Raw genomic sequence first — 57,671 nt, forward strand, 5'->3', positions numbered from 1 at the left:
TAATCATAAAAATATTGATGCAGAACGTACTGAAAAGCTATTGTTCTTCATCCGAAAAACAATTACATATCTTTTAAATAAACGTGTTGAAAAAGAAAACAATCTCGTGGATGCTATTAATTGGAATGAAGATATGCTAGTGAAACTAAACGGTAGCATGAATAACCTTACTGCATTTGAGAGGGAAAAAATTCATTTCATTACACAGTCATATCGTACAATGAAAATGGAAATTACGAACGAACTTACTGAAAATATACCGAAGATATTACAGAGTTGTTCTGATTTAATGAGTGAGGACAGTGATTTCGGTCACATGGATACAGAACTAAATAAAGCAATGAACGAAAGAGTGCATAAATATTTAGAACAAACGGTATTACCTCATCTTGCTCTTTCTATGCAAAATTGGATTGCCACTTCTCATAATGAGCTCCTTCAAAGTCAATCGTACTTAGAAGAACTTAGTGAAGGACTTAATTCTTTATTTGGAGAAAATCGAATACAGTTAGAATGTGACTTTAAAGTGCTTGATGACTGGCGCAGAGATACTGACAGAATGACGAATAGCATACAAATGGATGAAGTAAATATTTTACGTCGATTTACGCCAGCACAATTTTTATTGAAAAGTGCCGGTAAATTATTTGGAGTTCTTCCGAAAAACAAAACTATGTTATATAACAAATACAAACAGTATGTAGAAAATGAAGATTATACCGAGGTAACGGATTCTATTATGAAGAAATTTTTCTTGCAATTTGAGCTATTCGAAAACACACAAGAGCGAGATATTCATATATTCTTTAGGAATCCATTTAACTCCTTGAAACAAGCTGTAGAAAATATGCAATTCGAAATACAAGAAAAACAAGAGATGTTACATAAAATGAAATCAAACCCTGAAGTTTATCATGATTCTATCATGCTCTTTGAATTGAGATTACGTCAATGTGAAGTAATTTTACATAGGGGTGATGATCATACTTATACAGATGTAAGTTTAGAGACAAGCGTAGAATAAGAGTGAAATATATGAAACTGCATCATGTATTAGAAGAGAATAAAAGGGAGCAACTGTAATGAGTTGCTCCCTTTTCATATTAAGATTATTTTTCAGTCTCTTTAATTTTAGTTTGTACTTCACCAGTTTTAATTTTATTACTTTCTGAGAAACGTAATAAATCGCCTTCAATAATTTTGTCAGACATTCGTAATTCATTTTGTGCACGGTTAATGAGTGCTTGAGCTTCTTTTTTTGGTAAATCTACAATTTCACCTGTTATGCGGTCATAGAAAGTGTTGTTTTTGTATGCGTATTTGTCTGTAATGAAGCTACCATCACGTAAAACGACAAAACCGGTATATTCATCTGAAAACATATCATGACCAAAACGAATATAGTTCGTAGTATCAATCCCTAATAAATTGAGAATAGTAGGTTTCATATCGATTTGTCCCGTAGGCTTTGAAATCGTTTCACCTTCTGTTTGTCCAGGAACATGAATATATAAAGGTGTACGTTGTAAATTTAAAGTATCAAATTCTGTTATTTGATCTTTTTCTAAAAACTGTGCCATTGCACGATTATGTTTTTCAGAAATGCCATAATGATCACCGTATAATACAATAATAGAATCATCATACATTCCCTCGGCTTTTAAACGCTCAATAAATTTTTTAATTGATTCGTCTAAGTAACGTGCTGTTACGATATAACGATCAAATACGCCATTACCAGAGTTATATGGTTCAATGAATTTTGTATCTTCATCATACGTAAATGGATAATGGTTCGTTAAAGTAAGGAAACGAGCATAAAATGGTTGATCAACAGTTTTTAATATATCTACTGATTGATCAAAGTATTCGATATCTTTTAATCCCCAATTTAAATTTGTTTCGGGCGTAATTTTGTAATCAAGTTCATTATAGTAACGGTCATAACCGAGAGCAGAGTACATGATATTACGATTCCAAAATGTTGCGTTATTCGCATGGAATACTGAAGTGAAATAACCTTGCTGACGTAAAATTTCTGGAGTCGCAGTATAATCATTGTTACCGTGTGTGAAGAATACAGCTCCTCGATTTAATGGATATAACGACGTATCAATTAGAAATTCAGAATCGGATGTTTTTCCTTGCCCAGTTTGGTGGAAAAAGTTATCAAAGTAATAGCTTTCATTTATGAATTCATTCAAAAATGGTGTAACTTCTTGTCCGTTAACTGTTGCGCCTATTAAAAAGGTTTGTAAGGATTCAAGAGTAACAACAATTACGTTTTTTCCTTTCGTTACACCAAACATGTTAGGATTCGGCTCACTTTCGTTTGCCTTCACGTAGTTTTCTGTTTCTTGTAATTTACTACTATCAGCAAGTGCCTTTTGTGATCCTGCTTTTACTTGTAGTGTTAAATCATATACTTGATGCGTGTATAGTCCTAAATTTTTAACAAGCATGACTCGGTCGAAAGATCTCGTTAGTAATTCAGGTCGCTCTTTTTCTGCAAGATGTAGATTTGCAAAAAATACACCAATCGTTAAGAGAAAATATAACAAGCGTGCCGAATGAGTTATGCGCCCCGTTTGGAAGACTAGTGCTTTCTTCTTTAATAAAATAAAGAAAAAAATAATGTCTGCGAATGCGAGTATAATTTTGTAGTTCAATATTTCTATAATACTACCGCCTAATTGGCCAAAGTTTGATGTTTGTCCAAGTACTGGTAACGTAATGAAATCACTATAAAAATCATAGAACATTACATTCCCAACAAGTACAATTGTTAATAAGAAATTAATACATAGCGCGATATAATTTCGCTTTTCACCGGTTGCAAATAATGCGAATCCGACAAAAGCTAATGAAGCAGCGAGAGGGCTAATAAACAAAATAAGCTCTTGTGTAGAAGATTCAATTTTTAAATCAAAACTGAATCTTGTAATAAGATATGTTTTTAACCATACTGCTAAAGCAATTATTAAAACAAAGCTTATATTTTGCATTTGTAAATTGATTTTATTTTTCATTTTTACTCCTTCTTTTTGTAATTTATTTAACTTTTGTTATATATTATGTTTTTATAACTATTATAGTATGCTGAACCATTTAGCTAATGGTTTCTAAAGGTAATAATATAAAGTATTCACATACGTACAATGAGGAAATTTAAAGCGTAAATCTATTTTTTAGAACAGAGCAGACAAAGTCATAATTGTAGTAAAAAATACTTATAGACATCCTAACATATTAAACACTATGATGATGTTACAAAATATCGAACAAATAAAATGAGAAATGAATAGAGGCTTGTAAAACGATTGACATTCAATTCTAATAAATTGAATGTCAATCGTTTTACATACATAGTTATATTACATATGTATCTCGTAAAATCCCGATTTTTTACGGGGGAGTCGTTAGCGGGGGAAGGATAAGGTACATAAATAAAGCGTTGTGAAATTTAAAATATTTAATTGGTGTCTTAATGAAAGAATTTAAACCATAGATAAATATTTTCCAACATACAATCCACTTGCAGCAGCTTGAGATAATGAATGAGTGACGCCTGAACAATCCCCAACTAAAAATAGTCCATGTATACTTGTTTCAAAATGATTATTGAGTTTTATTGTAGGAGCATAAAACTTTCCGTCAATTCCATATAATAAAGTATCTTTATCGATCGGTTCTTGGATAAATTGTTCTAAGCGTAATAAAAATTCTTTAAGTCCTTCAATATATAATGGAGGAATTTCTGTATGCAAATCTCCATAATCTCCTTGTAGTGTAGGTTGTATACGGTTATGTTTCATAGCGTTCGCTATTGTAGGTTCTTTTTTTAATAAGTCCTCTAAGCGCTGTATAACAATCCGATCTTGTCCTTGGTTAATGCCTTTAATAATTGAGCTTGCATACAGATTTGCTTCTTTGAGAGTTGGAAAATAAAGCGGGATAAATAAAGTGAAGTTTAAGTTAGGTGTACCAGTTCCTTTCTCCCGAAAATTTTGACCGTCAGGCATAACTAAACCTTCTTCGTACTTTCTAATGATGCGTCCTTTTGGATTCATACAGTACGTAGTTGCTGTGAAACCTTTATGCTCATACGAAAGTTTTGTCTCAAATGTATCTTTTAATATAGAACGTAATTGGTGTTCTTTCATCTCTACCCTGATACCTAAATCTACACGAGTTTGTTCCTGAAAAATATGTAGAGAAGTGCACATCTCCTTTAACCAATCCGCTCCGGAACGCCCAGTTGCAAATACTAGTTGCCTAGATTGAAATGTTCCTTCATTTGTATCTATAGTAAAATGATCTTTCTGTTTCATAATATGTTGTACATCTATATGAAATTGTATATTTATTTTCGCAAGTAAAAATTCATAGAGTTGCTGAAAAATATCACTTGAAAGGGTAGTACCAAGATGCCGTACTTCTGTTGTTAGCATTTGCAAACCACAAGCTTCAGCTTTCTTATTGAGATTTGGATTTTCTGTAGAATATTTTGAAACTGAATTTCCTCCGAACTGACATAGAATTTCATCTACTTCAGCCATAAGTTGTATAAAACCCTCTTTTCCAACTTTTTACTCAAGTTCTCCGCCGAATCCATTTGTATAATTAAATTTCCCTTCAGATTTTCCTAAACCAGCAAATCCGAAATATTTATCACATGTAGTACAATTACACGCTTTTCCTTCGTCTAAAGGACAATGGCGATTTTCTAGCGCTTTACCTTTATCAAGAATTAAAACCTTTTTGTTACTTTTAGCTAGTGAATAAGCCATAAAAATGCTACTTACTCCAGCGCCGATAATTGTAACATCATACATATTTTTTCACCTGCTAACGAATAGTTTGTTTTTTATTTTTCTAGTGTATAACAATTTTATGAAGTTAAGAAATAGCTTTTCTTAATAAAGAGGGAGTTTTTGAACTTGATGCTTTTTCATTTCTTCGACTGGTGGAGTAAATACAAATGTTTGCATTTGAAAGAAGAGATAGTTTTAAAAGATTACTATGTCATATGATTAATAAAATCTTACATATAAAAAACAGACCTTTTAAGTGAATAGGTCTGTTTTTTTATATGTTATTTAGCGAAGACGTGGTTACCAATTACTGCCACTGTTTGACGTGTCGTAATCCATTTGTCTGTTGATGTTTTTGGATTGTAGAAATAAAGCCAATCAGAATGTATTCCATTTGTGGAGATAGCCTCATCTACTGCCATTTTTGCTTCTGGGCTTGCAGGATGATTAATTCTTCCATCTGTAACAGGAGTAAATGCATATCCGTATGTAATAGGTTCATAAATAACGCCTGTTATTGTATTTGGAAAACCTTTTGCGTTTACACGGTTTAGTATAACTTTCGCTACTGCTACTTTTCCTTTATACGATTCGCCACCTGATTCAGCGGTAACTAAGCGTGCCATTAAGTCTTTTTCTTTTTCTGAAATGCTTGAGTTGATTTTCAAATGTTGCCCTGCATAGAGCTTGTTTCCCACTGTATTGTTAATTTGTTTTATAGATTGAACGGTAATATTGTAACGCTTTGCTATCGTTTCCAATGAATCTCCCGGTTGTACTTGATAAATAATTTGCTCAGAAATGTTCGCAGGTTTGGCGTTTTGGTGAACAGTGATTTCATTTGAGTTGACGGAACCTGGAATATGTAACTGTTCGCCAATGAAAGTTTGATCGTTTCCTTTATGGTTAGCCTGTTTAATGGATTGTATTGAAACGTCGTATTGTTTACTAATGCCCCAAAGTGTATCATTCTTTTTTACTGTATGAATGGTAGAAGCCTCAGCTGTACTTTGACTACATACGAATGTAATTGCAGCCGCAGATAAAGGGATTATATGTTTTATTTTTAATAATTTCATTGTAAATCCTCCTAAGAAAAAATTAATGTGAAGCTGTTCAGTAATCTAGTTTTGGATATTTATATACTTAATATATTAATGTAAGTATATTAGCACATATAAAATAAATAATCATTATAAGTTTTTTATTCATGTATTGTAGAGTTCTAATATGAAATATTGCATATGAAAATACATTGAAGTTCATATTGCTGATTACTATAATCTATTTAGTAGAAAGGGAATATGTTATATAAATAAAATCACTATAAATTAATATAATGATTAATTGTTGTTAATAGGAGGATTGAAGTAATGAAAATATTTCAAAAAATGTGTGCGTCAACTGTAATCATTACAACACTTTTAGGAACAGGAGGCACTATCAATAGTGTACATGCTGATTCTATAGAGCAGCAGAGTAAATTAGGAATAGATCAAGAAACAGATAAGCAAATCATTGTAAAATTTAAAGCGGATTTGAAATTTCCATATGAAGATGGTATTGAAAAACAAATACAATCTCAAACGAACGACAAAGTGCTAGAAGATCTTTTGGTAGAATATCCAGATGTAACATTCACGCGTTTATTCACATCTGTAAGTCCAGAGGAAATAGAAGACCTTGAAGTGAAAGCACCCAATAATGTATCTACAAATTTATTAAACTACTATATTTTTCAAACTCAAAATGGTGAGCAGAAAGAAGAACTAGTAGATAGGTTAAAGAAATCTTCTTTAATAGAAGATGTGTATATGAAGAAACAAGAAAAAATAACGCCACCAGAAGTGCGACCATCAAGTGTATCTCTTAGTCCTAATAACAATCCTAGATTTAAACAACAAGGTTATTTAGAAGCAGCACCATACGGTATTAATGCGCCCTTCGCCTGGGAAGTTCAAGGCGGTAAAGGAAATGGTATAACTTTTGTTGATATGGAATATGGATGGTTATTAAATCATGAGGATCTAGTACATCAAAATATTGAATTAATGTCTGGAATAAATATAGATCAACATGTCGGTCATGGGACGTCTGTACTAGGAATTGTATCCTCTGAGGACAATGAAGTTGGGAATATTGGGATTGCGCCAAAAGCGAAAGCAAAGGTGATCTCTCAAATAAGAGATAACGGACAGTATAATACAGCTGATGCAATATTAAGTGCTGTGAATCAGTTAGAAGCTGGGGATGTTTTATTATTAGAGGCACAAGCTTCCTTTGATGGATATGGTGATAAATATTTACCTGTTGAGGTACAACCAGATATCTTTGATGCAATTCGTGCCGGTACAGATAAAGGTGTTGTCATTATAGAAGCTGGAGCAAATGGTTGGAATGATTTAGACCAATTTAAAGATAGAAATGGTAAACAAATTTTAAATCGTAATAGTAAAGATTTTAAAGATTCAGGTGCAATTATGGTAGGAGCGGGCTCTTCATCTTTCCCTCATGAGCGTATGTGGTTTTCGAATTATGGCAGCCGTATTGATGTGTATGGATGGGGAGAAAACGTAGATACAACTACAGCAGAGCAAAGTCGAAGTGCTGTAAATCTGTATACATCTAGCTTTAGTGGCACGTCGAGTGCGTCACCTATTATTGCCGGAGCAGCGACTTTAGTACAAAGCATTGCGAAAGAAAATTTAGGACAACCATATAGACCGAGTGAACTAAGAGCAATATTAAGCAACCAGAGCACAGGAACAAAATCTAAAGATCCATATGCAGATAAAATTGGTGTTTTACCAGATTTGAAGTCTATACTAGTTAACTTAGGGTATGGACAAAGAAAACCAAACGGTGGGAATGAGTTACAAGTAACAGAAAATGAACCAAATAATGAACGTATACAGGCAAATAAAGTTAACTTTCATACACCGGTGAAAGGAACGTTACATAATAGTGATAGAGTAGATGTATTTACTTTCCAAATTGACTCTATGGAAAATATTAGCATATCCCTACTAAATGAACAAAATATCGGAATGACATGGGTACTTCATCATGAATCAGATTTAAATAACTATGTAGCATATGGTGAAAATGAAGGAAATGTAGTGAAAGGAACTTATAATGCAAAGCCAGGTAAATATTATTTATACGTCTATAAGTATGAGAATAAAGATGGTTCATATGTATTGAATATAAAGTAAACGAAAGGAGCTTCAGATGAAGTTCCTTTAAATTTTTCTAATTCAGGATATATGAATGTTTTTTAACTTTATTTCTATGCAATATTTCATACTTATGAAATGATATTTATTTTTTACTCACTAGATTATATTATATTCAATAAGTTTGATATAAAACAAAAAAGGAGGAATAATAATGAGCAGTAAGAAATTTATTTTGAAATTATTCATATGTAGTACGATATTTATCACATTTGTATTTGCTTTACATGAGAAGAGAATCGTTGCGGCTAGCTCTGTTAATGAGCTTGAAAATTGGTCAAAATGGATGCAACCTATACCTGATAATATCCCGTTAGCACGAATTTCAATTCCAGGAACACATGATAGTGGAACGTTTAAGTTGCAAAATCCGATTAAGCAAGTATGGGGAATGACGCAAGAATATGATTTTCGTTACCAAATGGATCATGGAGCTAGAATTTTTGATATAAGAGGACGTTTAACAGATGATAATACGATAGTTCTTCATCATGGGCCATTATATCTTTATGTAACACTGCACGAATTCATAAACGAAGCGAAACAATTTTTAAAAGATAACCCGAGTGAAACAATTATTATGTCTTTAAAAAAAGAGTATGAGGATATGAAAGGAGCAGAAGGTTCCTTTAGTAATACGTTTGAAAAAAATTATTTTGTTGATCCTATCTTTTTAAAAACAGAAGGAAATATAAAACTTGGAGATGCTCGTGGGAAAATTGTACTACTAAAAAGATATGGCGGTAGTAATGAATCTGGAGGATATAATAATTTTTATTGGCCAGATAATGAGACGTTTACGACAACTGTAAATCACAACGTAAATGTAACGGTACAAGATAAATATAAAGTGGGTTATGATGAGAAAGTAAAATCTATTAAAGATACGATCAATGAAACGATGAATAATAGTGAGGATTTACATCATCTATATATTAATTTTGCAAGCTTGTCTTCTGGTGGTACAGCATGGAATAGTCCATATTACTATGCCTCTTATATAAATCCTGAAATTGCAAACTATATAAAACAAAAGAGTCCTACAAGAGTAGGTTGGATCATTCAAGACTACATAAATGAAAAGTGGTCACCATTGCTGTATCAAGAAGTTATAAGAGCGAATAAGTCATTAATAAGAGATTAAAGATGATGAGAGTAAGAAGCGATAAAATACGTCGCTTCTTATTAAAAAACAGTGTATCTTGTAAATGGAACAATTTTTGAGTTATCTCAATCGATGTTTCATTATGAAGAGGCTAAACTTTTAAATCAAATTAATTTCAAATGAAAATTAGCATAAATAATCCTGCAAAAAAGCAACTGATCATAAGTGTTCAGGTGCTTTTTATTTTTAAAGTGGATGAGCAAAAAAACATAAAAGTGGTTGGTCCGTTTTTTGTAAACATCTATTATGATAAGAGAAGAAAGGTAGTATGTTATTAACGTTTTAAAGAGGAAGTTCTTAATAAGAATAGACTGGCCTTAGAGAGGTGAAAATACTATGAGCTTTGCGATTTCACTAGTCGTTATTATTGTAATTGGATCACTGTTTGGAACCGTACTAGTTGCACGGAATGTGGAGGAGAATTATGGCAAGTCTACAAAGAGAAATGTGAAAAACTTATCAACTATTTATATTATCCTTCTTTTCGTACTACTTGTTGGGGTAACGTGGTATGCGGTAATAATTTGATAGTTTGTAACAGAACTGCAACGAGAGTATGAAGCTGGAATTTCAGAAGCTATCGAGTAATCAGAAACGGAGCTATTTTAATATATCCATTTTAGGATGAGAAAATGTGACTAATTAATACTATTTTTACGGTAAATACTGTTAGTAATAAATTGAGGATAGTTAGCTTTGAAAGGAGGCAACTATATGGAATGGAAACCAAATCGTGCAGATAAGACGCCTGTATATAAACAAATCGCAGATTATATTGAAAGGGGTATTTCTTCGGGTGAGTTTCCTTCTGATAGCAAGTTACCTTCTGAGCGTATGTTAGCAAAAGAATTACAAGTGAACCGGAGTACGATAGTTGCTGCATATGAAGAATTAAAATCACTTGGAGTAGTAGAACGGCAAAAAGGAAGCGGAACACGGGTGAATACAGACATATGGGGTGTGTCACATAAACGAATACCGAACTGGGGTAGGTACGTTGAGGATGGATCGTTCTTACCTAATGTACCACTCGTTCAACAAATTCGAACGGAAACGCAAAAAGACGACTTAATTAATTTAGCGAGTGGTGAATTATCACCAGAATTAATTCCAAGTGATAGATTCCGAACGATCTTGTCGGAGAAAACATTTATGGAAAACCTCGGTTATGACCATCCACTTGGAAATGAAATGTTGAGAAAAACAATTGTAGCACATGTTCAGCAATATAAACAAATTGAAGCAGATTCGAATTCTATTCTTATTACATCTGGAGCACAACAAGCACTTAATCTTATCGTTCAGTGCTTATTAAAACCTGGTGATGCGATTGCAATTGAGGACCCTTCGTATTGTTTCTCATTGCCGATGTTTAAATCTGCTGGTTTAAAAATATTTCATTTACCTGTTGATCAGCATGGAATGAATCCAGATGACCTAATTGATTTGCATAAAAAGCATCGTATTCGCATGGTATTTTTAAATCCAGATTATCAAAATCCAACGGGAACTGTGCTGTCATTAGCAAGACGTAAAAAGATTTTAGAACTGTCTTCTGAATTTGGTATACCGATTGTAGAAGATGATCCGTATAGTTTAACGTCCTTTAATGGAGAAGTGAATCCAACATTAAAATCAATGGATCAAAACGGGAATGTTCTTTATGTAAGTTCATTATCAAAAATTGTTGCATCGGGATTACGTATTGGCTGGGTAATTGGTCCTACGCGTGTAATAGAACGTTTAGCGGATGCGAAGCAGCAAGTTGATTTTGGGCACAGTGTATTTACGCAGTGGGTGGCAAATCAATTTTTAGAATCAGACGATTTTCATGCGCATATTACAATGCTTCGTAGACAATTGAAAGAAAGAAGAGATGTATTAATTAGAAAGCTTGAAGAAATATTAGGAGACCAGGTTGAATTCTTTGTTCCAGAGGGTGGAATACATTTATGGTGCAAAGTGCAAGGAACGTTTGATGAATATCATTTATTAGGTGAATCTATACGAAATGGTGTAGCGTTTGTCCCGGGGAGTGTTTTAGGTACTAAAAGTGAATATGTTCGTTTTACTTTTGGGAGAGTAAGTGTCGAACAAATTCAGCTGGGAATGACGAGGTTTGCTGAAACATTAAATGAGATTTCATAATAGAGAGGCGTAATATTGGAATGAGGGAAAGAAATGAAGTACGTGACGCTTTTACTTCAAGTAGGCGTGCTATATGTATTTAGCTTAGTTGGTACGTGGATTCAAGGAGTATTCCATTTATCAATGCCAGGAAGTTTAATAGGGATGTTAATGCTTTTTCTACTCCTTTCTATTCGTATTTTACCATTAAAGTGGTTTGAAGAAGGTGCGGAAAAGTTAATCTTATTTTTACCGTTATTTCTCATTCCTTCGACAACAGGGCTGATAGAATACGGGGCTTTTCTTTTCGGTAAGGGTAGTAGTATATTCCTTTTAGTAGTTGCAAGCACGGTAGTAACTTTGATTGTTTCAGGGTATATAAGTCAATTAGTAGTAACATCCAAAAAATAAAATCGACAAGGTGCAAGATGCAAATGGTCTTAATTATTATTACAGTAGTAATTTATTTATTGGCGACAAAGTTATATAAAAAATTTACGTTTCCATTCATGTTACCGGTGTTAACAGTTACTACAATTATGATTTGTTTATTTTTGATTTTTGGTATTTCTCATCATGAGTATAGGGAAAATGGGGGAGACATTCTTACAGGGCTATTGAGTCCTGCAATCGTAGCGTTAGCGATACCACTATTTAAAGAGCGAAAGATACTGATGAAAAACTTTTTATCGATACTAATCGGCGTAGTGACAGGTATACTGGCTTTAACGACTATGAATGTAGTGATTGGTGGAATGTTAAATATAGATAAGGAACTTATACTAACCACCCTACCACAATTAGCAACGATGCCTATTGCTATTTCAATAGCGGAGCAAATTGGTGGCATTCCATCTATGACTGCTAGTTTTGTAGTTGTTGCGGGAATAACAGGTGCTGTGATCGGACCAACAGTACTTAAGTTTTTCCGTATAACAAGTACGATTGGAAAAGGAGTGGGAATGGGCTGCGCATCACATATTATCGGTGTGAGCCGTCTTGTGAAAGAAGGAGAGAAAGAAGCGACAATCGGTTCGGTGACTATGATTGTAACAGGAATACTCATCAGTATATTTATACCATATGGAACGAAATTTATATTTTAAATTGTAATGGAGATGATGAAAGTGACAACATGGTTTATAGTTACATTATTTGTTTTTGGAGCTATTAAAGTATTAGTTTCTAGTATGCCGACTTCTGTTGTAGAATCAATTATTAGTAAATTTGAATTGCATCAAAAACTTGAGGAAGAGAATACCTCTATATCGATAGATGGAAAAAATATAGAGGGAGAAACGAAACTACAAGTTATTCATGAATTTAATGAAGCTTTATTTTTAGATAAACATTATTTTCCACCGCGCGGAGAAGGAATACCAATCGTCATCGATACGAAAAAAGGGAATAAAGAGATTAGATTTTCTCTATACAGCTATGAGGAACACGTTGACGTAATAAAGCAATATAAGAAGAAAGTCGTTGCCTATCGTTTACGATCTAAAAGCCTTCAAACCCGTGCACCATTAGCAATAACTAAAGATTATGCTTAAGAAGAGATCTATAATGATCTCTTTATTTTTTTATGCAATGATATACTTTCCAAATAAAAAAAAGAATATCATATAGCCAAATAAAGAATATGTATGATTCCAATCTACACTATGAGTAAAGAAACCTAATCTTTCAGCAATCTGTTCAAAAATGCTAGCACAAATACCTATTGTAAGAATAAATAGAATCCTAGAAAATACAGATAGTTTTTTTGAAATGTGTATGAAAATTGTTGTTAAAATCGGTAGTACAAACAAAGTAAAGCCTATGTTAACTGAAAATATGGATGAGAATGGTCTAACCGGAAAGGAATATATTTGTTTCGCAACAAAGAAAGCATCTAAGCAAGTGCCGATAATAGAAGAGAGTAAGATTGTAACGACTAATGCGAAAAGGTTATTCTTCTTCTCGAAGGAGAACATTTTTCTTTGCAAGAATGGCCAGTTCAATCTTTTCGAGTGTTTTACAGTAGTCTTCTGTGATTTGTCCATGTATCCTTTCCTCCTTATCAGTTAAATAATGTATGACTTGCCAGTCGTTAAACCAATCTTCATATTCTGCTTCTTCATGTTTCATATTTTTCCATGCATACATAAGTGCAGGGCTATATATACGGTAGGCATCACTTTTTAATTGGCATTTCTTTATTCTTCGTTTATAAAACTCTCTTGAAAAGGATTCATTTACGCTTGAAAATAAATGTGGCCAATAATCTTTTCGTGATCCAGTGTGTGGATGAGTGTCAGCCCATTGTAGTATACGAGCTAAAACATGCTCATCATGAAATAATAGTGCATATAATCTTTTTCCGAGCAAAATTCGTTCGTGTAAGGAAGTGAAGTGTTTCATTGTATCACCAATTAATTTTGTTTTCTGTATAGGCTTTTCTTCGCAGAAAGGGAAGAGGATATGATTAAATTGAAAGAAATCAAAAAGTTTGAATCCAATACTATTTAGTACATTTTTTTTGAAGTGTTTATTTTGAATTACTCTTTTTTCTAAGTAGTTTTGTTCATTAATAATAGTGGAAATAGCTAATATTTGTTTGTTTCCAGTTTTCCAAAAAAAGTTCCACATCGTTTCCATAAATGTTGACACATTGAGATGAGGGAGGAGATAAAAAAGATTTTTGGATTTTTTTACACTCTGTTCATATAACAAAAATTGTGGATACACATCTTGAAAGATAAGCCAATTCCCCCGTTCTAAAAAAGAAAAGAAAGTAAATTGATCTTTCTCAGATAACAACTTCGTATATAAATCCCCCTTTAAATCTGTCATGTTCCAACCGCCGTTACGCGAAACCATATGTCCAAGTAATGCCCAATGTATTTCAGGATACCTTTTGTAAAATTGATAGTAAGCGCGAGTTCTTGTCACATTATTTTGATTTAATAATTTTGTTCTTTCTTTAATTGTATGTATTAATATTTCTTCTTCTTTCGAAAAGGGGTAAAGAAAGTTATTTGCGTTGGTGCATTTTTGTTTTAGCTCATTTTTTATTGAGAAGAGGGATAGGGGAATGTTTTTGTAAAGTTTATGATTTGGATTGTCGTGCTGCATGTAATTCCCTCCAATTCAAGTCTGTTATCATAAATGTATTAGTAACTACTTACATAAATGATATGTGAAGGAAATGAAAAGTTGCAAAGCACAAAAAAAGAAAGAGGAGACGGGCTCTTCTTCCTATGTCTTGTATGTATTTGCGCTAATGGTTATAACGAACACCTTTTTTGAGAAGAGTAGAAAATGAATCAGCATGAATAGGTTTGCTGTAGTAGTAGCCTTGAATCAATTGACAATTATTTTTTTGAAGGAAACTCACGTGTTCTTTCGTTTCTACACCTTCAGCGATAACTGACATTCCTAATGTATTTGCTAATGTGATGATCGTTTTAATAATTTCCATTCCATCATCACATGTTTCAGACATTGTAATAAATTCTCTCGGGATTTTTAACGTATCGATTGGATATAAAGGTAAATAGGCTAGCGAAGAATAACCAGTACCAAAGTCGTCAATTGAAATGTGAACGCCTAAACTCTTTAGTGTACGCAGTTTTATTAATGTTTCTCGCTCATCCATCATTGCAATTCGTTCTGTTAATTCAAGATCAAGAGAACTTGCTGGTAAACCTGTATTTGTTAATGTAGCAGAAATAGACTTTACAAAATCTTCTTGTTCAAATTCTTTAGCAGATAAATTTACACCTATTTTCAAATGTGAATATCCGCTTGTGTGCCAACGTTTCATTTGCTCACAAGCTTGTTGTAGTGTCCATTTTCCTATTGGAATGATTTGTAGCGTTTCTTCTGCAATCGGAATAAACTCGTATGGAGAAATAACACCTAATTCAGGATGATTCCACCTAATTAAAGCTTCAGCACCGATAATTTTGTTAGACTTGCTATCAACTTGAGGTTGATATAAAAGGAACAATTCTTCATTTTGAATTGCATTTGGTAAATCTTTTTCTAATCGCAATCGTCTTTCAATTTTTTTTGCAATTACATCATCATAAATAGAGACAGAATTAAGTTCTTTTGCTTTCGCATCATACATTGCAACATTAGCGTTTTTCAGAAGTGTAGCGGTATCGATTCCTGAATGTGGATAAATAGCGATGCCGATACTTAGTGATAAAGTTAATGTATGTTCATATATGACAAACGATTTTTCCATGCATTCAAATAACTGGTTGCATAACTCGAATAAGGAATCTTCGTCAGTATAGTTTTCAATTAAGATTGTAAATTCATCGCCACCGATTCTTGATAGATGAGTATGTGATGGAAGACATGATTGGAATCGCTTCGCTACTTCTTCTAATATGTGATCTCCTGCCGAATGTCCAAGTGTATCGTTAATTGCTTTAAAGCGATCTAAGTCCAAATATAATAATGCAAACTCGCTTTCTGTCGTTTTAGCATTTTTTATAATTCTTTTTAATTTCTTATGGAAAAAGGCACGGTTCCCAATTTTCGTTACAGTATCATGGAATGCTAAATATTTTATTTCTTCTTGCTGTTTTTTTAGCGCAGTAATATCTTTCATCATAATATAGCTTCCTGAAATTTGCCCGTCTATCATAATAGGGACGATGGTAACGTATAAAGAATAAGTAAATCCATCTTTATATTGAGAACTAAGTTGTAAGGATGCTGATTCTTGTTGTTTCACTTTTTCTAATGCAGATGCTAGTTTATATTTGTCTTCATCTAAAATAATCGAAAAACAAGTTTCACCAAGTAACTCATCCGTTGGTGCACCGAGTAGTATACTTCCAGCTTTATTTACATTTAAGAATACGCCATTTAAATCAATTGTAAAAATAGGGTCAGGATGATATTCATATAATGATTTGAATTTTTGTTGCTTTTGAGATAGAGCCTCAGATTTATGAACTAAATCTGAAGTCCGTAAAGTAACCTTTTCTTCTAGTTGAGCATTAAATGCCTGTAAACGTTTAGTTAGGGAATTGTTTTGCATACGTACAATAGAATGACGAATGAGTACGAAAATAAAAGTAATACAATTTCCCGTAATGAGAGTGGAAGATGATGTTTGTTCCTTTAATGTAAACCCGATTAGTATTGCAACAGCAAGATAGGGAAATACAACTAAAGCCTTTTTTCCTATTATAGGGTTTACAATGAAATAATTTTTATGACTATTACGATCTTCTGAAATAGATCCAGCTATTGCAATAAGTAATATAGGTATTCTATATAAAAGACGTAATAATGTTATCGCTTCAGTTGATAAATGGTTATTTAAGTAAAAATAAATATAGTTAAAAGTTGCAGAACTTATTAATACAAAAATAAAGATATAAATTTTCCGTTTAGAATTAAAAATTGTTGGACGGAAAAAGAGACTAACACCTAGTAGAAGGAATAATAAATCTGCAATTGGATATAGAAATGAAAGAAAAACATCTCCTAGTGAAAGAGAGAATATATTTAAATTTGGTTGATTAAATAAATACCACTCTAATGTGAATATGGAAGTAAGTACTATGCATATATCACAAATAAAGAATGCTTTTTCCCATTTATCGCATTCTTTTAGGATTTTATAGCAGAAAGCGATAAGACAGAAGAGTAGAAAAAGCATATAAAACACATCAGAAATAGTAAAACGATGTATTGGAATTTTGAAGAAGCTATCTTGATATGTATATACTATTTTTCCTAATAAAAAACTACCAATTGCTATCGTGATACATATCCAAAACGGATTTGAACTAACTTTTTTAGAATATATAGAATAAATGAGTGATACAAATGTAATGGCTTCAACAATAAGTGAAGCGAAGTGTACATCCGAATTTGAAAAATGAGTGGGGAATAGATAGAAAAACATAAAATAGATTGAATAACACATTAATGTTCCAATTAATATACATAGTTGTAAATTTTTATTTAATTTCAATAAAATCACCTTCTTTAATTATGCACTATATTCGTAATATCTATACATAATAATATTATTTAAGAATTGTATCAGATTTCCTTATAAAAATCATGTTTATAAGGAAGTTTTGAAAAGTAAAATTGCTCTAAAAAATGAAAAATATTGCATTTGATAGTATATACTGCATAAAGATTTTAAATAGAAATTGTATATTTAGTCATCTTTTGAATTGTAAAGGTTTTTTAGTGATTTGAAAGTAGAGATGCAAAATTGCATATAAAATGATAAAGGCTTTTTTGAATTTTAATTTTTGACTGATAGAGGTTATTTTAAGTAAGGCCTTTGTATGTATTTATTCTTATACTAATGAGTGATTTCAAAAATGTGTTACGTATGTACAATAATACGTAATCATGTATGAAATTTTTAGTATGGGAGGAAAATCATGAAAAATTTGGTGAAGTTTCGAATCGCACGTCCGACGAATAAGTTTGAAGAGGTTATAGCATTCTATGAAAAAGGATTAGGCTTAAAACGTATAGGTGAATTTTACGATCATGAAGGTTATGATGGGGTCATGTTTGGGCTCCCAGATGAAGAGTATCATTTAGAATTTACAAAACATATTGATGGGAGTCCTTGTCCAGCTCCGACAAAAGATAATTTACTTGTATTTTATATGAGTGAAGATAGTGAAATGAAGAAGGTGAGTAAAAGGCTGCATGCATTGGGATACGATGAGGTGGAACCAGAAAATCCATATTGGAAAGATAAGGGGATAACGATTGAGGACCCAGATGGTTGGAGAATTGTGTTGATGAAAATAGAAGAACAAGGTTTCAAATTATGATAGGGTAAAATTAAATTAGCTTCCTTCTATGTAATAAGAATAGGAGGAAGCTTTTTGGTTTTTGTAAACTGAAAATTCATATTTGACAATTAATTAAAGAGGGATGTACATTGAGAACATGTATTCTTATAAGTTTGCTAGTGTTTCTATTCAAAAGAAATGTATAAATAGGGAGGACTTTTTATGTTATTTCGAATTAAAGATGCAGAAATATACTATGAAATCGTTGGAGAAGGAAAACCAGTCATTATCATACATGGCTGTGCGCCCGATCATAGGTTAATGATGAAATGTATGGAATCAGTATTTCAAAAAGATGATGGTTATAAGCGAATATATATTGATTTACCTGGAATGGGAAAGTCGAACGCTCCAGATTGGATAAATAGTTCAGATCATATATTAGAAGTGTTAACTATGTTTATTGAAGAAATCATTCCAAAGAAAGATTTTTTACTAGTAGGAGAGTCTTTCGGCGGATATTTAGCTAGAGGGATACTTTCAAAAATGTTTGAGAGAGTCAATGGACTATTATTAATATGTCCTGTGATTGTTGCGATGCAAAAAGAAAGACGTTTACCGGATAAACAGATAATTGTACAAGATAAGGAGTTTTTAAATACGTTAACTTCTACCGAAAGAGAAGAATTTAGCGAGTTAGCAGTAATAGCAAATGAATATACATATAAGCGATTTCAAGAGGAAATTAAGCCGGGGTTAAATGTTGCTAATTATGAGTTTATTGAAAGGTTGCAAAAAAATTACTCTCTTACTATAGATTTTCACCGTAAGAAATATGAGAAACCTGTTCTGTTATTAGCCGGAAGACAAGATATATCGGTAGGTTATCAAGATATTATAGAAATTATTGATGATTACCCAAGAGCGACATTAGCGGTGTTAGATATGGCAGGGCATAATTTGCAAATTGAACAGCCTGAATTATTTGAGAGTTTAGTAGGAGAATGGATTAGACGAACAAATCAGTAAAGTTTATAAAAAACAAATGAATATTTTCAAGGAGGAAGTATGAATACATATATTTATATGGTTAGGCACGGCGAATCACCAAAATTAGAAGAGGGTGAAAGAACACGTGGTTTAACCGAAAAGGGAAGTTTAGACGCTCATAGAGTAACAAATATATTAAAAACAGAGGGAATCGATACTTTCATTTCAAGTCCATATAAGAGAGCTGTATTAACGATAGAAAAAACAGCCGATTTCTATGAAAAAGAAATAATAATATATGAAAATCTTAAAGAATGTATGTTTTCCAGTGGCGATCAAGTTATATCAGATAAAGAAGTGTATCCACTTGTAAAGAAGATGTTCTCTAATCCGGACTTTGCACGAACGGAAGGAGAGTCATATACGGATTGCCAGAGAAGAGTAGTGAAAGTATTAAAAGAAATCTTAATGGATTTTCAAGGACAAAAAATTGTAATTGGTACACATGGACTTGTCATGACACTCATGATGAATTATTTTGATAAGCAATATGGTTTCGAATTTTTAATGAATACGTCAAAACCAGATATATATAAGATGGAATTTAATGAAGAACAATCAATGAATGTAGAGAGAGTATGGAAAGCGGAATAAAGTTGGTTGTATGGATTTTGTTGTAAAAGTTACTTTTATAGCAAAATCTTTTTTATTTCAATAGAAAGTATTTTTATCAACTATTTTTAGAATGTTAAATCAATAAGTAATTATTCGGTTTCTGAATAATATAATTGAAAGTTGGTTTAAGTAAACAATTTTAAATGTGACAAAACTCCAAACGTTGGATTTATATTCAATAGGAGAAAAAGATGTAGAATTTTGTCTTACTGTCCTCGTTTACTTTTTATTTCATTACATATAGGCTTTGTGGTGTAAGGGAGGACATCACCTTTACGCAAAATCTATAAGGAGGTCATTGTAATGAAACAAATTAAAAAGTTTGCGGGAGTTGCTTTAGCGGGGACGATTGGATTAAGTGGACTACTGTTTTTAGAACCAAGTGTAAGCGCTGCGGAATTACAACAAGTGAAAGAGGAGAATTTCAATGCAATTGATGTATCGATGAACCTAAATGAATTATATGTATTAAGTGGCAGAAGCATTGATGTTCTTTCTGGAGATAAAGAAGCAATTCAGCTAAACAAATACACAATTCGTTTTAGTAAACCAGGGAAGTATGTGATTAAAGTAAATGGCTGTATTTATGACGATGTATATACTTTTATTGTGAATGAGTAGCATATATTCTTAAATTGTGAGATGAAAAAGAAACACCTTATTTGCGGTGAGAATCGTAAATAGGGTGTTTGATTTGTATTAAGTTGTAATTTAAATATGCTCACTAACTTTATCTTTGTTTTGTAAAGTATGTAAAAGTGTTTGAAACACCTTAAATGATTGCTGAAAGATGGGACTTTGAATAAAAGTGTATAGAAAAGTTACGATAAAAACAGGACCACCGAGCATAAATCCAATAACTAGTACAATGCATTCTACAATGATTCGAGCACGGCTAATAGATAGACCTGTTTTGTCGGAAATAGTAAGCATGAATCCATCACGAGGTCCAGCACCAATTCCAGCCGCAACATACATACCTCCACCGATACCTGTAATGGCAATACCAGAAAATAAAATGAGTAAGTTTATCCATAAATAATCACTAGCGTTTGGAAGAATATTTGATTGTAAGAAAAAGTCCATAATGGGACCGATAAGTAGTGCATTTAAAAATGTTCCCACATTTATATATTTTCGATCTACTAGTAAAGAAATGAGAACGAGACATAACCCACATATGACACTCCACGTACCAATCGTCCATCCAAACCTTTGGTAGAGAGCCATATTTAAAACTTCCCAAGGATGTAAACCGAGAAATTTTACTTTGACTGCAAGAGCATTTCCAAGCCCAAAGAAAATTAACCCTAAGAAAAAAAGAAAATAGCGAAAGAGGGCTAGCTTCATCTTTCATACCTCCCATATTTATAATTATGTATGTTACATGTTAAAGTTTAAATATACAAATATTATATCTTTTCAAATTTATTGTAAATCATTAAAAATGTGGATGGAATATAGATCTTTACAGTCAAAAAAGTTAAAATATTTCGTCTCAAGGATTATAATAGAGAAAGAAATATAAAAGGGAGTGAACGAGTTTGAAACAAGAACTTATTGAAAGATTTACGAGATATGTAAAAATTGATACGCAATCAAATGAAGAAAGTCATACAGTGCCAACAACACCTGGACAAATTGAATTTGGTAAGTTATTAGTGGAAGAGCTAAAAGAAATTGGGTTAACAGAAGTAACAATGGATGATAACGGGTATGTAATGGCAACACTTCCAGCTAATACGGATAAGGATGTTCCTGTAATCGGTTTTTTAGCACATTTAGATACAGCAACAGATTTTACAGGGAAAAATGTAAAACCACAAATTCATGAAAACTTTGACGGGAACGCAATTACGTTAAATGAAGAGCTAAATGTTGTGTTAACACCAGAACAATTCCCAGAGTTACCATCTTATAAAGGCCATACGATTATTACAACTGATGGTACGACACTTCTTGGAGCAGATGATAAAGCCGGTCTTACAGAAATTATGGTTGCAATGAATTATTTAATACATAATCCGCAAATTAAACATGGGAAAATTAGAGTTGCGTTTACGCCGGATGAAGAAATTGGCCGCGGCCCAGCGCATTTTGATGTAGAAGCGTTTGGCGCTTCATTTGCTTATACGATGGATGGAGGTCCATTAGGTGGTTTAGAGTATGAAAGCTTTAATGCTGCAGGTGCTAAGTTAACGTTTAACGGAACGAATACACATCCTGGAACAGCGAAAAATAAAATGCGTAACGCAACTAAACTTGCTATGGAGTTTAATAGCTATTTACCAGTAGAAGAGGCACCAGAATATACAGAGGGTTATGAAGGATTCTATCATTTACTTTCTTTAAATGGTGATGTTGAGCAAAGTAAAGCGTATTATATTATTCGAGATTTTGATCGTGAAAATTTTGAAGCGCGTAAACATAACGTTGAAAATATTGTGAAGCAAATGCAAGAGAAGTATGGACGAGATGCAGTCGTTTTAGAAATGAATGATCAATACTATAACATGCTTGAAAAGATTGAACCAGTGAGAGAAATTGTTGATATTGCATATGAGGCAATGAAAAGTTTAAATATCGAACCAAATATTCATCCGATTCGCGGTGGAACAGATGGATCACAATTATCGTATATGGGATTACCAACCCCAAACATTTTCACAGGTGGTGAAAACTATCACGGTAAATTTGAGTATGTTTCGGTAGATGTTATGGAAAAAGCTGTTCAAGTTATTATAGAAATTGCAAGACGATTTGAAGAACAAGCTTAAAAAAGAACCAAGTAGTGCAAAAACGCTACTTGGTTTTTTAGTATAATACTCGCCACAAATAAAAAGTTGCGTAAGACTCCCAGTTGATCCAATTTGCCGCAAAATCTTTTATTTCCTGTTTAGTCGGTTTACTTTTAGAACCTGTTATATATTTAATTGCATTGTGCAAACCAACATCGTCAATTGGAAAAGCGGAAGGGAATCGTAAACAGCGCATTAAAACATAGTGAGCAGTCCACGGACCTATACCATGTATAGCAGTTAATTGTTTTTCAGCAATCTTTACATCTTGTGTTTGTAGTAAAGATTCTTTTGATAGTTTTCCTTCTGTAATAAGCTTTGCAATACCGATTAAATATTCACACTTACTAGTGGTCATTTTTAAGTTTTTGAGATCCTCTACGTGTAAATTGGCAATTGTTTCAGGAGAAGGGAATATCCAATGCTTTCTATCGTTCCATTCTACATAACTTCCAAATGTCTCGACTAATCTTCTTTTTAGTGTATAAGCATATGTGAGGTTAATTTGTTGCCCGATAATTCCCCAGGAAAGTGCCTCAAATAAGTCTGGAATACCTAAAGTACGAAGGCCATAATATTGTTCAATTGGTCTTTGAAGGAGTACATCATGTTTAGCTAATGTATAAAAGGGAGCTAAATCAGTAGTTAAATCAAACCATTCAGTTACATAGTTAGCTACAGCATCGTGTATCGGTTTTGCAGAGATATAGGCTTCTCCTAAAAAACGTATTTGAATAGTATCATCCGCATTCATACTAATTTCAACTAAAGGATTTACATCGTGAACAGGGATAACTTTATAAATTTTGTTATCTTCAATGTGGAACATACATTCATTGTTAGAACGGGATAGATAGCGTAAATTTTCTTGAAAACTAAATTCTGTTGGAACTGTTAAAGTTAATGCGTTACTATATTCGGCTGTCATATGAATTCCACCTGTAATTTTTCTAATGCAAGCAATTCTTTCTTCATTTCTAATCCCCCTCTAAAACCAGTTAGTTTACCATTCTTTCCAATAACACGGTGGCAAGGAATCGTAATGAGAATTGGGTTGGCAGCAATAGCAGACGCAACGGCACGTACCGCTGTAGGTTTTTGAATTCTATCTGCAATTTCTGTATAAGAATATGTTTTTCCATAAGGAATTTCACGTACCGTATTCCAAACAGATAATTGAAATGCAGTTCCGTAAGCATCGATAGGGGATGTAAAGGTTTCTCTCTTGTTTTCTAAATACTCGATAATTTCTTTTGTATATACTTGTAAGTAATCTGGACTATGGATCAATATATGTTGAGGCAATTTTTTTCTAGCCCATATATTTACTTCTTCAAAGGTTTCGTTTTGTGATCCAATGAAACATAGTCCAGTTTCAGTTGCAGCAATATGAAACTTCCAATTTGCATGTGTAAGTAGCGTCCAATATATATAATTATTTTTGTAAGAATTCATTATTGTATCCCTCTTTCATTTCATTCTTTTTTCGATATTCAGTAGGGGTAAATCCAGTTTTCTTTTTAAATAAAGTTGCGAAATATTCTGGGTTTTCTATCCCGACGGCAGTACTAATTTCTTTAATGGGTTGATTTGTGTGTAAAAGGTGTTCTGCTGCTTTAACAATTCTGAACTGCTGTATATATTCTATCGGACTTATTCCTATCATTTTTTTGAAAGTGCGTTGTAAATGAAAGGGGCTACCATGGCACATTTCCGCAAGTATGTCTAGAGTTAATAATTCATCAAAGTGTTTTTCGATATACTCTTTAATTTGTTCTACCCACTCTTCATTAGGTAAAGTGAGCCCATTTGGTTTACAACGTTTGCACGGGCGAAAGTTTTCACTTAATGCTTGCTCTGCATGATGAAAAATTCGTACATTGTTTTTATTCGGTATTCTTGATTTGCATGACGGTCGGCAAAAAACCCCGGTTGATTTCACGGCATAAAAGAATTTGCTATCATAGGAAGAATCATTATGAATAATTGCTTGCCAATGCTCATTTGTTAACGTAACTCTTTCATTGTGCAAAGAACATCACCTCTGAAATTAGTATAACCTGAATAAAGTGTGTATGTATGTATTCATAAATGTAAGAGCAAGATTACAAAGGTGAAAATATGATTGTTTTTCTATTTTGTGATAGCATGAAATTTGGAAAGAAACATCAAGAGGAGGACTATAAGTGAAGTTCATTTCGTGGAATGTAAATGGTTTACGTGCAGTTATCGCAAAAGGTGGATTTTTAGAATATCTAGAGGAATCAAATGCTGATATATTTTGTTTACAAGAGATTAAATTACAAGAGGGGCAAATTGATTTAAATGTAGAGGGATATTATACATACTGGAATTATGCTGTGAAAAAAGGATATTCAGGGACGGCTATTTTTTCGAAAAAAGAACCGCTTTCAGTTACTTATGGTTTAGGCATTGAAGAGCATGATCAAGAAGGACGAGTTATTACTTTAGAGTTCGAAGATTTTTACATCATTACGTTATATACACCAAATTCAAAACGAGGATTAGAACGATTAGATTACAGAATGAAATGGGAAGATGATTTCCGGGTGTATATTAAACGATTAGATGAGAAAAAACCAGTTATTTTTTGCGGAGACTTAAACGTTGCTCATAAAGAAATTGATTTGAAAAATCCGAAAAGTAATCGTAAAAACCCTGGATTCTCTGATGAGGAACGAGAGAAGTTTACATGTATTTTAGAAGAAGGATTTATTGATACGTATCGTTATCTATATCCTAATCAGGAAGGCGCATATTCGTGGTGGTCGTATCGAATGGGAGCGAGAGCAAAAAATATTGGATGGCGTTTAGATTATTTTGTTGTTTCCGAGAGAATGAAAGACCAAATAACAGCGGCGAAAATTAATAGTGAAGTAATGGGATCAGACCATTGCCCAGTTGAATTACATATAAATTTCTAAAAAAAGAAGTATCTACCTAACATTAGGCGGATACTTCTTTTTTAATTCAGTTTGTTAAAATTTTTCAAATCTTTCTTGAAATAATTGCATATTAAATATATACTTAGTAACGATAATCATTATCAATGAAAAAGATTATCAACGGGTGAGGTATAAAAGAATTATAGCTTAGGGGAAGTGAACGAGAATGAGTTCTGGATAGAATTATTAATCTAATAAAATATATATGTAGGACAAGTTTCATATAGTTAAATTTTATTGAGAATATAGTTTGGAAATTCGAGAGGAGCTATTTAAAGATGAAGAAGAAGTTATTTACATTAGGTATGGTAACAGTTTTAAGTGTAGGACTAGCAGCATGTAATAGTGCGGATAAAACTTCAGGAGAAAAAACTCAACAGACAAAGGCTAGTGAGACGAAAAAAGACGAAAAACGAAAAAATACATATTTAGGTAAAGAATATACAGTGCCAGCAAAAGTAGATAAAATTGCAACAGCTAGTTTAGAGTCAATGGAAGATGCAGCAGTACTTGGAATTAAACCAGTTGGTGCGATTACGGTTGGTGGCAAATTACCAAAGTATCTGGAGAAAGATTTAGAAGGTGCGAAATCTGTTGGTGAGAAAATGCAACCAAATTTCGAAACATTACTTCAATTAAAACCAGACGTTATTACATCTAGTACGAAATTCCCAGCAGAAACAGCTGAAAAGTTTACGAAAGTAGCTCCTACATTCCCAGTATCACATGTTTCAACAAATTGGGAGGATAACTTAAAGTTAATGGGAGAATTAACTGGTAAAAAAGATAAAGCAGAAAAAATTATTAAAGATTACAATGCGGACGCTGAAAAAGCAAAAGCAAAACTAGGAGATAAGTTAAAAGACAAAAAAGTCCTTGTAATCAGACTAAGAGCAAACGAATTATTCCTATACCCAGAAGGAGTATACTTTAACCCTGTAATTTATAAAGATCTTGGATTAACTGTTCCAGAACAATTGAAAACTGTAAAAGCACAAGAGAAAATTTCATTTGAAAAACTTGCTGAACTAAACCCAGATTATATTTTCTTACAATATGAAACAACTGAAAATAAAAACCCGAAAGTACTAGAAGAAATTGAAAGTAATCCAATTTGGCAAAGTATGAATGCTGCGAAAGAAAAGAAAGTATTTGTAAACGTTGTTGATCCAATGGCACAAGGTGGTACTGCTTGGAGTAAAACAGCGTTCTTAAAAGAAGCAGTGAAAAATTTATCTAAATAATACAATAAGTAAGGTGCGTTGAATGATATGCAGAAAACAAATGCAGTACCAGTAACTATATTATGTATAGCACCCATACTCATCTTATTTACAGTTATACTTTCTATTTTGTATGGGGCGAAAAGTATTGATGCTGAAACGGTGTGGAACGCGTTATTTCATTTTGATTCAAGTGATGTAAATCATAATATTATTATTACTTCACGTTTACCAAGGGTAGTTGCAGCTCTTTTAGTTGGAGCATTTCTAGCCATATCAGGAGCACTTATGCAGGGGATGACAAGAAACTATCTTGCATCCCCTTCTATTATGGGTGTGACGGATGGGGCAGCTTTTGTTATTACACTTTGTATGATTTTTCTTCCGGGAATGTCATCGATTGGTATGGTTGTATGTTCAATGATTGGTTCTGCATTAGGAGCCGGTATCGTATTTGGTTTTGGTTCGCTCCTTCAAAATGGTTTATCGCCAGTTCGGTTAGCGATTATTGGGACAGTTATTGGAACATTTTTAAGCAGTGTGTCTGCTGCAATGGCTTCATACTTCCAAATTTCTCAAAATGTTAGTTTTTGGTTTAATGCAAAATTAGACCAAGTAGACCCTAATATCATTAAAATTACGATACCGTTTGGGATAATTGGAATAATTTTAGCACTGTTAATATCAAAATCTATTACGATTCTCTCTTTAGGCGAAGAAGTTTCTATTAATTTAGGGCAACGTACAAAACTAGTTAAAGCGATGGCAATTTTATCAGTTATCTTTTTAACAGGAACGGCAGTTGCTTTAGTGGGGAAAGTTGGTTTTGTAGGTTTAATTATTCCGCATATTACTCGCTTTATAATTGGGGTAGATTATAAGTGGATTTTGCCATGTGCAGGCGTTATTGGTGGCGTTTTTCTAGCGTTATGTGATGTTTTAAGTAGATTTGTAAACTATCCATTTGAAACACCGATTGGAGTCGTTACCTCCTTAATTGGAATTCCTTTCTTCCTTTATTTAATCCGTACAAGAGGAGGAGAGAGACATGCTTAAAAGTTCAAGTCAACGTTTTGGAATGACGATGGGGATTATTATATTTTTAATACTATGTGCTATTTATATTAGTTTAACGAATGGTACGTTTGACATTACGATTACAGATGTATGTAAAACACTCCTTAGAATAGATCCAGTACCAGACCATGATTTAGTTATTTATGAGTTTCGTCTTCCGCGCATCGTAATTGCTGGGCTAGTAGGATTAGGCCTAGGCGTTGCGGGTGCTGTAATTCAAGGAATTACGAGAAACGGACTGGCAGACCCAGGTATTTTAGGAGTAAATGCGGGAGCAGGAACAGCGATCGTCATCTTTATGTTTTTCTTTCAAGGACAATTAAAGAGCACAGACTGGGTTTCTATTATGATGATGCCAATGTTTGGTTTAGTCGGCGGATTAGGTGCAGCTATCATCATTTATCTGTTTTCTTGGAAAAACGGTAAGTTAGATTCGCAGCGTCTTTTATTAACAGGGATTGCAATTGGATCAGGATTTGGAGCATTTTCTATGTACCTATCACTCAAAATGAAGTCAACTGATTTCGAGATGGCTGCAGTTTGGGTGTCAGGCAGTATATATAGTGCAAACTGGAAGTATATTATTGCAATGTTACCATGGCTTATCATACTAATTCCACTTATACAAAAGAAAGCTTATTTATTAGATTTATTTCAATTGGAAGAAACGAGTATTACAAGTTTAGGTGTTTCAGTAGAAAGAGAGAAATCAATTTTACTACTAAGTAGTATCGGACTTGTAAGCGCATGTGTTGCAGTTTCAGGAAGTATTGGTTTCATCGGATTAATGGCACCGCATATAGCGAAAAGACTTGTCGGTATTCAGCATAAGCATATCATTCCTACGTGCGGCGTAATCGGAATGTTTCTTGTAATTGCTTCAGACTTTATTGCAAAAACAGTTTTCACACCTGTAGAGTTACCAGTTGGAATCGTTATTTCTATTGTCGGTGTACCTTATTTCTTATATTTACTTTATAAGGCGAAAGCGTAAGAGGAGGAATAAAAGTGAGTATTTTAAGTGCGAAAAATTTAGAAACAAGTTATGAAAAGCTTACAGTGTTTCGCGATTTAAATGTGGAAATACAAGAAGGAAAAGTAACGACAATTATAGGACCAAACGGGTGCGGTAAATCGACACTGTTAAAAACAATGGGAAGAATTTTAAAGCAAAAGAGTGGTAAAGTATATTTGCAAGGACAGGATTTACATACAATTCCAACGAAAGAAATTGCGAAGCAGTTAGCTTTACTCCCGCAAACTCCAATTGCGCCAGGAGAGCTTAAAGTAGAAGAATTAATTTCTTATGGACGTTATCCACATCGAAATAATGTAAATAAGTTAACTTCAAAAGATAAAGAGATGATTGACTGGGCATTAGATATAACGAAAACTTCTGCATTTCGAACGAGACAAATTGCAAATTTATCAGGTGGTCAACGACAAAAGGTATGGCTAGCAATGGCTTTAGCACAAGAGACAGAAGTGTTACTACTAGATGAACCAACTACATATCTTGATATGTCTCATCAATTAGATGTATTACAAATTGTGGAGAAGTTAAATAAAGAACATAATTGTACGGTCGTTATGGTACTACATGATATTAACCATGCAGCAAGGTTTTCAGATGAAATTATTGCAATGAAGGAAGGGGAAATTGTTACAACTGGTAGTCCAGAAGAGATTATTACAAATGAAGTATTAAAAGAAGTATTTCATATTGATGCACGTGTCATGATTGATCCATATAATGGGTCTCCTGTTTGTTTCGGTTATGATAGCGTTGTATCTCAAGAAGAAAAAGTAGAAATATATGTAACGAGTTAAGAAGGGGGGATATAAGATGAACACTACGATTGAAAAACAGCAGATTATAACATCTAATACAGAACAGTGGAACATGTATTCAAAAATAGAAGGTAAGGAATATCAAATTCATATTTCAAAGCCGAGGCAACCAGCATCGGATTCAGGATATCCTGTCATTTACGTATTAGATGGTAATGCCTTTTTTCAAACATTCCATGAAGCGGTTAAAATACAATCAGTTAGAGCAGAAAAAACAGATGTTTCACCAGCCATTATAGTAGGTATTGGTTATCCAATCGAAGGGGCATTTTCAGGTGAAGAAAGATGTTATGATTTTACGCCTAGCGTAATTTCAAAAGATGCGGCTTTAAAACCAGATGGTAAACCTTGGCCTAAAACAGGAGGAGCACATCATTTCTTTACTTTTATTGAAGAAGAATTAAAGCCGCAAATTGAAAAGAATTTTGAAATTGATAAAGGAAAACAAACATTATTTGGGCATTCACTAGGTGGTCTATTTGCTTTACATATATTATTTACAAACGTAAATGCCTTTCAAAATTATTTTATAAGTAGTCCATCTATTTGGTGGAATAACCAATCTGTGCTTGAAAAAGAAGGAAATCTTATAAATGAATTAAACAATGCAAAGTTTAAAACAAGAGTATTTCTTACAGTTGGTTCACTTGAACGAGAGCATATGGTTGTAGGTGCAAATGAATTGTCAGAGCGCCTTCTCCAAGTAAAACACGATCAGTTTAGATTTATGTTTTATGAAGCAGAAGGAGAGAATCATGCATCTGTTGTGCCGACTTCTTTAAGTAAAGGATTGAGGTTTGTTAGTCACATATAGAAGAGGGAAAAGGTGAGCGATTGCTTACCTTTTTTTCATTATTGTTTAAAAGCAACGTATCCATCAATTAAAAAGCTAGTGAGAAAGCGAGTAATTTAATATAAACGAGAAACATTCAAATAAACATTTGAATGTTTCTCGTTTATAAGGTATACTACATAAATAATCAAATATATATTTGAATAAGAGGTGTTACATATGAGTGAAGAGTATTGTGAACTTTGTTATCATGATGAGCAAAAAGTAAAACATGCAAGTGATATGCTAGAGAAAGAGAATATAAGTAGTGTAGCGAAGATGTTTAAGGCACTTGCAGATGAAACACGTTTAAAAATTGCTTATGCGTTGTATATAGAAAAGGAACTTTGCGTACGTGATGTCGCAAGTATTATTCATAGTAGTATTGCAACAGCTTCACATCACTTAAGACTATTACAAACTATAGGATTGGCGAAAAAGCGTAAAGAGGGGAAACTTGTTTTTTATTCATTAGATGACTCTCACGTAAATGGATTAATTGAATTAGCGTTTAGTCATAGTAGTGAAATAAACAAAAAAGAACTAAATATGTAACAATGCATTTTCATAAAGATACTTCTTTATGAAAATGCAACTTTCAAAGGAGAGGAGATAATAAGTATGGTTAAACTTGTATTAATAAGACATGGACAAAGTGAATGGAATGTTGAAAATCGGTTTACAGGTTGGACGGATGTTGATTTATCAATGAAAGGTATGAAAGAAGCAAGAGAAGCTGGAATAATGCTGAAAGCTAATGGTTTCTCGTTTGATATCGCATATACATCTGTTTTGAGAAGAGCGATGCGTACTTTATGGATTACTCTCGAAGAAATGGATTTGATGTGGATACCTGTTCATAAAACATGGAAATTAAATGAGCGACATTACGGTGCGCTTCAAGGATTAAATAAGGAAGAAACAGCGAGAAAATATGGCGATGAACAAGTAACATTATGGAGACGTTCAACAAATGTACGCCCACCAGCACTTACAAAAGATGACGAAAGATATGAAGCAGCACATCCGAAATATAGAGATGTAAAAGATTATGAGTTCCCTCTTACAGAAGATCTAGAAGATACAGAAAAACGAGTTGTTTCCTATTGGAATGAAGAGATAGCTCCTAACGTAAAAGCTGGTAAACAAGTAATTATAGCAGCACACGGCAATACAATACGTGCTTTAGTAAAACATTTAGATCAAATTTCAGATGAAGATATAGAAAATGTGAACATTTCAACAGGAACACCATTGGTTTATGAATTAGATAGCGATTTAAAACCGATATGCTATTATTATTTAACTAGAGAAATAGAAACTTTAGAAGGAAGTTTGGTATAAAATAAACGTATAAATATACCCTACCTATGTATTGTATATTTATATCGGAGGTGATTTATAGTGTTATATTATACGGTTGTAAATAAAAAGAATTGTGAGGCATGTGGACTATGTATTTCTATAGCACCTGATATATATCAGGTAGACGGAAGAGGAAAATCATTTGGTGTATTAGATAACAACCAAGGAATAATGGGTATTCCAAAAATTTTCTTGCAAGCCATGTTGGCGGCAAGTGACGGCTGTCCAACAAGTTCGATTCAAATAAGAAAAGAGCCATTTGTAAATAAAATAAAAATTTAATAGTGGAATTATGAAAGACAAACAAAATTAAAAGGAGGCATTTATATGGGACATCATCACGGTCACCAACATCATGGGCATGCTCACGGGCATTCCCATGGCCATCATCATTTTGAGGAAAGTAGGAAAGGTAACAGAAAAGGATTAATTACAGCCTTAGTGATTACAGCAACTATCATGTTCCTTGAATTTTTCGGGGGACTAGTTACAAATAGTTTGGCCTTATTATCTGATTCAGGACATATGTTAAGCGATACAAGTTCATTATTATTAAGTTTAATTGCTATTGGATTAGCAGCTAGAACGGTTACTTCTAAAAAAACGTATGGATATTATCGTTTTGAGATTTTGGCGGCATTAATTAATGGAATTACGTTATTTGTCGTAGCAGGGCTTATCGTATGGGAAGCAATTGGTCGGTTTTTTGAACCACCAACTGTTTCAAGTGGTCCAATGATGTTAATCGCATCAATTGGTTTACTAGCAAATTTAATTAGTGCATGGGCACTGATGAGACAAGGTGATGTGAAAAATAATGTAAATTTACGTAGCGCGTATTTACATGTTCTTGGAGATGCTTTAGGGTCAGTGGGAGCATTAGTAGCTGGGGTACTTATGTCGTTATTCTCATGGTATATAGCAGATCCAATTATTTCAGTAGTTGTTGCTTTATTAATTTTAAAGAGCGCGTGGGGAGTAACAAAACATTCCATTCATATACTTATGGAGGGTACACCCGTTGCAATTGAACTAGAGAAAGTGAAGCAAGCGATTAAAGGAGTAGAAGGTGTACGTGATTTACATGATCTTCATATTTGGACAATTACATCTGGATTAGACGCATTAAGTGTCCATGTAATGATTGATAAAAAACAGGATGATCAAGCAGTACTTCAAAATATTATTGATATGTTAAAACAAGAGTTCCATATTGAACATGCTACAATTCAAATTGAAACAATTAACATTAAACATAATGAAATGATTGTCTAATAAAACGCAAACAAAAGGCTATGGAGAAATTCTCCATAGCCTTTTGTTTTGAGAAGTAGAATTGTCCTTTTTGAAAGTTTTGTTTCAACTTTTCGTCTAAAGAGACAAAAAGTTGTCACAATTCGGTCACAATTAGCATAAACATAAAATAGACGAAATGAACTTATTTCCAAAAAGGCTTAGTTTATTTTCATCATGATTCGTAGAGCTGAAAAGCATGGATGAAAAGTTCACTATATTCTCAAGGAGGTAGATCGTATGAAAACTATTCTCGCTATCGCTGGACTTATTTGGGTTTTATCGCATGGTATCCCAATTTATGAAGGAGAACAAATTCGCAGTGCTCTAAATAAAAATTTTAATGAATATCATATCATTGATCGGCAAGATAACGTTGTGACAGTTCGTGTAAATGACTGTTTTCATACGGTAACCGTTGAAGGAACTTCAGTAGTGAATGATACAAAAGTATGTGATCAGCAATAATTATATATAGGAAGAAAAAGTCTCAATTTACATGTGTGAAGATTGAGGCTTTTATATTTGGGAATGAATAATAAGCGGGGATGGAAAATCCTCGCTTATTATTGTTTTTTGAAAAAAGGAAAGGGTATAATGAAAATTAAGACTGAGAAGCTAACAATGTGTTAAGAATAATCATAAAGTGGAAATATACTCATATGGGGTATCATGCATAGGTATTTAATGCTATAATTGGTATACTCGTAAAAGTAATTGTTTTATTGGATGAAGAGAAACTTTAAGAAGGTGATAATATGGGGCATAAAGAGCATGAAGCAGTAACACATAGATCAGAAAAAGAAAAAGAGCAAATTATAAATAGATTGAAGAGAATTGAAGGGCAAGTTCGGGGTATTCAAAATATGATTGAAAATGATCGGTATTGCGTGGATATTTTAGTGCAAATTTCAGCGATTAATGCAGCGATGAAAAAAGTAGGAATGGGTGTATTAAAAAACCATACGAGTCATTGTGTTTCAGGTGCAATTAAAAATGGTAATGGTGACGAAGCAATTGAAGAATTAATGACAGTATTTGAACGTTTTTCAAAAGCGTAAAAACAAGCTAGTGTGTAACTAGCTTGTTTTTTGTTTATCCTTGTATTGGTGTGAAAAAGTGTGTGTAAAATAAACTTTTAGAAAATAATTGAAAAATCATGATAAAAAACCATTGATTACCTTAGGGGGGTATGGTAAGATGTAACTGTGATTAACAAACAATGAATAAACAAGAGGAGGATTTTAAATGGAACAGTTAACATTACAAGTTGAAGGTATGTCTTGTGGACATTGTGTAAATGCTATCGAAAGCAGTGTGAAAGAACTAAACGGTGTTGAGCAAGTGAAAGTTCAATTAGCAGAAGGAACTGTTGAAGTTACTATCGACTCGTCTGCTGTAACATTAAAAGATATTGTTGCTGTAATCGAAGATCAAGGATACGATGTTCAATAATTATTTTTAGATATGGAAATAAATCGTACTTTATAGGAAGTACGATTTATTTTGCTAATAATTATACCTCATAAGGGTATATAGAGGTGAGAGACATGAATGAACAAAAAGAGGTCAATCTTCAAATATCAGGAATGACATGTGCCGCATGTGCAAATAGAATTGAAAAAGGCCTAAAAAAAGTAGAAGGTGTTCATGATGCAAATGTAAATTTTGCACTTGAAAAAACGAAAATAATGTATGATCCCCAAAAAACAAATCCGCAACAATTTAAGGAAAAAGTTGAATCGTTAGGATATGGAATTGTAAGTGATAAAGCTGAATTTACTGTTTCAGGAATGACATGCGCAGCATGTGCCAATAGAGTAGAAAAGCGTTTAAATAAGTTAGAAGGTGTGAACGGGGCGACAGTAAATTTCGCTTTGGAATCAGCTACAGTAGATTTTAATCTTGATGAAATTAATGTAAATGAAATGAAAAGTGCAATTACGAAATTAGGATATAAATTGGAAGTAAAATCAGATGAGCAAGATGAATCAACTGATCATCGCTTACAAGAAATTGAGCGACAAAAGAAGAAGTTTATCATTTCGTTTATTTTATCATTCCCGTTACTGTGGGCAATGGTAAGTCACTTCTCATTTACATCGTTTATTTATTTACCTGATATGCTTATGAACCCTTGGGTGCAGCTAGCTCTTGCAACGCCAGTTCAATTTATCATTGGTGGACAGTTTTATGTTGGGGCTTATAAAGCGTTACGTAATAAAAGTGCTAACATGGATGTTCTTGTGGCACTTGGAACGTCGGCCGCCTATTTCTATAGTGTATATTTAAGCATTCAATCTATCGGTTCTTCGGAACACATGACAGATTTATATTTTGAAACGAGCGCGGTACTTATTACACTAATTATTTTAGGTAAATTATTTGAAGCAAAAGCAAAGGGACGTTCATCAGAAGCAATTAAAAAGTTGATGGGTTTACAAGCAAAGACAGCTACAGTTGTGCGAGATGGAACAGAAATGAAAATTTTAATCGAAGAAGTAGTCGCTGGTGATATCGTTTATGTAAAGCCTGGTGAAAAAATTCCGGTAGATGGTGAGATTGTAGAAGGAAAGTCAGCAATAGATGAATCGATGTTAACAGGTGAAAGTATTCCAGTTGATAAAACAATTGGGGATGTAGTAATCGGTTCTACAATGAATAAAAATGGATTTTTAAAAGTGAAAGCAACTAAGGTAGGAAGAGATACTGCATTAGCTCAAATTATTAAAGTAGTAGAAGAGGCTCAAGGTTCAAAAGCTCCTATTCAAAGGGTAGCAGATCAAATTTCAGGTATTTTCGTACCGGTTGTAGTTGTGATTGCTATTATTACATTTGCAGTGTGGATGATATTTGTTACACCAGGTGATTTTGGCGGAGCACTTGAGAAAATGATAGCAGTACTTGTTATCGCTTGTCCATGTGCATTAGGTCTTGCGACACCTACATCTATTATGGCTGGATCAGGAAGATCAGCTGAGTATGGTATTTTATTTAAAGGCGGAGAGCATTTAGAAGCAACGCATCGATTGGATACAGTTATTCTAGATAAAACAGGTACTGTTACAAACGGGAAGCTGGTGTTAACAGATGTAATTGTAGCAGATGGATTCTATGAAGAAGAAATACTACGTTTAGTAGGTGCGGCAGAAAAAAATTCTGAACACCCACTTGCAGAAGCGATTGTAGAAGGAATTAAAGAAAAGAAAATTGATATTCCAAGTTCAGAAACGTTTGAAGCGATTCCTGGATTCGGTATTGAATCAGTCGTAGAAGGGAAACAATTATTAATTGGTACACGCCGATTAATGAAGAAATTCAATATTGATATTGAAGAAGTTTCTAAATCGATGGAAGAGTTAGAACGAGAAGGTAAAACAGCAATGCTTATTGCAATTAATAAAGAATATGCTGGTATAGTGGCTGTTGCAGATACTGTAAAAGATACTTCAAAAGCAGCTATTACAAGGCTTAAGAAAATGGGTCTAGACGTTGTTATGATTACAGGAGATAATACGCAAACTGCTCAGGCGATTGCGGGGCAAGTTGGTATTGAACACGTAATTGCAGAAGTATTACCAGAAGGAAAAGCAGAAGAAGTGAAAAAACTGCAAGCGCAAGGTAAGAAAGTAGCAATGGTTGGAGATGGAATAAATGATGCTCCAGCACTTGCTACGGCGGATATCGGTATGGCAATTGGAACAGGAACGGATGTAGCGATGGAAGCGGCAGATATTACGTTAATTCGTGGCGATTTAAATAGTATTGCTGATGCAATCTTTATGAGTAAGATGACGATAAGAAATATTAAGCAAAATTTATTCTGGGCACTAGCTTATAATGGCTTAGGAATCCCGATTGCAGCGCTTGGTTTCTTAGCGCCTTGGGTTGCAGGAGCAGCGATGGCATTTAGTTCTGTATCGGTCGTATTAAATGCATTACGATTGCAAAGAGTGAAGTTAAAATAATAAAACTTTAAATCTATAGAGTAATTGCATATGCTTTTAAACAAAAAACAATACTTTGAAATAAGTATTGTTTTTTGTTTATATAGAAAGAACAAAGAAATAATAAAGCAGAAATATTGAATACTAGATGGTAGAAAAGTTAAATGATAGTGTAGTAAGGAGGTTCATATATGTTAAAAGATACGATCATTAGAACATTCCATAAAGAGGATTTAGAACAAGTATTACAGTTGTTCTATGAAACAGTTCATACAATTAATGCAAAAGATTATAACGTGTTACAGCTACAGGCATGGGCACCAGATCAACTAGATAGGGAAAGCTGGTTAAAGTCTTTAGAAAAGAATATTAGTTATGTAGCGGATTATAGCGGTATGATAGTCGGATTTGGGGATTATAATGAGGATCATTACGTAGATCGTTTATTTACACATAAAGATTATCAAGGGAAAAGGATAGCTTCATACATACTACAAAAGTTAGAACAAGAAGCAGTGAACTTGGGGCATAGGGGGATTTATACAGAAGCAAGTATTACAGCAAAACCTTTCTTTGAAAGTAAAGGCTTTATTTGCATAAAGGAACAAAAGAAACAGTATAATGGTCAGATTTTTATTAATTATGTAATGAAAAAAATAGCCCTCTCGTAAACGAGAAGGCTATTTTTCATTATTTTACAGCTTCTTTTAGTTCTTTACCAGCTTTGAAAGCAGGTACTTTAGAAGCTGCGATTTGCATTTCTTCACCAGTTTGTGGGTTACGGCCTGTACGAGCAGCTCTTTCGCGAACTTCGAATGTACCGAATCCGATAAGTTGTACTTTTTCACCAGCAGCTAAAGTGTTAGTGATTGATTCTACTACAGTTTGTACAACTACAGTAGCTTCTTTTTGAGAAATCTCAGCATTTTGTGCTACGTTTTTGATTAATTCTGTTTTGTTCATGTTTTTCACCTCATATGTAAATAATGCTATTTAAGTTGTTATTATAACGTATAAAACATTCGAGAACAAGTGTACGCACATATATTCGTAAAAAAAATGGAATTTGTAATATTTTTCAGGATTGCTATATAGTCGTTTAATTTAAGCGGATACAGATTTTTTCTTTAATTCCGTTTGTTCTTTAGTAGAAGGTAGTTTCTTATTATAAGATATGAAATAAGGTAACGCTACAAATAACATACCTCCTACTAAGTTTCCGAAGAAAACAAAAATGAAGTTTGGAAAATATTCAAACCAAGTTAAATGACCGGAAAAAATTGCAGCTGGGATGACAAACATATTGGCTACAACGTGTTGAAATCCAATTGCAACAAAAGTCATAACTGGGAACCAGATACCGATAATCTTTCCGATAAATTCTTTACTTCCCATACTGAGCCAAACAGCTAAACAAACGAGCCAATTACATCCGATTGCAGAAATGAAAGCTTGTAGTGGTGTATCTTGTAGTTTAGCTTGCGCAACAGAAACTGTTTTCGCTAAAAAAGCGCCCTCTGTTAATCCGACGATATGACCGAAAAAATAAGCAACGAATACAGCACCTATGAAGTTGCTCAATGTAACAATAATTAAATTTCGTATGAAATAAAATAAAGTAATTTTCTTTTGAAGCCAGGCCATGGAAACTGTCATCATGTTACCAGTTACTAGTTCACCGCCTGCAAGAATAACGAGAATAAGACCGATAGGGAATACAGCAGCGCCTAGAAAACTAGTAAATGATCCCCAAGCCTTTGGCATTGTTCCAATAACATGAATATCGAGTAAATACCCTAATGCTATGAAAGCACCGCCAAAAAAACCGAGAATTAGCATAGGGAGTAATGATAAATGAGCTTTTTTTCTTCCGGAATTAGCAGCAAGTTCCGTAATTTCTTCTGGTGTAAATACAGACATGAATAATCTCTCCTTAATAAAATGATAAAAGAATAAATGGAGCATTTTTAAGAATCTATGTATTATAAAAATATGTTATGACTTCTGTATAAATTTGTCAAAGTGAGCAGGGCTGGAATTGAATATAAATAACATTGTTCGTGTTGTCACATTCATGTAACAATAAGGTTTTAAAGTACTTCTAGAGGTGAGAACATGAATACGCATCACGTAAAAGAAGAACAAAAAAAATCAATCGTCAAGATATCTATAATCAGTTTCGTAAGTATAGTAATGATTTCTATAAGTTTGTATTTCTATGCGACAGAAATAGAACGAAAACTAGTAACAGTTACGTGGAATGAAATAGAATCTTCTACAATTCCTAAAGAGTTTCATAATAAAAAAATATTGCAGTTCTCAGATGTACATTTAGGACCAGAATTCACACTGAAACAATTAGAAAATTTGGTGGAGAAGATAAATGCATTAAGTCCAGATGTAGTAGTTTTCACAGGGGATTTAATAGATAAGTTTGGATCGTATAAAGCCGAAAGAGAAGAAGCGAAAGGGATTTTACAAAAAATACATGCATCCTTAGGGAAATATGCAGTGTTTGGGAATCATGATAGGGGCGGTGGAGGTAGTTTATTTTATAAAAAATATATGGAGGAAGCTGGTTTTTCTGTATTAGTAAATGAAGTGCAGAAAATTAAAGCGGAAAACGGCAAATATATTACTATATCAGGTTTGGATGATTTTTTATTAGGTAAGCCGCAATTAGACTCGACTTTAAAACATGTAAGGCAACAAGATTTCAATATGCTCTTAGTACATGAGCCGGATGTTGTAGACAAAGTAGCACGTTATCCAGTTGATTTTCAAATGTCAGGCCATAGTCACGGAGGACAAGTTCAAATTCCTTTTATCGGTCCATTCATTACGACAAAACTAGCTGAGAGTCATGTTGAAGGTATGTATGAAGTAGAGGGGAAGAATAAGCCGTTATATTTATATGTAAATCGTGGTATTGGGACAACCCGAATGCCTGTTAGATTTTGGAGTGTACCGGAACTTTCAATATTTGTGTTAAAGCAAAATAGTAACTAATGTATTCAATTCCACATCATCATTCTCAATTTGATTTTGATGAACGAGCGATGTTAATTGGTGGTAAATTACTTTTAAGTCGTATAGATAATTATGTAAGAGGTGGAAAAGAATCTCTTCATCATGTAGAAGTGAAAAAGTAATTTGTATAAATAAAAAACAACAATAGGTTACATAACCTATTGTTGTTGAGTATGTTGATTAAAACAAACTGAAGTAATTTCATAATGTCATATGCCCCTTAGGTTAAAAACTAATGATGAAGATTAATTTCAGGGTATATGGATGCTAACTAAATCAGTATAATCGTTCATCATCCATTCTTTTTTCTGGTTATAAAAAACATTGAGGATGAGAAATTTAGGTAATATAAATTAAAAAATAAGGTAGATGTTTTTGATTGTCTAAAATGTTTTTCAAAAAAGAAAATTAATTGTATATTTTGTCATAATAAGAATTTACTTTTAAAACTTGATCAATAGCGATATTAAAAAGCTCTTTTGGATTCGGATTTTTAGTTCGATGATTCAGAAGAGTTTTTAATTTATAGATGTTTTTGTTAATTATATACAAAAAAATCAAAAAACAAAATTTATATATAAATCGGTTGAAAGAATAGAGGGAATTTTCTTTAGAAGGGCATTTTTAGTTGAGTTTAAGATATAGATATAATTGAACAAAGAAGTTAATGAGATATAGTACATCACACAGGTGAGAGGGATTTATAGATGAAGATTTATAATAATACTCGCTGTTATAATTGTGGAAATTTACATTTTTTAGTTTAAAACATAGCTGAAATGAGGTTATATATTATAAATGACAATAATTTCTATATAAAAGAAAAAAATTACATGGATTTTTTTACCTTTTGTGATAAAATATTAATCGTTAAGTTTATATGTATTATAAAATGAATAAAATGTTTATTCATGGATAGACATGATATAAAACTATTTTGAAGGCGGAGGGAAGTGAGATGGACCTAGATACCAAGAGGTTTATCTATATTTTAGAACAAAAAATAACTACTTGTATGGAAAAAGTATCAAAAGCAATTTATTGTAGTGAGAAAAAACAGTTCGATCGAATTATTCAAGATAATTTGAGTGATATTAAAATAATGATTAGTTTGACTCAAGTGTATATGTTAATAGACAAAGAATCTTCAAAAGACTTAAGACAACTCCAGAGCAAACTAATTCAAGAGCGTATATATATTGAGAAGGAATTTCCTACATCAAAAGGTGAGATTAGAAGAATGGTTAACAAAATTTAAATTTTGTTATTTCAACAATAATTAATTTTGTATTAAGTTTAATTTTAAGGTAGATAAAGTTTAATTATCGTATTTAAATTGACAGATCATTAAAGAATCAAATGCCAATGCCTTTCTTAAACATAAATTTTGAAATAGGCCACAGCTACGAAAGATTCATAAAAATTAAAATAGAAATAGTTGACAATTAAAGTAATAAATGGAAAAATAAACTATAATGATATAAAATTTCTTTTACTTGAGAGGGTTGATATCAATGTATTAATAAATAAAAATTGATGTAAGATGATAATAATTTAAAATACCTTGTGTTTTCAGTTGAGTAACTAGTTATTGAAAATAATATAGCATGCAGGGCTACGAAAAAAGCATAGCAAATATATTTTCATACTCAATATGTATGCTTTTTAAGAAGGTTAATACTCTGCATATGCTGGAACATTTTATGATAAAGGACAATATGCCAAAAATTATTAAAGCTACTTTTCATAAAGATGTTTTTCTGGCAACAAAATTTTACGGGAATTGAGAGGATGAATGTTCAATTTTTCACAAACTAAAGGTAAGGGGAGAAAACCATCATTATATTTAATGGTTACTAACAAGAAGAAATTTATAAATAAATTATTCGTTCATTTCGTTTCGGATTGATATATTTATGGATATCAAATTAGTAGTATTTCTGTTAGGAAACACTCGCTGATACGAATTTTCTTGTGCTTATGGTACAAGTGATTATGCAAAGTATATAGGGAATTTAAAAGTATTATTTTATATCAAGATATTAAGAATATATAACGTTTTAAAAACTTTAAAACGTTATATAAAGATTTATTTATATTAGAGGTGATAGGAAAATACATTCTCCATTTATCGAATGAAAAGGTATGTTGTTATTGTTTAAGTAGTTAAGGAATAAATTGGGTAAGTAGAATTAAGGAGTCTATACTCCTTGTATGTTGAATTTCATTTAGAATGGATATTTAAGCAAGGGATTGATTTGACATGACTATAGGTAACAATAAACAAGTATATGATTTAACCCATCCGCAACAACGGATTTGGTATGTAGAAAAATTGTATCCAGGTAATCCAATCAATAATATTGGTGGGAAAATGATAGTAAAAAAAGCATTGGATATTAAAATTCTTCAGAAAGCAATTAATTTGGTTGTCAAAAATAATGACGGTATGCGAATGCAATTTTTAGATGAAGATGGAAAAATAAAAATGTATATAGAGAATTACCATCCATTTTCTGTGAGGTATCTTGATTTTCGTAAATATGAAAGTCCTCAGGAAGAACTTCAGAAGTACATTGAAGCTGAGTCTAGAAAAACATTTGATTTACTTGGAAAGCCTCTGTATAATCTTTCTATTTTTCGAAACAGTGATCACGAAACAGGAGTAATTATTTCAGTGCATCACATAATTCTTGATGGATGGTCTCTAAATCTCTTTTTTTCTCAGTTGGCTAAAACATATAATCATTTAGTTTATGGAAGTTCATTGGATGAGTTGGATACATCTTCGTATCTTGATTTTATTAAACGTGAACAAGAGTATCTCCAATCAAAACGTATGTATAAAAACAAAAAATTTTGGTCTGAGAAGTTTGAAATATTACCAGAAGAATTTTTATATAAAACATCTGAAGAATTGGCAGCCAATCGAGTAAGTTGTGAAATTTCACCAGAACAAACAAGGAAGATTAGAGATTTTTTAGAAGAAAATCAATTATCTACTAACACATTTTTTGTTTCTCTCATGGTTATCTACCTTCAAAAGATTTTATTACAAGAGGATATTATCATGGGGATGCCAGTACTTAACCGTTCAGGAAAAAAAGAAAAAAATACATTTGGAATGTTTACCTCTGTAATGCCATTTCGTTTACAGCTTTCTGAGGATGTTTCCTTTTTAGAATTGATGTCTTTAGTTAATAAAGAAGTATCTTCTTGTTTTTTTTATCAAAAATACCCTTATAATCTGTTATTACAAGATATTGAGCTATTGAAAAAAGGTTATGATAATCTCTTTCAAGTATGGGTTAACACCTATTCAACAGAGGTACAAGAAAAGTTTGATGACATGCCATATCAATTAGAAGAGTATTCAAATGGGAATACACTTTATTCATTACATTTGATTGTGAAAGAATGGGATCCCCAAAAAATATTTTTAGAATTTGATTATAAAATGAGTGATTATTCTGCTCAAGATATCGAAAGTCTTTTTGGATATCTGGAATATATGATTGAGCAAATATTAGAAAAACCAGAAATCAATTGTAGTCAATTAGCATTAATGAGTGATAAAAGGCAAGAAGATCTACTTGAGAAATTTAACCAAACTGAGGTGGATTTTCAACATGATAAGCTACTACATGAGCCATTTGAGGAGCAAGTGAAAAAAAATCCAGATTGTGTCGCTTTGATTTTTGAAGATCAGACTCTGACATATAGGGAACTGAATGAACGCTCAAATCAATTGGCTAGAGTATTAAGGGCTAAGGGAATTGGTCCGGATATGATTGTAGGTATCAGGGCAGAGCGGTCATTAGAGATGGTCATTGGGATATTTGGCATTTTAAAGGCGGGCGGAGCATATATGCCTATTGATCCTAGTTTTCCTAAAGACCGGGCATTATATATGTTAAATAATAGTAGTAGCTCGATTCTTCTGACTCAATCAAAGTTTGCTTCAGATATCGTATTTAATGGTGAAGTAATCCAGTTAGAAGATGAGGCGCTTTATTATGGCGAGACAAGTAACTTAGAAAAAATCACTTCAGCAGCCAATCTTGCTTATGTAATATATACGTCAGGCTCTACAGGTCAACCAAAAGGGGTGATGATTGAGCATATTTCAGTAATGAATCGATTAAACTGGGGACAAAAAACATATCCAATTGATGAGCGTGATATTATCATGCAAAAAACACCTTTTTGTTTTGATGTTTCGGTGGTGGAGTTATTTTCGTGGTCGATGGCAGGAGCAGTATTATGCTTACTTGTACCTGGCGGAGAAAAAGAACCAGAAGTGATAGTGAAAACTATTGAGAAGAAAAACATAACGAGTATTCACTTCGTAGCATCTATGTTAAATGCATTTTTGGATTACATTGAAAGCACAAATGGTATTGAACGTATCGCAACTTTAAGAAGAATTTTTACAAGTGGTGAAGCAGTTAATCCACAACAGGTGAATCGATTCAATAAAATATTGTATGAGAATAAACAAATCACACTACATGATTTGTATGGGCCCACTGAGGCTTCTATAGAGGTATCGTATTTTGATTGCTCTACAAATTCCGAATATACTAGGATTCCGATTGGCAAACCAATTGATAATGTATCTCTCTATGTTGTTAATCCTAAGAACTATAAGCAACTCCAACCGATAGGAAATGTAGGCGAATTATGTATTGCCGGAGTTTGTTTAGCACGGGGCTACTTAAATCAAACTGATTTGACTAATGAGAAGTTTGTAGAGAATCCATTTTTACCCAACACTAAGATGTATCGTACAGGTGATTTGGCAAGATGGTTACCTGATGGAAATATTGAATATTTAGGGCGAATGGATGAGCAGGTTAAAATTCGAGGTTATCGAATTGAAATTGGTGAGATTGAATCGGGAATCCTTCGATATCCTGAAGTAATTGATGCAGTCGTGATTGCTAGAAAAAATTCTTATGCAGAAATTTATCTCTGTGCATATGTTGTTTCACATAATGAGAATATTATCCAAGAGATACGAGAGTACTTGTCTCAGACTTTACCTAGTTATATGGTTCCATCATATTTTATTAAACTTGATAAAATACCATTAACAGCAAACGGAAAGTTCGATAGAAAGATATTGCCAGAACCAGAAGGTATTCGTAGGACAGAACATGAATATATTGAACCGAGTAATGAAACACAGACAAAAATAGCGAGTGTATTTCAGGATGTGTTAGGTATAGAACAGGTAGGCATTGAGGATAATTTCTTTTTACTTGGTGGGGATTCCATTAAAGCTATTCAAATCATTTCCCGTCTTCGTCAAGAGAATATCCAGTTACAAGTGAAAGACATCTTGCGCCATCAAACTATTGCTAATCTGACATCTTGCATAAATATGGTGACACAGAAAAAAGAGTATTTTCAAGGTATTGTCGAAGGTGAGATGGAATCCTTACCAATTCATTCATGGTTTTATGAACAATCTTTAGTAAACCAGAATCATTATAATCAGACAATTATGTTAAAGGTGAATTCTACATTAGATATTCAAATATTAAGGCAAGCATTTGGTGAATTAATATCTCATCATGATGGACTACGCTTAAATTACAATTGTTCGACTAAAAAGCATATTTTTAGCAACACTTATATTAATGAAGAATTTCCTATCCAAGAATATGATTTGACACGCCTCTCAAAAGAAGATCAAGAGAAAGAAATAATCAACATTGGAACACATCTTAAAGGAAATTTCGATCTTACTGGTAGTTTATTAATAAAAGCCGCAATCGTTTGTTTATCATCATCAGAGAAGCAATTAATGATTACTGCTCACCATATAGTAATTGACGGTGTTTCTTGGCGTATTCTTTTAGAAGATCTTTATACTGCATATCAAGCAATAAAGGTTGGTGAGGCAGTTCTTTTACCAAAAAAGACAGCTTCATTGAAGGAGTGGTATGAGAATCTAGCAATATATGCACAGGAGACAGATTTTTCAGAGGAAACTGTCTACTGGAAAGCAATCGAGGAAAAATCGTTTGTATTGCCATGTGAAAAGACAATTAGTAATTGGCAATTGTTCAATTTCAATACAATCCGTGATTGTCTAAGTGCTGATGAAACAGAGAAGTTACTCAAAGATACATATAAGTCTTATAAATTAGAAATTCAAGAAGCTCTGCTTGTGGCATTTGCTCAGACGGTTAAAAAGGTTTTTCATCAGGAAGAAATGATTATTGAGCTTGAGGGCCATGGAAGATTTCTTCCAGATACTGATGTTTCGCGTACCATCGGATGGTTTACGTCAATGTATCCTATTCATTTAATATGCAATCAGAATGATTTATTTGAAAACATTAAGGTAATTAAAGAACAATTGCGTTCCGTTCCTAATCAGGGATTTGGGTACGGATTGCTAAAATATCTGCTGGGACGTTTGTCAAATAATGAGAACCAGCGAGTTCAACTCCGTTTTAACTACTTGGGGCAATTCTCTGGAAAAAAAGACAATGATTTATTTGGCGATTTTACAAACCTTTTAACAGGTGAGGAAATATGTCTAAGTAACGACTCATCAGCACTAATTGAAATTAATTGTATGGTTTTAAATGGGATTTTCCATGTTTGGGTAACTTATCATGAACAAGCGTTTAAAGTCGATAACATGTCAGATTTTGTTCAAACCTATTTGCAACAACTTCGAATGCTTATTCAGCAAACTGGATTAGAAGAGAAAGTGTACTTTACACCGTCAGATTTTGAAAACATAGATATTAATCAGGAAGACTTAGAACAGTTATTTAATTAAAGGGAGAGGAGAGGGTGAAATGCAGAATTTAGAAATCAAACAGTCATCTAATAAAATTGATAAACATAACGTAGAAGATATTCTTCCCTTAACTTCTATGCAGGAGGGGATGTTGGTTAGCTACGTATCTAATCCAAAGAGTTACCAATATCTAGAACAATTGTCTGTAACGCTAAAAGGTGAAATGGATTTATCCCTTATTGAACAGGCATGGCAGCATTTGATTGAATCTAATGAGATGTTGAGAACTGTCTTCCGGTGGGAAAAGATTGAGAAACCTGTTCAAATTGTGCTGAAAAATTATAATATTCCAATCCGCTATATTCAAAATATGGGGGTAGAAGAGGTAAAATTAGAAGAACGCTTAGCATTAATTGATTTGCGTACAGAACCTCTAAAAGTGGCATTAGTTCCTATTGATGCACAGACACATGAATTAATTATTACTCATCATCATATTTTGTGTGATGGATGGAGTTACGGAATCCTTTTCAAGGAACTTTTGGAGTCATACAGTCAACTTTGTGAAGGGAAAATATTAAAAAAGAAAAACAAAAACAAATATAAGGAGTATGTGAACTGGCAAAGGAATAGTAACAAAGAGATTCAAAAACAATATTGGAATAACTATCTAAAAGGCTTTGATACCATTAGTCAGTTGCCGCATAGTAACAATAATGAAGAGTCTAGCAAATTAAAAGAGGTTGGAAAATATATATACTCATTTCAGCCTGAATTAAACGAAAAAGTTAAGAAATTTACTAAAGAACAAAAAATTACACTAGCTAATTTATTCTATAGTGTATGGGGGCTTGTTTTACAGAGATACAATAACAATGATGATGTTGTATTTGGTACAACGATTTCTGGGCGTAATGTAGAGATTAGTGGTGTGGAAGAAATCGTGGGTATGTTTATTAATACACTTCCGCTTCGTATTAAAACAGATGAGGGACAAACTGTGGAGCAGTTCTTAAGTAATGTAGAACACATGCTTCTAGAAAGGGAAGAATATGAGAGTACACCGTTGATTGATATAAGGTCTTATAGTGAGCTTAGTAATAAGGAATCTTTGTTCAATTCAATTGTTGTTATTGAAAATTATCCACTTGAAAGCCGATTGACAGAACAAAACCAAAAGCTTTTAATTGCAGATTACAACATATTTGAGATAAACAATTTTGATCTGACCTTGCAGTTTGTTACGTTTGAAAAATTAGAGTTACATATTTCATATAATCCAGAATTATTTACTAGTCAATTAATTGAAAGATTATGTTCTCATTATATTTTATTATTATCTAGAATTATAGAGAATAAGAATCAGAAAGTTACTGAAGTTGATATGTTAAGTGAATTAGAAAAGCAGCAGATTTTAGTGGACTTTAATCAAACGTCAGCTTCTTATCCAGTAGAAAAAATGATTCATCAAATATTTGAGGAGCAGGTGTCGCATAAACCAGATCAGATAGCGGTTATATATGAACATCAGTGTTTTACGTACCAGGAATTAAACGAGCGGGCAAATCAATTAGCTAGGTTACTTCGTAAAAAAGGGGTACAGGCAGACACAATTGTGGGGATTATGGCGGAACGTTCGTTCGATATGATGGTGGGGGTGCTTGGAATCTTGAAAGCCGGTGGAGCCTATCTTCCGATTGATCCACAATATCCAACAGAACGTATTACATATATGCTTGAAAATAGCCAAAGTCATCTTTTACTCACTCAAAAAGGATTGACGTGTAATTTTTCATTTAATGGTGAATTAATTGATTTAGAAGATGAAAAAATATATCGAGAAAATTCTAGTAATTTAGAACCGCTCAGTGATTCTAAAAGTCTTGCATATGTCATTTATACTTCTGGATCCACTGGGAAGCCGAAAGGCGTTATGATTGAACATCGCTCTGTAATTAATCGTATTAATTGGATGCAAAACAGATATCCTATTAGTGAAAAAGATGTAATCTTACAAAAAACACCATTTAGCTTTGATGTATCTGTTTGGGAGTTATTTTGGTGGGGCTTTACGGGAGCAAGGGTATGTTTTCTTATTCAAGGTGGAGAAAAAGATCCCGCGGAAATTTTTAGAGTAATTAAAGAACATAATGTTACAACGATTCATTTTGTACCTTCTATGTTAAATGTTTTCCTTGACTATGTTGAATTGAATCAAGTGTCTAGTGAAATTTCTAGCTTGCGTCAAGTTTTTGCTAGTGGAGAAGCACTACATATACAGCAAGTAGAGCGTTTTAATAATTTATTTAAGCATAAAGATGACGCTAGCTTGTTTAACTTGTATGGACCAACAGAAGCTACTGTAGACGTTTCGTACTTTGACTGTCCTAAAGATTTGAAGCTAAAAAGTATTCCAATTGGTAAACCGGTGGATAACACAAGTTTATATATTATAAATCGGTATAACCAATTACAGCCTGTTGGTGTGCCTGGTGAATTATGTATTGCTGGAGACGGATTAGCTCGTGGATACTTGAATCGTCCTGATTTAACAAACGAAAAATTTGTTGAGAACCCATTTGGTCATGGAAAGCGTATGTATAAGACTGGAGATTTGGCAAAATGGAATGCGGATGGAGATATAGAATACTTAGGAAGGATTGACCATCAGGTAAAAATTAGAGGCTATCGAATTGAATTAGGAGAGATTGAAAGCGAATTATTAAAACACCCAACAGTAAAAGAATGCGTTGTTATTGATCGAATTGATCAAAATAATCATAAGTATCTTTATGCATACTTGGTAGGAGATAATGAGATAGACACAGGAGAGATTAGAGATTTCTTAAAACAGCAATTGCCTATGTTTATGATACCCGCTTTCTTTGAGAAAATAAGCAAATTACCACTTTCTCAAAACGGGAAAGTAGATCGAAAGACATTACCATTAAAAGTAAACTATATTAAAGATTTGGATACCTATATACCGCCAAGAAATGAACTAGATTGTAATTTAATAGATATTTGGCAAGAGGTATTGGGTGTGAAAGGAATTGGGATTGACGATAATTTCTACGAGTTAGGTGGACATTCTATTACAATGATGAATATCCTCTCTAAAATTGAGAAGAAGTTAGGTTTAGAAGTTCCGTTTAAAGTTTTTCTGGAAAATTGCTCAATTCGTACTTTAAGTGACAAGTTGGCCAATAATAAACTAAATACAATGGAAAAAATGACGTATCCAGAAGCACAATGTAATCCAAGTGAATTATACATGCCATTCCCTCAAACAAATATCCAAATGGCGTACGTAGTTGGACGTTCAGATGTATTTGAAATGGGAGGAGTTTCGACTCACGCATATGCTGAGATAGAGACAAAACTTGATATTCAAAGACTCAATGATGCATTAAATAAGGTAATCAATCGTCATCCGATGTTACGTGCAATCGTATTAGAGAACGGAAAACAAAAAATTTTAGAAAATGTTCCTTTGTACAGTATTGAACGTGTGGATCTAAGACACCTTGACGAAGAAAAACGAGAAGAATTGTTAATGAAGGAACGTAAACAGATGTCCCATCACGTATTTGTTCATGATCAGTGGCCTTTATATGAATTTAAAGCGTTCCATATCACTGATGCAAAGTCCTATCTTTTCATTGGATTTGATCCATTAATTGCCGATGCTGCTAGTTTACAAATCTTGTTACGTGATTGGATGGATATTTATTACAATAAAATAGAACAGTTACCTAAACTGGACTTTACATTTAGAGACTATATGCAGGCATATGATCGTTTTAAGAAAAGCGAGATTTACCAGCGTGACAAACAGTTCTGGTTAAAGAAATTGGAAGATTTTCCATCTGCGCCTGAATTACCGTTGAAACAAAAACCAGCGGAAGTGAAAAACCCGCAATTCAAGCGTTTGGCAAAAACGTTTAATAGAACTGAATGGAATAAATTTAAGAAAATTGCTCAAGAACATCAAATTACGCCATCTGCTTTATTGTTAGCGATATATGGAGAAGTATTAGCTTATTGGAGCAATCAGTCGCATTTAGCAGTCAATGTTACGGTATTTAATCGTTATCCATTTCATAAAGATATACAGCATATAATTGGAGATTTTACTTCAACCATTTTAACAGAATTTAAACCAAGAGAAAGTGAATCTTTTTGGAAACGAATGGAAACTGCGCAAGGGACATTGTTTGAGGCTTTGGAACATCGTCATTATGATGGGGTAGAATTTATTCGTGAAATCTCGCAGAGAAAGCAATTGGGGACAAAGGCATTAATGCCAATCGTCTTTACCAGTGCTTTGTTCAATGATGGACACGATGCAATGAATAAACTCGGTGAGATGAAGACAGGAATTACACAGACGTCTCAAGTTTATATTGATAATACTGTATTGGATGAAAACGGAGAATTAGTAGTACGTTGGGATTATGTTGAACAGTTATTTGAACAAGAAACGATTAATTGTATGTTTACCCAATATATCGAGATAATAGAAAATATATTATCTGAAAGTGAAAAGGAATATGTATTCAAAATGTCTGTACGTGACCAAAATTTATTACAAATGTACAATAAAACAAAAGAAGATATTCCTGTAACACTACTTCATCAATTGTTTGAGGAAAAAGCAAAGCGTTTACCACTTCAAAAGGCATTAATATTTGAGAATGAGAGTTTAACGTATCAAGAATTAGAAAAGCGATCCAACCAAGTAGCTCATTATCTCTTAGAACATGGTGTTGGGCCAAACAAGCTAGTTGGTTTATTAGCTACCCGTTCTATTTCTACCATTATTAATGTTTTAGGAATTTTGAAAGCTGGTGCTGCCTATGTTCCTGTTGATCCCGCATATCCAAAAGATCGGCAAGAATATATACTTTCCAATAGCCAATGTCTATTACTTATTAAGCCAGAACTCTATCAAGAACAAAACTTGGAAACCTATTCAACCATGCCTTGTAAGGTAGACTCAGATCCATCTAATATAGCATACATTATTTATACTTCAGGTAGCACTGGTAAACCTAAAGGAGTAACTATGACACATGCTGCCGCCGCAAATACGATTCTTGATATTAATCGAAAATTTAATGTGAATGAAAATGATCGTGTTATAGGTATTTCCTCTATGTGCTTCGATTTGTCTGTATACGATATCTTTGGAACGTTGGCTGCAGGAGCAACATTGGTGTTAGTAAATGATCAACGTGATGTGAAAAACTTATATCGAACTGTGAAAGACAAAGGGATTACGATTTGGAACTCGGTTCCGGCGATAATGGATTTAATGCTTAATTATACAGAGGAAAGAATAGAAGAAAATGAAGATGAGATTCAAATTAAACCATCTGAAGTTTTCTATTGGTCGCCTGCATTTCAATGGAAGCTTGTTAATGGTGAGATTACCATTGATGGTAAGGTGTATAGTGGATTAGGATTAGATACGTTTCTACAACTTTATTCATTCACACAAGAAGGTGTGAAATTAAATGAGCTTGCAGAGAAATTCCTAAATGAAGATCAAGAGAAATTAGATAGCTTTATCTCGAGGCTAGTAGATGAAAAAATCCTTGTAAATTCGATACTTGGTCCACATGAGGTTTTTCATCCAATTTTGAAGGAGTTTAGCAATAGTTATGGTGATGAGATTTTTACTAGTATGGAGCGTTTTGAGAAGTATAAGCATGATCAATTAAAACGTACAGTGAATTCGAAACATAATCAAACTATAAATCTGGAAAATAGTGTTTCATATCCTGATTTTATTAGTAAGCGTAAATCATATCGTGAGTTTAGTCAAAAGCAAATTTCGTTTAGCAAATTTTCGAAGCTGTTATCTGTTTTTAAGCAATTTAAAGAAGGTGACACAATTCGTTATTTTTATGCAACGGCAGGTGGACTTTATCCTATTGATGTGTACGTATATGTAAAAAAAGGAAGAGTTGAGCAAGTAGACGAAGGCTTATATTATTATGATCCTGTTAACAATAAATTAAAACTAGTCAGTGAAGATAGCATAAGTAATGAAATTCATCACTATGGAAACAGGAAGATTTTTAAAGAATCTGCCTTTACGACCTTCTTTGTATATAATGCAGGAGTTAATATGCCAAAATACGGTTCTTCGGGTTATTTTTATGCTTGCTTAGATACTGGTATTATGATTGGAACATTAACGCAAAATGCTGAACTTTTACAAATGGGACTATGTTCTATTGGAGAAATTTTCTTTGATAAGATTAAAGATAAATTTCCACTTACATCCAATCATGTGTTAATGCATACTATTGAATGTGGTCTTAAACCGGGAGCTACTGAAGATGAAAATCTGATTATGGATATACCTAAACAAATAGATATAACAAAATACACTTCACTTCGTTTGGTTATGTTAAGTGGAGATTGGATTTCCATGAAACTTCCAGAGGATATTCAAAAAACATTTCCTCAGGCTGATGTAATTAGCTTGGGTGGTGCAACAGAAGCAGCAATTTGGTCTATTTATTATCCACTTAATGAACAGGTACCAGTTGATATGAAGAGTATCCCATATGGAAGACCATTGGCCAATCAACAATTTTATGTTCTTAATGAAAACATGGAATCTTGTCCTATTGGTGTAAAAGGTGAGCTTTACATTGGTGGTGCTGGGCTTGCACAGGGATATTTTAACGACCCAGAGAAAACTACTAGATCTTTCATTAACCATCATATATTTGGTTCGCTCTACAAAACTGGTGATTATGGCGTATTACATCGCGAAGGATTTATCGAATTTTTAGGGAGAAAAGATCATCAAATCAAAATCCGTGGATATCGTATTGAGATAGGAGAGATTGAAAACTGCGTGCTTAAACTCCCTTTCATCAAGAAAGTTATTGTTGTCGACAATACAGACGATAATGGGATGAAGTACTTATGTGCTTACTTTGTAGCTGATAAAGTTTTATCTATTTCTCAGGTTAGGGAAGCTATCTCAAAAGATTTACCAGACTATATGGTACCCACATATTTTGTACAAGTTGAAAATATTGGTCTCACACCAAATGGAAAGATTGATCGCAAATCGTTACCAAAACCAGATGTAAATATGATTAATGTACAAGAGGAGTATGTTGAAGCAGGGAATAAAACTGAAGAAATCCTTGTAGATATTTGGAAAGAAGTTTTAGGGCTTGAACGAGTGGGAATATATGATAATTTCTTTGAAATCGGTGGAAATTCTGTGAAATTAATTGAAGTATTTAATAAGGCTAATAAATATTTCCAAGAAAAAATAAGAGTGATAGACTTGTTTTCTTATCCTCAAATTTCTAGTTTGGTGAATTATTTGGAAGATAATAGGGGAGTGAAGTTAGAAACTACGGGAAAAAGAAATTTGCAGTTAAAAACATTATCGATGCCAAAGCAATATTTTAATCTGGAACAGTCTATGGAGAAGTGGCAGAGTTCAACATTGAAATTTGCTTTAGAGGATAAAGTTTTTGGCAAGATAAAAGAGATTATAAAACAGGAAGATATAACATCTAATGACCTATTTTTCTCGATATTTGCTCATATGCTTTCGGATATATCTGAATATAATGATGTCACGATACAGACTGTAAATCAAGATGAAAAAAATATAACACCTGTAAAGGTTGATTTAAGTAATCTTAAAGATTTTTCTGATTTATTTAGACGAACTAAAGCAGCACGTTTATTGAAGGGAAAGGCTCATTATTCAGTCAGAGAAGTAGATAAACTATTTTCGATTAAAAAAGCTCATGAAGTGTTAGTACTTTTCTCTAAGAGACAGGTTTTTGAATCAATAGAAGAAATTGAGGGAATCTTTGATCTAGCTCTTTTGGTAGATGAAAATGCTGAGGGTGTTCAATTTGTTTATCATTATAATGCAAATCGTCTTCAAGAAGAAAAGATTGAAGAGTTGGTTTATGGTTTTGTTCAAGCAATTCATTTTATAGTTAACCAATATTCTTAAATAAAGGATGGCAGATTTTTATGAACAAATTGGCGTTGATATTTTCTGGGCAAGGATCACAATATGTGGGTATGGGAAAGTACTTCTATGACAATTTTTCAATTGCAAAAGAGACATTCATAGAAGCAAATGATGTGTTAGGTATGAATCTTACACAAATGTGCCTAGAGGATCCCCATGGCAGGTTGAATAAAACAGAATTTGTACAACCAGCAATATTGACAGTAAGTGTTGCAATGTATCGTGTTCTAGAAAAAGAATTTGGTTTGATACCTTCGTATATGGCTGGCCATAGTCTGGGGGAAATTTCCGCACTTACGTGCGCATCAGCGATCTCTTTCGCTGATGCTGTACGTCTTGTTAAAGAACGCGGTCGATTTATGCAAGAAGCAGTTCCAATTGGATTTGGAACAATGGCTGCGATTAATGGTTTGGAAGTGAGCGAGGTAGAGGATTTGTGTCGGCAGATAGCAAAGCCATCACAATCCTTGTCGATTGCATGCCACAATTCCGTGCACCAAGTGGTCATTTCTGGAGAGATACAAGTATTAAAAAAGGCTGTGAATGAGCTAATTAATAAAGGAACCGATGTTAGAATTCTTAATGTTAGCGCTCCTTTCCATAGCCTAATGATGGAGGAAGCAGCAGAGAGACTGTATACGAAATTCGGTAATATGACATTTGCAAAACCAATTTATCCGGTTGTTTCTAGTGTCACTGCTTTACCATACCGTAGTACCAATCGTATTATGGATTATCTTTCTAGACAAATCACCGAGCCCGTATTATGGCATGATACAATGGGATTTTTAAAATCGCAGGGGATTAGAAGGGTAATAGAGGTGGGTCCAAAAGATATTTTAAAAAAATTAACCCAAAAATCGTTTAGTGATGTTGAAACACTTGCACTTGAAATAAGAGGGGATTGGGAAAAAATTACGTCTGAGGAGAGTGAAAAAGCCCGAGACTCTTTTATAAAGCGATGTCTGGTTACAGCCGTGTCAACTAAGAATTTTAATCCGAGCGTGGATGATTTTGAGCGATATGCTCTTCCTGCTTATCGTTCTCTGGAAAATTTGCAGGAGAAGATAGATAACGGTCATACTTTGACAACTGAGATGATAGAATATGCGTTACGTTCTCTTCAAATTATTTTATCGAAAAAGCAAATCGCGTTTGACGAGCAACAAGATCTACTGTTGAGTATTCTGCAAGAAACAGGAAATATTGCTTTTACTTCGCTACTTGAAATGTTTCGAGAAACAGTCTCATTAACAAAATGAAATATATGAGGGGTTGGCAGGATGAGGAAAAAATTATTTGATTTTAAATCACTAAATGAAGGAAAAGAAACGTTGGATTTAAAAATTGAAAAAAGAAGGGGGCAAGAAATAAAGTCAAATAAAGATATTGCTATTATTGGTATGTCTGGGAAATTCCCAGGGGCTGATAATATCGAACAATTCTGGGATAAAATTATCGATAAACAGGACTGTGTTAGGGAGTTTTCAAGAACGCGACAAAAAGATATAGAAGCATTTTTGGCTGCTCTTCAGGAGGAAGGATATGAATATAGTGCTGGTGCTTATTTAGATGAAATTGATAAATTTGACTACCGTTTTTTTCGGTTATCACCGCGAGAAGCTAACTTAATGGACCCACATCAACGTTTATTTCTTGAGACTGCCTGGGCTACACTTGAGGACGGTGGCTATGGAGGTAAAAAATTAATAGGATCTCGTACTGGTGTATTTGTTGGCTACAGAGGGGATGAACCGAACGATTATAAAAAAATGATTTCTCAATTAGATTCGTCTTCGGGTTCAATAGCTGTTTCAGGTAATCTTACATCAATTCTTGCAAGTAGAATTTCTTATTTACTCGATTTTAAAGGGCCAAGTTTTACAATTGATTCAGCTTGCTCTTCATCATTGGTAGCGGTTCATCTTGCATGTCAATCTATTAGAACTGGTGATTGTGATCAAGCTATTGCAGGTAGTGTGAAAGTGAAAATGATTCCAACCAGTAACATTAAACTTGGGATTGAGTCCTCTGATGGGCGTGCTCGTTCATTTGATGATGATTCAAATGGAACCAGCGTAGGTGAAGGTGTTGGGGCCATATTACTCAAGCCTTTGAGTAATGCATTGCGAGATGGTGACCATGTTTATGCGGTAATTAAAGGAAGTGCCGTTAATCAGGATGGAGCTTCCATCGGTATTACTGCTCCTAATGCGCTTGCACAAGAAGATGTTATTATGCATGCTTGGAAGGATGCTGGGATAGATCCAGAGACAATTTCCTATATAGAAGCGCATGGAACGGGTACCCAATTGGGAGACCCTATTGAAATAGATGGAATTTCAAGAGCATTTCGTAATTACACACAAAAATTGCAGTTTTGTGCGATTGGTTCGGTCAAAACAAACATTGGACATCTAGATAATGCAGCAGGAATAGCAGGTTTAATCAAATGTGTAATGGCACTTAAGCATAGAAAGATTCCACCATTGATTCATTTTAAACGTCCAAATCGTAAAATCAATTTCCTGGAATCACCTTTATATGTTGCCGATAAATTACAAGATTGGGAAGTGGAAAGTAAACCAAGAAGATGTGGTATTAGCTCGTTTGGTTTAAGTGGAACTAATTGTCATATTATCCTTGAAGAGCCTCCTACATTACAGATGGAACTACAGCAAAATACTGAGAGGATTCAAGTCTTT

General features: G+C 33.3%; 45 protein-coding genes and 3 pseudogenes (2 of these 48 running past the window's edge). 36 read left to right on the top strand and 12 right to left on the bottom strand.

What is annotated here, in order from left to right; all coding sequences use genetic code 11:
* On the top strand, nucleotides 1–1,024 hold the final stretch of the coding sequence (locus tag QCI73_RS08895) for a dynamin family protein (RefSeq protein WP_353822768.1). Its footprint begins 1,790 nt before the window's first position; only the last 1,024 of its 2,814 coding nucleotides appear in the window; its start codon lies beyond the left edge, outside the window; its stop codon occupies nucleotides 1,022–1,024.
* An 85-nt stretch (nucleotides 1,025–1,109) separates the two neighbouring features.
* On the opposite strand, the gene QCI73_RS08900 is transcribed toward QCI73_RS08895, so the two are convergent.
* The 3 genes and pseudogenes from QCI73_RS08900 to QCI73_RS08910 all read right to left on the bottom strand — a co-directional run bounded on the left by QCI73_RS08900 (nucleotide 1,110) and on the right by QCI73_RS08910 (nucleotide 5,893).
* Nucleotides 1,110–3,029, bottom strand: coding sequence for an LTA synthase family protein (locus QCI73_RS08900; RefSeq protein WP_353822769.1), 1,920 nt, complete (start codon nucleotides 3,027–3,029; stop codon nucleotides 1,110–1,112).
* Nucleotides 3,030–3,497: 468 nt separating this feature from the next.
* Nucleotides 3,498–4,835 (bottom strand): annotated as a pseudogene (locus tag QCI73_RS08905) (NAD(P)/FAD-dependent oxidoreductase).
* A gap of 260 nt (nucleotides 4,836–5,095) precedes the next feature.
* Nucleotides 5,096–5,893: a cell wall hydrolase gene (locus QCI73_RS08910; protein WP_353822770.1), complete on the bottom strand. Its 798-nt coding sequence runs from the start codon at nucleotides 5,891–5,893 to the stop codon at nucleotides 5,096–5,098.
* Between the two features lie 294 nt (nucleotides 5,894–6,187).
* Here QCI73_RS08910 and QCI73_RS08915 point away from each other — a divergent pair, with 294 nt between their 5' ends.
* From QCI73_RS08915 to QCI73_RS08950, 8 genes and pseudogenes are all read left to right on the top strand, one after another.
* Complete coding sequence (locus QCI73_RS08915) at nucleotides 6,188–8,029, top strand: S8 family peptidase (RefSeq protein ID WP_353822771.1); 1,842 nt, start codon at nucleotides 6,188–6,190, stop codon at nucleotides 8,027–8,029.
* A 175-nt stretch (nucleotides 8,030–8,204) separates the two neighbouring features.
* A complete protein-coding gene (gene plcA, locus QCI73_RS08920; RefSeq protein ID WP_000095615.1) occupies nucleotides 8,205–9,194 on the top strand; it encodes a phosphatidylinositol diacylglycerol-lyase in 990 nt (329 codons plus the stop codon).
* Nucleotides 9,195–9,242: 48 nt separating this feature from the next.
* Nucleotides 9,243–9,338: pseudogene (locus tag QCI73_RS08925) on the top strand (GntR family transcriptional regulator); the annotation flags it as partial.
* 213 nt (nucleotides 9,339–9,551) lie between these two features.
* A complete protein-coding gene (locus QCI73_RS08930) occupies nucleotides 9,552–9,743 on the top strand; it encodes a hypothetical protein (protein WP_000006450.1) in 192 nt (63 codons plus the stop codon).
* Nucleotides 9,744–9,929: 186 nt separating this feature from the next.
* Nucleotides 9,930–11,363: a MocR-like pyridoxine biosynthesis transcription factor PdxR gene (pdxR, locus tag QCI73_RS08935; protein ID WP_327922623.1), complete on the top strand. Its 1,434-nt coding sequence runs from the start codon at nucleotides 9,930–9,932 to the stop codon at nucleotides 11,361–11,363.
* 33 nt (nucleotides 11,364–11,396) lie between these two features.
* Nucleotides 11,397–11,753 carry a CidA/LrgA family holin-like protein gene (locus tag QCI73_RS08940; RefSeq protein ID WP_327922624.1) on the top strand — a complete coding sequence of 119 codons (357 nt, stop codon included), beginning with the start codon at nucleotides 11,397–11,399 and terminating at the stop codon, nucleotides 11,751–11,753.
* Nucleotides 11,754–11,776: 23 nt separating this feature from the next.
* A complete protein-coding gene (locus QCI73_RS08945) occupies nucleotides 11,777–12,448 on the top strand; it encodes an LrgB family protein (RefSeq protein WP_353822772.1) in 672 nt (223 codons plus the stop codon).
* A gap of 21 nt (nucleotides 12,449–12,469) precedes the next feature.
* The gene (locus tag QCI73_RS08950) at nucleotides 12,470–12,895 is read left to right on the top strand and encodes a YfmQ family protein (RefSeq protein ID WP_327922648.1); all 426 of its coding nucleotides are present in this window, start codon (nucleotides 12,470–12,472) and stop codon (nucleotides 12,893–12,895) included.
* Between the two features lie 22 nt (nucleotides 12,896–12,917).
* On the opposite strand, the pseudogene QCI73_RS08955 reads toward QCI73_RS08950, so the two are convergent.
* The 3 genes and pseudogenes from QCI73_RS08955 to QCI73_RS08965 form a co-directional block, all read right to left on the bottom strand.
* Nucleotides 12,918–13,387: pseudogene (locus tag QCI73_RS08955) on the bottom strand (CBO0543 family protein).
* A complete protein-coding gene (locus QCI73_RS08960; RefSeq protein ID WP_001163389.1) occupies nucleotides 13,293–14,459 on the bottom strand; it encodes a DUF2515 domain-containing protein in 1,167 nt (388 codons plus the stop codon). The pseudogene QCI73_RS08955 and the gene QCI73_RS08960 overlap by 95 nt, the downstream one beginning before the upstream one ends.
* Before the next feature lie 145 nt (nucleotides 14,460–14,604).
* Nucleotides 14,605–17,331: a putative bifunctional diguanylate cyclase/phosphodiesterase gene (locus QCI73_RS08965; RefSeq protein ID WP_353822773.1), complete on the bottom strand. Its 2,727-nt coding sequence runs from the start codon at nucleotides 17,329–17,331 to the stop codon at nucleotides 14,605–14,607.
* Nucleotides 17,332–17,758: 427 nt separating this feature from the next.
* Between QCI73_RS08965 and QCI73_RS08970 the strand changes: the two genes are divergently transcribed.
* The 4 genes from QCI73_RS08970 to QCI73_RS08985 all read left to right on the top strand — a co-directional run bounded on the left by QCI73_RS08970 (nucleotide 17,759) and on the right by QCI73_RS08985 (nucleotide 20,410).
* Nucleotides 17,759–18,163, top strand: coding sequence for a VOC family protein (locus QCI73_RS08970; protein ID WP_353822774.1), 405 nt, complete (start codon nucleotides 17,759–17,761; stop codon nucleotides 18,161–18,163).
* A gap of 183 nt (nucleotides 18,164–18,346) precedes the next feature.
* Nucleotides 18,347–19,153: an alpha/beta fold hydrolase gene (locus tag QCI73_RS08975; protein ID WP_353822775.1), complete on the top strand. Its 807-nt coding sequence runs from the start codon at nucleotides 18,347–18,349 to the stop codon at nucleotides 19,151–19,153.
* 39 nt (nucleotides 19,154–19,192) lie between these two features.
* The gene (locus tag QCI73_RS08980) at nucleotides 19,193–19,768 is read left to right on the top strand and encodes a histidine phosphatase family protein (RefSeq protein WP_353822776.1); all 576 of its coding nucleotides are present in this window, start codon (nucleotides 19,193–19,195) and stop codon (nucleotides 19,766–19,768) included.
* Nucleotides 19,769–20,092: 324 nt separating this feature from the next.
* Nucleotides 20,093–20,410: a hypothetical protein gene (locus QCI73_RS08985; protein WP_353822777.1), complete on the top strand. Its 318-nt coding sequence runs from the start codon at nucleotides 20,093–20,095 to the stop codon at nucleotides 20,408–20,410.
* Nucleotides 20,411–20,500: 90 nt separating this feature from the next.
* On the opposite strand, the gene QCI73_RS08990 is transcribed toward QCI73_RS08985, so the two are convergent.
* Entirely contained in the window at nucleotides 20,501–21,139 is a 639-nt protein-coding gene (locus QCI73_RS08990) for a YczE/YyaS/YitT family protein (protein ID WP_000761595.1), read from the bottom strand.
* A gap of 194 nt (nucleotides 21,140–21,333) precedes the next feature.
* Here QCI73_RS08990 and pepT point away from each other — a divergent pair, with 194 nt between their 5' ends.
* Nucleotides 21,334–22,566 (top strand): peptidase T, encoded by a 1,233-nt coding sequence (pepT, locus tag QCI73_RS08995; RefSeq protein ID WP_070806727.1) that lies wholly within the window; start codon nucleotides 21,334–21,336, stop codon nucleotides 22,564–22,566.
* 37 nt (nucleotides 22,567–22,603) lie between these two features.
* Here pepT and alkA read toward each other — a convergent pair whose 3' ends face one another.
* Genes alkA through adaA form a run of 3 tightly spaced genes read right to left on the bottom strand, consistent with a single transcriptional unit; the run spans nucleotide 22,604 to nucleotide 24,619 of the window.
* Entirely contained in the window at nucleotides 22,604–23,515 is a 912-nt protein-coding gene (gene alkA, locus QCI73_RS09000) for a DNA-3-methyladenine glycosidase II (RefSeq protein ID WP_327922630.1), read from the bottom strand.
* Nucleotides 23,512–24,042 carry a methylated-DNA--protein-cysteine S-methyltransferase gene (locus QCI73_RS09005; RefSeq protein WP_070806725.1) on the bottom strand — a complete coding sequence of 177 codons (531 nt, stop codon included), beginning with the start codon at nucleotides 24,040–24,042 and terminating at the stop codon, nucleotides 23,512–23,514. The genes alkA and QCI73_RS09005 overlap by 4 nt, the downstream gene beginning before the upstream one ends.
* Nucleotides 24,023–24,619, bottom strand: a complete 597-nt coding sequence (gene adaA / locus QCI73_RS09010; protein WP_138321281.1) for a bifunctional transcriptional activator/DNA repair enzyme AdaA — start codon at nucleotides 24,617–24,619, stop codon at nucleotides 24,023–24,025. The genes QCI73_RS09005 and adaA overlap by 20 nt, the downstream gene beginning before the upstream one ends.
* A gap of 154 nt (nucleotides 24,620–24,773) precedes the next feature.
* Between adaA and QCI73_RS09015 the strand changes: the two genes are divergently transcribed.
* The 15 genes from QCI73_RS09015 (at nucleotide 24,774) to QCI73_RS09085 (ending at nucleotide 37,812) form a co-directional block, all read left to right on the top strand.
* Nucleotides 24,774–25,532, top strand: coding sequence for an exodeoxyribonuclease III (locus QCI73_RS09015; protein WP_327922631.1), 759 nt, complete (start codon nucleotides 24,774–24,776; stop codon nucleotides 25,530–25,532).
* 299 nt (nucleotides 25,533–25,831) lie between these two features.
* The gene (locus QCI73_RS09020; RefSeq protein WP_353822778.1) at nucleotides 25,832–26,797 is read left to right on the top strand and encodes an iron-hydroxamate ABC transporter substrate-binding protein; all 966 of its coding nucleotides are present in this window, start codon (nucleotides 25,832–25,834) and stop codon (nucleotides 26,795–26,797) included.
* Between the two features lie 27 nt (nucleotides 26,798–26,824).
* Entirely contained in the window at nucleotides 26,825–27,832 is a 1,008-nt protein-coding gene (locus QCI73_RS09025) for a FecCD family ABC transporter permease (RefSeq protein ID WP_001173058.1), read from the top strand.
* Nucleotides 27,825–28,847: a FecCD family ABC transporter permease gene (locus tag QCI73_RS09030; RefSeq protein WP_070806722.1), complete on the top strand. Its 1,023-nt coding sequence runs from the start codon at nucleotides 27,825–27,827 to the stop codon at nucleotides 28,845–28,847. Before QCI73_RS09025 ends, QCI73_RS09030 begins: the two co-directional genes overlap by 8 nt.
* A 14-nt stretch (nucleotides 28,848–28,861) precedes the next feature.
* Nucleotides 28,862–29,683 carry an ABC transporter ATP-binding protein gene (locus tag QCI73_RS09035; protein WP_098777269.1) on the top strand — a complete coding sequence of 274 codons (822 nt, stop codon included), beginning with the start codon at nucleotides 28,862–28,864 and terminating at the stop codon, nucleotides 29,681–29,683.
* A gap of 16 nt (nucleotides 29,684–29,699) precedes the next feature.
* Nucleotides 29,700–30,518: an alpha/beta hydrolase gene (locus tag QCI73_RS09040; protein WP_353822779.1), complete on the top strand. Its 819-nt coding sequence runs from the start codon at nucleotides 29,700–29,702 to the stop codon at nucleotides 30,516–30,518.
* A gap of 198 nt (nucleotides 30,519–30,716) precedes the next feature.
* The gene (locus QCI73_RS09045) at nucleotides 30,717–31,091 is read left to right on the top strand and encodes an ArsR/SmtB family transcription factor (RefSeq protein ID WP_353822780.1); all 375 of its coding nucleotides are present in this window, start codon (nucleotides 30,717–30,719) and stop codon (nucleotides 31,089–31,091) included.
* Nucleotides 31,092–31,157: 66 nt separating this feature from the next.
* Nucleotides 31,158–31,880: a 2,3-diphosphoglycerate-dependent phosphoglycerate mutase gene (gene gpmA / locus QCI73_RS09050; protein WP_353822781.1), complete on the top strand. Its 723-nt coding sequence runs from the start codon at nucleotides 31,158–31,160 to the stop codon at nucleotides 31,878–31,880.
* A gap of 60 nt (nucleotides 31,881–31,940) precedes the next feature.
* Nucleotides 31,941–32,183, top strand: coding sequence for a ferredoxin (locus QCI73_RS09055; RefSeq protein WP_098946749.1), 243 nt, complete (start codon nucleotides 31,941–31,943; stop codon nucleotides 32,181–32,183).
* A 45-nt stretch (nucleotides 32,184–32,228) separates the two neighbouring features.
* Nucleotides 32,229–33,176 (top strand): cation diffusion facilitator family transporter, encoded by a 948-nt coding sequence (locus tag QCI73_RS09060; protein ID WP_353822782.1) that lies wholly within the window; start codon nucleotides 32,229–32,231, stop codon nucleotides 33,174–33,176.
* Between the two features lie 258 nt (nucleotides 33,177–33,434).
* Nucleotides 33,435–33,662 carry a hypothetical protein gene (locus tag QCI73_RS09065; protein WP_000849103.1) on the top strand — a complete coding sequence of 76 codons (228 nt, stop codon included), beginning with the start codon at nucleotides 33,435–33,437 and terminating at the stop codon, nucleotides 33,660–33,662.
* Nucleotides 33,663–33,952: 290 nt separating this feature from the next.
* Nucleotides 33,953–34,255, top strand: coding sequence for a metal-sensing transcriptional repressor (locus tag QCI73_RS09070; RefSeq protein WP_000509877.1), 303 nt, complete (start codon nucleotides 33,953–33,955; stop codon nucleotides 34,253–34,255).
* Between the two features lie 187 nt (nucleotides 34,256–34,442).
* Entirely contained in the window at nucleotides 34,443–34,649 is a 207-nt protein-coding gene (gene copZ, locus QCI73_RS09075; RefSeq protein ID WP_000436973.1) for a copper chaperone CopZ, read from the top strand.
* 95 nt (nucleotides 34,650–34,744) lie between these two features.
* Nucleotides 34,745–37,162, top strand: coding sequence for a heavy metal translocating P-type ATPase (locus QCI73_RS09080; RefSeq protein WP_353822783.1), 2,418 nt, complete (start codon nucleotides 34,745–34,747; stop codon nucleotides 37,160–37,162).
* 170 nt (nucleotides 37,163–37,332) lie between these two features.
* Nucleotides 37,333–37,812: a GNAT family N-acetyltransferase gene (locus QCI73_RS09085; protein WP_353822784.1), complete on the top strand. Its 480-nt coding sequence runs from the start codon at nucleotides 37,333–37,335 to the stop codon at nucleotides 37,810–37,812.
* A gap of 19 nt (nucleotides 37,813–37,831) precedes the next feature.
* Here the strand turns inward: QCI73_RS09085 and QCI73_RS09090 are convergent, their stop codons facing one another.
* Nucleotides 37,832–38,104: an HU family DNA-binding protein gene (locus tag QCI73_RS09090; protein ID WP_001043904.1), complete on the bottom strand. Its 273-nt coding sequence runs from the start codon at nucleotides 38,102–38,104 to the stop codon at nucleotides 37,832–37,834.
* A 141-nt stretch (nucleotides 38,105–38,245) separates the two neighbouring features.
* Complete coding sequence (locus QCI73_RS09095) at nucleotides 38,246–39,061, bottom strand: formate/nitrite transporter family protein (protein WP_353822785.1); 816 nt, start codon at nucleotides 39,059–39,061, stop codon at nucleotides 38,246–38,248.
* Between the two features lie 195 nt (nucleotides 39,062–39,256).
* On the opposite strand from QCI73_RS09095, the gene QCI73_RS09100 reads away from it, so the two are divergent.
* The 7 genes from QCI73_RS09100 to QCI73_RS09130 form a co-directional block, all read left to right on the top strand.
* Nucleotides 39,257–40,150, top strand: coding sequence for a metallophosphoesterase (locus QCI73_RS09100; RefSeq protein WP_353822786.1), 894 nt, complete (start codon nucleotides 39,257–39,259; stop codon nucleotides 40,148–40,150).
* Nucleotides 40,150–40,293, top strand: a complete 144-nt coding sequence (locus QCI73_RS09105; protein ID WP_353824137.1) for a hypothetical protein — start codon at nucleotides 40,150–40,152, stop codon at nucleotides 40,291–40,293. Before QCI73_RS09100 ends, QCI73_RS09105 begins: the two co-directional genes overlap by 1 nt.
* A gap of 836 nt (nucleotides 40,294–41,129) precedes the next feature.
* Complete coding sequence (locus QCI73_RS09110) at nucleotides 41,130–41,429, top strand: hypothetical protein (RefSeq protein WP_332280062.1); 300 nt, start codon at nucleotides 41,130–41,132, stop codon at nucleotides 41,427–41,429.
* Between the two features lie 1,005 nt (nucleotides 41,430–42,434).
* The gene (locus QCI73_RS09115) at nucleotides 42,435–46,973 is read left to right on the top strand and encodes an amino acid adenylation domain-containing protein (protein ID WP_353822787.1); all 4,539 of its coding nucleotides are present in this window, start codon (nucleotides 42,435–42,437) and stop codon (nucleotides 46,971–46,973) included.
* Nucleotides 46,974–46,992: 19 nt separating this feature from the next.
* The gene (locus QCI73_RS09120) at nucleotides 46,993–54,945 is read left to right on the top strand and encodes an amino acid adenylation domain-containing protein (protein ID WP_353822788.1); all 7,953 of its coding nucleotides are present in this window, start codon (nucleotides 46,993–46,995) and stop codon (nucleotides 54,943–54,945) included.
* Nucleotides 54,946–54,965: 20 nt separating this feature from the next.
* On the top strand, nucleotides 54,966–56,228 hold the full coding sequence (fabD, locus tag QCI73_RS09125) for an ACP S-malonyltransferase (protein ID WP_353822789.1): 1,263 nt from the start codon (nucleotides 54,966–54,968) through the stop codon (nucleotides 56,226–56,228).
* A gap of 21 nt (nucleotides 56,229–56,249) precedes the next feature.
* Nucleotides 56,250–57,671 carry the start of an amino acid adenylation domain-containing protein gene (locus tag QCI73_RS09130; protein WP_353822790.1) on the top strand. 3,567 nt of this gene lie beyond the right edge of the window, so the window shows 1,422 of its 4,989 coding nt (coding positions 1–1,422); the start codon lies at nucleotides 56,250–56,252; the stop codon falls past the right edge of the window.

It is taken from the genome of Bacillus cereus group sp. MG16, assembly GCF_040459875.1.
In the GTDB taxonomy this organism is placed as follows: Bacteria; Bacillota; Bacilli; order Bacillales; family Bacillaceae_G; genus Bacillus_A; species Bacillus_A paranthracis.

Excerpts from the sequence above, each read along its gene's own strand:
- QCI73_RS08900 (WP_353822769.1), bottom strand. The coding sequence starts at position 3,029 with ATGAAAAATAAAATCAATTTACAAATGCAAAATATAAGCTTTGTTTTA.
- QCI73_RS08910 (WP_353822770.1), bottom strand. The coding sequence starts at position 5,893 with ATGAAATTATTAAAAATAAAACATATAATCCCTTTATCTGCGGCTGCA.
- QCI73_RS08915 (WP_353822771.1), top strand. The coding sequence starts at position 6,188 with ATGAAAATATTTCAAAAAATGTGTGCGTCAACTGTAATCATTACAACA.
- plcA (WP_000095615.1), top strand. The coding sequence starts at position 8,205 with ATGAGCAGTAAGAAATTTATTTTGAAATTATTCATATGTAGTACGATA.
- QCI73_RS08930 (WP_000006450.1), top strand. The coding sequence starts at position 9,552 with ATGAGCTTTGCGATTTCACTAGTCGTTATTATTGTAATTGGATCACTG.
- pdxR (WP_327922623.1), top strand. The coding sequence starts at position 9,930 with ATGGAATGGAAACCAAATCGTGCAGATAAGACGCCTGTATATAAACAA.
- QCI73_RS08940 (WP_327922624.1), top strand. The coding sequence starts at position 11,397 with ATGAAGTACGTGACGCTTTTACTTCAAGTAGGCGTGCTATATGTATTT.
- QCI73_RS08945 (WP_353822772.1), top strand. The coding sequence starts at position 11,777 with ATGGTCTTAATTATTATTACAGTAGTAATTTATTTATTGGCGACAAAG.
- QCI73_RS08960 (WP_001163389.1), bottom strand. The coding sequence starts at position 14,459 with ATGCAGCACGACAATCCAAATCATAAACTTTACAAAAACATTCCCCTA.
- QCI73_RS08970 (WP_353822774.1), top strand. The coding sequence starts at position 17,759 with ATGAAAAATTTGGTGAAGTTTCGAATCGCACGTCCGACGAATAAGTTT.
- QCI73_RS08975 (WP_353822775.1), top strand. The coding sequence starts at position 18,347 with ATGTTATTTCGAATTAAAGATGCAGAAATATACTATGAAATCGTTGGA.
- QCI73_RS08980 (WP_353822776.1), top strand. The coding sequence starts at position 19,193 with ATGAATACATATATTTATATGGTTAGGCACGGCGAATCACCAAAATTA.
- QCI73_RS08985 (WP_353822777.1), top strand. The coding sequence starts at position 20,093 with ATGAAACAAATTAAAAAGTTTGCGGGAGTTGCTTTAGCGGGGACGATT.
- QCI73_RS08990 (WP_000761595.1), bottom strand. The coding sequence starts at position 21,139 with ATGAAGCTAGCCCTCTTTCGCTATTTTCTTTTTTTCTTAGGGTTAATT.
- alkA (WP_327922630.1), bottom strand. The coding sequence starts at position 23,515 with ATGACAGCCGAATATAGTAACGCATTAACTTTAACAGTTCCAACAGAA.
- QCI73_RS09005 (WP_070806725.1), bottom strand. The coding sequence starts at position 24,042 with ATGAATTCTTACAAAAATAATTATATATATTGGACGCTACTTACACAT.
- QCI73_RS09020 (WP_353822778.1), top strand. The coding sequence starts at position 25,832 with ATGAAGAAGAAGTTATTTACATTAGGTATGGTAACAGTTTTAAGTGTA.
- QCI73_RS09025 (WP_001173058.1), top strand. The coding sequence starts at position 26,825 with ATGCAGAAAACAAATGCAGTACCAGTAACTATATTATGTATAGCACCC.
- QCI73_RS09030 (WP_070806722.1), top strand. The coding sequence starts at position 27,825 with ATGCTTAAAAGTTCAAGTCAACGTTTTGGAATGACGATGGGGATTATT.
- QCI73_RS09040 (WP_353822779.1), top strand. The coding sequence starts at position 29,700 with ATGAACACTACGATTGAAAAACAGCAGATTATAACATCTAATACAGAA.
- QCI73_RS09045 (WP_353822780.1), top strand. The coding sequence starts at position 30,717 with ATGAGTGAAGAGTATTGTGAACTTTGTTATCATGATGAGCAAAAAGTA.
- gpmA (WP_353822781.1), top strand. The coding sequence starts at position 31,158 with ATGGTTAAACTTGTATTAATAAGACATGGACAAAGTGAATGGAATGTT.
- QCI73_RS09060 (WP_353822782.1), top strand. The coding sequence starts at position 32,229 with ATGGGACATCATCACGGTCACCAACATCATGGGCATGCTCACGGGCAT.
- QCI73_RS09065 (WP_000849103.1), top strand. The coding sequence starts at position 33,435 with ATGAAAACTATTCTCGCTATCGCTGGACTTATTTGGGTTTTATCGCAT.
- QCI73_RS09070 (WP_000509877.1), top strand. The coding sequence starts at position 33,953 with ATGGGGCATAAAGAGCATGAAGCAGTAACACATAGATCAGAAAAAGAA.
- copZ (WP_000436973.1), top strand. The coding sequence starts at position 34,443 with ATGGAACAGTTAACATTACAAGTTGAAGGTATGTCTTGTGGACATTGT.
- QCI73_RS09080 (WP_353822783.1), top strand. The coding sequence starts at position 34,745 with ATGAATGAACAAAAAGAGGTCAATCTTCAAATATCAGGAATGACATGT.
- QCI73_RS09085 (WP_353822784.1), top strand. The coding sequence starts at position 37,333 with ATGTTAAAAGATACGATCATTAGAACATTCCATAAAGAGGATTTAGAA.
- QCI73_RS09090 (WP_001043904.1), bottom strand. The coding sequence starts at position 38,104 with ATGAACAAAACAGAATTAATCAAAAACGTAGCACAAAATGCTGAGATT.
- QCI73_RS09095 (WP_353822785.1), bottom strand. The coding sequence starts at position 39,061 with ATGTCTGTATTTACACCAGAAGAAATTACGGAACTTGCTGCTAATTCC.
- QCI73_RS09100 (WP_353822786.1), top strand. The coding sequence starts at position 39,257 with ATGAATACGCATCACGTAAAAGAAGAACAAAAAAAATCAATCGTCAAG.
- QCI73_RS09105 (WP_353824137.1), top strand. The coding sequence starts at position 40,150 with ATGTATTCAATTCCACATCATCATTCTCAATTTGATTTTGATGAACGA.
- QCI73_RS09110 (WP_332280062.1), top strand. The coding sequence starts at position 41,130 with ATGGACCTAGATACCAAGAGGTTTATCTATATTTTAGAACAAAAAATA.
- QCI73_RS09115 (WP_353822787.1), top strand. The coding sequence starts at position 42,435 with ATGACTATAGGTAACAATAAACAAGTATATGATTTAACCCATCCGCAA.
- QCI73_RS09120 (WP_353822788.1), top strand. The coding sequence starts at position 46,993 with ATGCAGAATTTAGAAATCAAACAGTCATCTAATAAAATTGATAAACAT.
- fabD (WP_353822789.1), top strand. The coding sequence starts at position 54,966 with ATGAACAAATTGGCGTTGATATTTTCTGGGCAAGGATCACAATATGTG.